This is a genomic window from Streptomyces sp. WAC07094 (genome assembly GCF_036320405.1).
Classification (GTDB): domain Bacteria; phylum Actinomycetota; class Actinomycetes; order Streptomycetales; family Streptomycetaceae; genus Streptomyces; species Streptomyces lannensis.
Genome location: NZ_JAVMJZ010000001.1, coordinates 4,638,169 through 4,695,584, shown reverse-complemented (window position 1 = coordinate 4,695,584; position 57,416 = coordinate 4,638,169). Strand labels below are relative to the sequence as shown.

At 71.6% G+C, this 57,416-nt stretch carries 45 protein-coding genes and 5 pseudogenes (2 of these 50 only partly in view); 22 read left to right on the top strand and 28 right to left on the bottom strand.

The window, feature by feature from the left end; all coding sequences use genetic code 11:
* Positions 1-192, bottom strand: the 5' end (the start) of a protein-coding gene (locus RCR19_RS20765; RefSeq protein ID WP_331266493.1) for an SDR family NAD(P)-dependent oxidoreductase. The gene continues 672 nt to the left of window position 1, outside the view; the window shows 192 of its 864 coding nt (coding positions 1-192); it begins with the start codon at positions 190-192; its stop codon lies beyond the left edge, outside the window.
* An 84-nt stretch (positions 193-276) separates the two neighbouring features.
* Here RCR19_RS20765 and RCR19_RS20760 point away from each other — a divergent pair.
* Positions 277-1,202, top strand: a pseudogene (locus RCR19_RS20760) (cyclase family protein).
* 434 nt (positions 1,203-1,636) lie between these two features.
* On the opposite strand, the gene RCR19_RS20755 reads toward RCR19_RS20760, so the two are convergent.
* The 3 genes and pseudogenes from RCR19_RS20755 to RCR19_RS20745 all read right to left on the bottom strand — a co-directional run bounded on the left by RCR19_RS20755 (position 1,637) and on the right by RCR19_RS20745 (position 4,016).
* Positions 1,637-2,131 (bottom strand): ATP-binding protein, encoded by a 495-nt coding sequence (locus tag RCR19_RS20755; protein WP_331266492.1) that lies wholly within the window; start codon positions 2,129-2,131, stop codon positions 1,637-1,639.
* 479 nt (positions 2,132-2,610) lie between these two features.
* Positions 2,611-2,796: pseudogene (locus RCR19_RS20750) on the bottom strand (acyl-CoA dehydrogenase); the annotation flags it as partial.
* A 26-nt stretch (positions 2,797-2,822) separates the two neighbouring features.
* Positions 2,823-4,016 carry an amidohydrolase family protein gene (locus RCR19_RS20745; protein WP_331266491.1) on the bottom strand — a complete coding sequence of 398 codons (1,194 nt, stop codon included), beginning with the start codon at positions 4,014-4,016 and terminating at the stop codon, positions 2,823-2,825.
* Positions 4,017-4,045: 29 nt separating this feature from the next.
* Between RCR19_RS20745 and RCR19_RS20740 the strand changes: the two are divergent.
* Positions 4,046-4,828 (top strand): annotated as a pseudogene (locus tag RCR19_RS20740) (AMP-binding protein); the annotation flags it as partial.
* Here the strand turns inward: RCR19_RS20740 and RCR19_RS20735 are convergent.
* The gene (locus RCR19_RS20735; RefSeq protein ID WP_331266490.1) at positions 4,807-5,319 is read right to left on the bottom strand and encodes an EF-hand domain-containing protein; all 513 of its coding nucleotides are present in this window, start codon (positions 5,317-5,319) and stop codon (positions 4,807-4,809) included. The pseudogene RCR19_RS20740 and the gene RCR19_RS20735 sit on opposite strands and share 22 nt — an antisense overlap.
* Positions 5,320-5,539: 220 nt before the next feature.
* Entirely contained in the window at positions 5,540-5,920 is a 381-nt protein-coding gene (locus RCR19_RS20730) for an STAS domain-containing protein (RefSeq protein ID WP_331266489.1), read from the bottom strand.
* Between the two features lie 359 nt (positions 5,921-6,279).
* On the opposite strand from RCR19_RS20730, the gene RCR19_RS20725 reads away from it, so the two are divergent.
* Both RCR19_RS20725 and RCR19_RS20720 read left to right on the top strand, forming a co-directional pair.
* Positions 6,280-6,861 carry a sigma-70 family RNA polymerase sigma factor gene (locus tag RCR19_RS20725; RefSeq protein WP_115975640.1) on the top strand — a complete coding sequence of 194 codons (582 nt, stop codon included), beginning with the start codon at positions 6,280-6,282 and terminating at the stop codon, positions 6,859-6,861.
* A gap of 209 nt (positions 6,862-7,070) precedes the next feature.
* On the top strand, positions 7,071-8,447 hold the full coding sequence (locus tag RCR19_RS20720; RefSeq protein WP_331269502.1) for a maleylpyruvate isomerase N-terminal domain-containing protein: 1,377 nt from the start codon (positions 7,071-7,073) through the stop codon (positions 8,445-8,447).
* 9 nt (positions 8,448-8,456) lie between these two features.
* Here the strand turns inward: RCR19_RS20720 and purU are convergent, their stop codons facing one another.
* The gene (gene purU, locus RCR19_RS20715; RefSeq protein ID WP_331266488.1) at positions 8,457-9,338 is read right to left on the bottom strand and encodes a formyltetrahydrofolate deformylase; all 882 of its coding nucleotides are present in this window, start codon (positions 9,336-9,338) and stop codon (positions 8,457-8,459) included.
* Between the two features lie 72 nt (positions 9,339-9,410).
* Positions 9,411-9,911, bottom strand: a complete 501-nt coding sequence (locus tag RCR19_RS20710; protein ID WP_331266487.1) for a hypothetical protein — start codon at positions 9,909-9,911, stop codon at positions 9,411-9,413.
* Between the two features lie 117 nt (positions 9,912-10,028).
* Between RCR19_RS20710 and RCR19_RS20705 the strand changes: the two genes are divergently transcribed.
* Positions 10,029-11,360: an ABC transporter substrate-binding protein gene (locus tag RCR19_RS20705; RefSeq protein WP_331266486.1), complete on the top strand. Its 1,332-nt coding sequence runs from the start codon at positions 10,029-10,031 to the stop codon at positions 11,358-11,360.
* An 81-nt stretch (positions 11,361-11,441) separates the two neighbouring features.
* Here the strand turns inward: RCR19_RS20705 and RCR19_RS20700 are convergent, their stop codons facing one another.
* Both RCR19_RS20700 and RCR19_RS20695 read right to left on the bottom strand, forming a co-directional pair.
* Positions 11,442-13,067 (bottom strand): hypothetical protein, encoded by a 1,626-nt coding sequence (locus tag RCR19_RS20700; protein WP_331266485.1) that lies wholly within the window; start codon positions 13,065-13,067, stop codon positions 11,442-11,444.
* Positions 13,068-13,327: 260 nt separating this feature from the next.
* On the bottom strand, positions 13,328-14,713 hold the full coding sequence (locus RCR19_RS20695; protein WP_331266484.1) for a transcriptional regulator: 1,386 nt from the start codon (positions 14,711-14,713) through the stop codon (positions 13,328-13,330).
* Between the two features lie 378 nt (positions 14,714-15,091).
* On the opposite strand from RCR19_RS20695, the gene RCR19_RS20690 reads away from it, so the two are divergent.
* From RCR19_RS20690 to RCR19_RS20675, 4 genes are all read left to right on the top strand, one after another.
* Positions 15,092-15,754 (top strand): bifunctional DNA primase/polymerase, encoded by a 663-nt coding sequence (locus tag RCR19_RS20690; RefSeq protein WP_220293670.1) that lies wholly within the window; start codon positions 15,092-15,094, stop codon positions 15,752-15,754.
* A 118-nt stretch (positions 15,755-15,872) separates the two neighbouring features.
* Positions 15,873-16,664 (top strand): ABC transporter ATP-binding protein, encoded by a 792-nt coding sequence (locus RCR19_RS20685; protein WP_331266483.1) that lies wholly within the window; start codon positions 15,873-15,875, stop codon positions 16,662-16,664.
* Complete coding sequence (locus RCR19_RS20680; RefSeq protein WP_331266482.1) at positions 16,661-18,253, top strand: transporter; 1,593 nt, start codon at positions 16,661-16,663, stop codon at positions 18,251-18,253. The genes RCR19_RS20685 and RCR19_RS20680 overlap by 4 nt, the downstream gene beginning before the upstream one ends.
* A 171-nt stretch (positions 18,254-18,424) precedes the next feature.
* A complete protein-coding gene (locus tag RCR19_RS20675) occupies positions 18,425-19,816 on the top strand; it encodes a PAS domain-containing protein (RefSeq protein ID WP_331266481.1) in 1,392 nt (463 codons plus the stop codon).
* Between the two features lie 33 nt (positions 19,817-19,849).
* Here the strand turns inward: RCR19_RS20675 and RCR19_RS20670 are convergent, their stop codons facing one another.
* Positions 19,850-20,638 carry an SIS domain-containing protein gene (locus RCR19_RS20670; protein ID WP_331266480.1) on the bottom strand — a complete coding sequence of 263 codons (789 nt, stop codon included), beginning with the start codon at positions 20,636-20,638 and terminating at the stop codon, positions 19,850-19,852.
* A gap of 273 nt (positions 20,639-20,911) precedes the next feature.
* On the opposite strand from RCR19_RS20670, the gene RCR19_RS20665 reads away from it, so the two are divergent.
* From RCR19_RS20665 to RCR19_RS20655, 3 genes are all read left to right on the top strand, one after another.
* On the top strand, positions 20,912-21,604 hold the full coding sequence (locus tag RCR19_RS20665) for a metal-dependent transcriptional regulator (RefSeq protein ID WP_059127077.1): 693 nt from the start codon (positions 20,912-20,914) through the stop codon (positions 21,602-21,604).
* A gap of 69 nt (positions 21,605-21,673) precedes the next feature.
* On the top strand, positions 21,674-23,254 hold the full coding sequence (locus RCR19_RS20660) for an IS1182 family transposase (RefSeq protein WP_331269501.1): 1,581 nt from the start codon (positions 21,674-21,676) through the stop codon (positions 23,252-23,254).
* A gap of 773 nt (positions 23,255-24,027) precedes the next feature.
* Complete coding sequence (locus tag RCR19_RS20655) at positions 24,028-24,888, top strand: alpha/beta hydrolase (RefSeq protein WP_331266479.1); 861 nt, start codon at positions 24,028-24,030, stop codon at positions 24,886-24,888.
* Between the two features lie 368 nt (positions 24,889-25,256).
* On the opposite strand, the gene pdxH is transcribed toward RCR19_RS20655, so the two are convergent.
* Positions 25,257-25,895, bottom strand: coding sequence for a pyridoxamine 5'-phosphate oxidase (gene pdxH / locus RCR19_RS20650; RefSeq protein ID WP_331269500.1), 639 nt, complete (start codon positions 25,893-25,895; stop codon positions 25,257-25,259).
* A gap of 458 nt (positions 25,896-26,353) precedes the next feature.
* Between pdxH and RCR19_RS20645 the strand changes: the two genes are divergently transcribed.
* Positions 26,354-27,454 (top strand): citrate synthase 2, encoded by a 1,101-nt coding sequence (locus RCR19_RS20645; protein WP_331266478.1) that lies wholly within the window; start codon positions 26,354-26,356, stop codon positions 27,452-27,454.
* 83 nt (positions 27,455-27,537) lie between these two features.
* Here the strand turns inward: RCR19_RS20645 and RCR19_RS20640 are convergent, their stop codons facing one another.
* The 9 genes from RCR19_RS20640 to RCR19_RS20600 form a co-directional block, all read right to left on the bottom strand.
* A complete protein-coding gene (locus RCR19_RS20640) occupies positions 27,538-28,554 on the bottom strand; it encodes a 2-oxoglutarate and iron-dependent oxygenase domain-containing protein (RefSeq protein ID WP_331266477.1) in 1,017 nt (338 codons plus the stop codon).
* A 240-nt stretch (positions 28,555-28,794) separates the two neighbouring features.
* Complete coding sequence (locus tag RCR19_RS20635) at positions 28,795-29,394, bottom strand: TetR/AcrR family transcriptional regulator (protein ID WP_331266476.1); 600 nt, start codon at positions 29,392-29,394, stop codon at positions 28,795-28,797.
* Entirely contained in the window at positions 29,382-30,119 is a 738-nt protein-coding gene (locus tag RCR19_RS20630; RefSeq protein WP_331266475.1) for an enoyl-CoA hydratase family protein, read from the bottom strand. The genes RCR19_RS20635 and RCR19_RS20630 overlap by 13 nt, the downstream gene beginning before the upstream one ends.
* Positions 30,116-31,681 carry a 4-coumarate--CoA ligase family protein gene (locus RCR19_RS20625; RefSeq protein ID WP_331266474.1) on the bottom strand — a complete coding sequence of 522 codons (1,566 nt, stop codon included), beginning with the start codon at positions 31,679-31,681 and terminating at the stop codon, positions 30,116-30,118. Before RCR19_RS20625 ends, RCR19_RS20630 begins: the two co-directional genes overlap by 4 nt.
* A 46-nt stretch (positions 31,682-31,727) precedes the next feature.
* Positions 31,728-32,888, bottom strand: coding sequence for an acyl-CoA dehydrogenase family protein (locus tag RCR19_RS20620; RefSeq protein ID WP_331266473.1), 1,161 nt, complete (start codon positions 32,886-32,888; stop codon positions 31,728-31,730).
* Between the two features lie 55 nt (positions 32,889-32,943).
* Positions 32,944-34,785, bottom strand: a complete 1,842-nt coding sequence (locus RCR19_RS20615; RefSeq protein ID WP_331266472.1) for a biotin carboxylase N-terminal domain-containing protein — start codon at positions 34,783-34,785, stop codon at positions 32,944-32,946.
* Positions 34,786-34,790: 5 nt separating this feature from the next.
* Positions 34,791-36,389 carry a carboxyl transferase domain-containing protein gene (locus tag RCR19_RS20610; RefSeq protein WP_331266471.1) on the bottom strand — a complete coding sequence of 533 codons (1,599 nt, stop codon included), beginning with the start codon at positions 36,387-36,389 and terminating at the stop codon, positions 34,791-34,793.
* A 37-nt stretch (positions 36,390-36,426) separates the two neighbouring features.
* A complete protein-coding gene (locus RCR19_RS20605) occupies positions 36,427-38,163 on the bottom strand; it encodes an acyclic terpene utilization AtuA family protein (RefSeq protein ID WP_331266470.1) in 1,737 nt (578 codons plus the stop codon).
* Positions 38,160-38,957 carry a TIGR03084 family metal-binding protein gene (locus tag RCR19_RS20600; protein ID WP_331266469.1) on the bottom strand — a complete coding sequence of 266 codons (798 nt, stop codon included), beginning with the start codon at positions 38,955-38,957 and terminating at the stop codon, positions 38,160-38,162. The genes RCR19_RS20605 and RCR19_RS20600 overlap by 4 nt, the downstream gene beginning before the upstream one ends.
* A gap of 246 nt (positions 38,958-39,203) precedes the next feature.
* On the opposite strand from RCR19_RS20600, the pseudogene RCR19_RS20595 reads away from it, so the two are divergent.
* A pseudogene (locus RCR19_RS20595) lies at positions 39,204-40,912 on the top strand (ABC transporter ATP-binding protein).
* Positions 40,909-41,862 carry an EamA family transporter gene (locus RCR19_RS20590; RefSeq protein WP_331266468.1) on the top strand — a complete coding sequence of 318 codons (954 nt, stop codon included), beginning with the start codon at positions 40,909-40,911 and terminating at the stop codon, positions 41,860-41,862. Before RCR19_RS20595 ends, RCR19_RS20590 begins: the two are co-directional and overlap by 4 nt.
* Before the next feature lie 3 nt (positions 41,863-41,865).
* Here the strand turns inward: RCR19_RS20590 and RCR19_RS20585 are convergent, their stop codons facing one another.
* Both RCR19_RS20585 and RCR19_RS20580 read right to left on the bottom strand, forming a co-directional pair.
* Complete coding sequence (locus RCR19_RS20585) at positions 41,866-42,993, bottom strand: peptidoglycan bridge formation glycyltransferase FemA/FemB family protein (protein WP_331266467.1); 1,128 nt, start codon at positions 42,991-42,993, stop codon at positions 41,866-41,868.
* Positions 42,994-43,179: 186 nt separating this feature from the next.
* Positions 43,180-46,107 (bottom strand): FAD-binding and (Fe-S)-binding domain-containing protein, encoded by a 2,928-nt coding sequence (locus RCR19_RS20580; RefSeq protein ID WP_331266466.1) that lies wholly within the window; start codon positions 46,105-46,107, stop codon positions 43,180-43,182.
* 109 nt (positions 46,108-46,216) lie between these two features.
* Between RCR19_RS20580 and RCR19_RS20575 the strand changes: the two are divergent.
* Both RCR19_RS20575 and serC read left to right on the top strand, forming a co-directional pair.
* Positions 46,217-47,439, top strand: a pseudogene (locus RCR19_RS20575) (cytochrome P450).
* 129 nt (positions 47,440-47,568) lie between these two features.
* Complete coding sequence (gene serC / locus RCR19_RS20570) at positions 47,569-48,687, top strand: phosphoserine transaminase (protein WP_331266465.1); 1,119 nt, start codon at positions 47,569-47,571, stop codon at positions 48,685-48,687.
* Positions 48,688-48,760: 73 nt separating this feature from the next.
* Here the strand turns inward: serC and RCR19_RS20565 are convergent, their stop codons facing one another.
* Positions 48,761-49,747 carry a WD40 repeat domain-containing protein gene (locus RCR19_RS20565; protein ID WP_331266464.1) on the bottom strand — a complete coding sequence of 329 codons (987 nt, stop codon included), beginning with the start codon at positions 49,745-49,747 and terminating at the stop codon, positions 48,761-48,763.
* A gap of 140 nt (positions 49,748-49,887) precedes the next feature.
* On the opposite strand from RCR19_RS20565, the gene RCR19_RS20560 reads away from it, so the two are divergent.
* Positions 49,888-50,571, top strand: coding sequence for a GDSL-type esterase/lipase family protein (locus RCR19_RS20560; RefSeq protein ID WP_331269499.1), 684 nt, complete (start codon positions 49,888-49,890; stop codon positions 50,569-50,571).
* A 146-nt stretch (positions 50,572-50,717) separates the two neighbouring features.
* Positions 50,718-51,710, top strand: a complete 993-nt coding sequence (locus RCR19_RS20555) for an aldo/keto reductase (protein ID WP_331266463.1) — start codon at positions 50,718-50,720, stop codon at positions 51,708-51,710.
* Between the two features lie 237 nt (positions 51,711-51,947).
* On the opposite strand, the gene thpR is transcribed toward RCR19_RS20555, so the two are convergent.
* Positions 51,948-52,520, bottom strand: coding sequence for an RNA 2',3'-cyclic phosphodiesterase (thpR, locus tag RCR19_RS20550; RefSeq protein ID WP_331266462.1), 573 nt, complete (start codon positions 52,518-52,520; stop codon positions 51,948-51,950).
* A 51-nt stretch (positions 52,521-52,571) separates the two neighbouring features.
* Between thpR and RCR19_RS20545 the strand changes: the two genes are divergently transcribed.
* Entirely contained in the window at positions 52,572-53,078 is a 507-nt protein-coding gene (locus RCR19_RS20545) for a GNAT family N-acetyltransferase (protein ID WP_331266461.1), read from the top strand.
* Between the two features lie 36 nt (positions 53,079-53,114).
* Here RCR19_RS20545 and RCR19_RS20540 read toward each other — a convergent pair whose 3' ends face one another.
* Positions 53,115-54,551 (bottom strand): MFS transporter, encoded by a 1,437-nt coding sequence (locus RCR19_RS20540; protein ID WP_331266460.1) that lies wholly within the window; start codon positions 54,549-54,551, stop codon positions 53,115-53,117.
* Between the two features lie 57 nt (positions 54,552-54,608).
* Positions 54,609-55,046: a MarR family transcriptional regulator gene (locus RCR19_RS20535; RefSeq protein ID WP_059127055.1), complete on the bottom strand. Its 438-nt coding sequence runs from the start codon at positions 55,044-55,046 to the stop codon at positions 54,609-54,611.
* A gap of 194 nt (positions 55,047-55,240) precedes the next feature.
* Between RCR19_RS20535 and RCR19_RS20530 the strand changes: the two genes are divergently transcribed.
* A complete protein-coding gene (locus tag RCR19_RS20530) occupies positions 55,241-55,423 on the top strand; it encodes a ribbon-helix-helix protein, CopG family (protein ID WP_220293651.1) in 183 nt (60 codons plus the stop codon).
* A 43-nt stretch (positions 55,424-55,466) separates the two neighbouring features.
* Here RCR19_RS20530 and RCR19_RS20525 read toward each other — a convergent pair whose 3' ends face one another.
* Positions 55,467-56,918, bottom strand: coding sequence for an NCS2 family permease (locus tag RCR19_RS20525; RefSeq protein ID WP_331266459.1), 1,452 nt, complete (start codon positions 56,916-56,918; stop codon positions 55,467-55,469).
* 252 nt (positions 56,919-57,170) lie between these two features.
* Here RCR19_RS20525 and RCR19_RS20520 point away from each other — a divergent pair, with 252 nt between their 5' ends.
* On the top strand, positions 57,171-57,416 hold the 5' portion of the coding sequence (locus RCR19_RS20520; RefSeq protein ID WP_331266458.1) for a DUF2530 domain-containing protein. 6 nt of this gene lie beyond the right edge of the window; only the first 246 of its 252 coding nucleotides appear in the window; the start codon lies at positions 57,171-57,173; the stop codon falls past the right edge of the window.

Genomic DNA, 57,416 nt, shown 5'->3' with positions numbered 1-57,416 from the left:
GCCCGCCGCACCGATCTCCTTCACGACGGCCTCGGCCACCTCGCTCGTGGGGGAGGCGCCCTCCACCGACACCCCGTGGTCGTTGACGACCACCCGTGCGCCCTCCGCCGCCGCGGCCAGCGCCACCGCCCGTCCGATCCCGCGGCCCGCGCCCGTCACGGCGACGACCTTGCCTGCCAAGAAGTTCCCCACGCCCGACCCCTTCCCGCGGTTTCTGACGGACCGTTAGATTTTATGACCCGTCGGGCAGTCCGAGACAAGCCCCGGGGAGGACTCATGTCACTGCCGGCCGAGTTCCACGAGATGGCCAAGCGCGTGAACAACTGGGGACGTTGGGGCGATGACGACGAGATCGGGACCCTGAACCTCATCACCGACGAGGTGGTGAGGGAGGCGGCGGCCTGCGTTCGCAGCGGCCGGCGTGTACCGCTCGCCCTGCCCCTCCGGCAGGACGGGGTGCAGACCGGCCTCATCCCGGACGGGTCAATCCGCTGCACGTGATGGTGCAGATCAACCAGGAGATCTTCGGGTCCGGCGGTGCGGCGTGCAGCGACGACGTGGTGACCATGGGGCTCCAGGCGGCGACCCACTGGGACGCGCTCACCCACGTCTCGCACTCCGGAAAGCTCTACAACGGGCGCCCGGCCGGCACGATCACGCCCCACAGCGGCGCCGCGTTCGGCGGGATCGACAAGCCCCCGCACATCGTCTCGCGCGGGGTGCTGCTCGACGTGCCCCGGGCGCTCGGCCGGAACCGGCTCGACGGCGCGCACGCCGTGACCCCGGAGGACCTCGACGCCGCCGAGGAACTCGCCGGTACACGTGTACGGGCCGGAGACATCGTGCTTGTGCGGACCGGGCAGATCCAGACCTATCTGGCGGGCGACAAGCACGGGTACGGGTATCCGTCGCCGGGGCTGTCGGTGCGGACCCCGCAGTGGTTCCATGCGCGCGACGTGGCGGCGGTCGCGAACGACACCCTCACCTTCGAGATCTTCCCTCCCGAGATCGAGGACCTCTGGCTGCCCGTCCACGCCCTGGACCTGGTGGAGATGGGCATGCCGCAGGGCCAGAACTGGAATCTCGAAGAGTTGTCCACAGCCTGTGGACAAGAAGGCCGCTACACCTTCCTGCTGTCGGCGATGCCGGAACCGTTCACCGGCGCGACAGGAACTCCCGTGGCGCCGGTGGCGATCCTCTAGGAGCAGGGTCCGCGCGGAGAAGGGCCGGGTGGCGGCGCGCCTGCTGACCACGCTCGAGCGGGAGGCGCCCCGCCTCACCCGAGCACGGCACCGCGCACCGCCATCCGGCTCGGCGTACCCGCCCTGCCCCCGGACGGTCCCGCGGACCGCCCTCCCCGTGAGAGGCCGACGCCGAATCACGATCCGCACTCGTCGAGGACCCCCGTCACCGGAGCCCTCGGCGTCCCCTCACGGCGAATCGCTGTCCATAAGCGTGATCAAACGAATACGCGACGTCAACAGCAGCCGGTCAACTCATCACCTATGCCCCATTTATGACGGCGCGTGCGGATGCACGGCCCGGCGCACCCGACGTCGGTCCGCTCCGGCCCTCCGCAGCCCGCACGGCCGCGCACACAAGCGTGCGCACCGTCGTACCTCCCGGGCCCTTTCGGCTACACCACGCCGTAGGCGAACTCCTGAGGCACCCGGCCCACTTCGTACGCCGCCGCCCTGCCCGCGGCTCCGGCCGCACGGCGGTCCACCTCACACCAGATGCGCTTGCCCACGCCCTCCGGATCCCAGCCCCAGCGGTCCGCGAGGCCGTCGACGAGCTCCAGGCCGCGGCCGCCCGTCTCGTCACCCATCGCATGCCGGGGAGCCGGCGGCCGGGCGCTGGCGTCGGCCACCTCGAGGCGGACCGTGCCGGCCGCGGCGCAAGAGGACGACTCGTCCCGCACACCCGTCAGCAGCAGGCGCAGCACGGCGGGACAGCCGGTGTGCACCACGGCGTTGGTGACGAGTTCGGAGACGAGCAGAACCAGCGTCTCGGCCAGTGGCTCGTCCGCCGCTATGCCCGACCCCACGAGCCGGGAGCGGGCCCATCGGCGGGCCCGCCCCACTTCCGCGGGGTCGGGCCGGATCTCCAGCTGCACTTGAAGCACCTGCACCGCTCACACCATCCGAACCGGCGGACACATCGCCTCGCGCCTCGCAAGGGCCACGATCGTGGTCATCGTCTGCATGGCAGGAACCAGGATCACGGACCGTGAATCCCTTGCACGACAGCATGGTTGACGTACAGTCACCCCAACAAGCGCTTCGGGCATATTCCAGCGCGAAGGAGTACGCGTGCGGCATACTGTGCGACGCTCGCCGTGGTGAGTCGAACAGGCAGGTACGACGGGCCGCCCTGCCCTGCGGGCGGTACGCAGCGCCGGATCCGGCGCCGCCACAGAGGCCGCACCGGGCTCGCTCGGACTCGGAACCGCTCGCATCCCACACAAGGTACCCGAGCACCGCGCCGACTCCAGTCCGTGACAAGTCACGCGTAGGACACAACCCGGTATCAACGCTCAGTGACACCGGATTGCCACAATCCGCGACATCTTCCACGGGCCGGCTCGACGGCATGCCTGCACACAGCCGCTCACCCGGCATCGGACAGTAGATCGGCGGCCAGAAGTTCATCACTCTCCGTATGCAACCCTGAGCGCTGGGTCCGCACCCATGCCCGCTTCAGCAGCAGGTGCACATCGGACTCCCAGGTGAACCCCATGCCGCCGTGCACCTGAAGGCAGTCGCGGGCACCACGGACGGCGGCGTCGTCGGCGAGTTCCTCGGGCGAGTCGGCGAGATCCGCTAGCGGTCCAGGTCGAGTGCGAGCATCCGGATCGCATTGCCGCGCATCAGCTTGTGAACGGTCTCGTCGTCGAGCCCCTTCACATGGCCGAGCGCGACCTCCTTGGTGTGCGGGAAGGTCGAGTCGACGTGCGGATAGTCCGTCTCGAAGGTGGCGTTGTCACGGCCGACCACATCGAGGGAGGCGACGCCGTGCTTGTCGCGGAAGAAGCAGCAGAAGATCTGCCGGTAGTAGTACGTCGACGGCGGTTCGGGGATCAGGTCGCGGACACCGCCCCGTGCACGGTGCTCCTGCCAGACGTCGTCGGCGCGCTCCAGGGCGTAGGGGATCCAGCCCATCTGCCCCTCGGAGTAGGCGAGCTTGAGCCGCGGGTACCGCACCAGCACGCCGCTGAACAGGAAGTCCATCATCGACGCCATCGCGTTGTTGAAGGAGAGTGAGGCCTGTACGGCGGGCGGGGCGTCCGGGGACGCCGCGGGCATCTGGGAGGACGACCGGATGTGCATGTTCACGACCGTGCCGGTCTCCTCGCACACCGCGAAGAAGGGGTCCCAGTGGCCCGAGTGGATGGACGGCAGGCCGAGATGGGTGGGGATCTCGGAGAAGGTGACCGCCTTCACCCCGCGTGCGGCGTTGCGCCTGATCTCGGCGACCGCGAGGGCGACGTCCCACAGCGGGATGAGGCACAGCGGGATCAGCCGGCCGCCGCTGTCGCCGCACCACTCCTCGACCATCCAGTCGTTGTACGCGCGCACGCAGGCAAGGGCGACCTCCTTGTCGTGCGCCTCGGCGAAGGTCTGACCGCAGAAGCGGGGGAAGGTCGGGAAGCAGAGGCTGGCCTCGACATGGTTGAGGTCCATGTCCTTCAGCCGCTCCACCGGGTCCCAGCAGCCGCGCCTCATCTCCTGACGGGTGATGCCCTCCAGGGTCATCTCGTCGCGGTCGAAGCCGACGGCGGCGATGTTGCGCTTGTACGGGAACTTCAGGTCCTCGTAGATCCACCAGTCGGTCGGCGGCCCCTGCGGGTCCATCGTGATCCGGTACTTGCCGCCGACGTAGGCGAGTTCCCCGATCCCCGCCGTCAGCGGCTTGGGGCCGCGGTCCCGGTACTTCGTCGGCAGCCAGGTCTCGAAGAAGTGCGCGGGCTCGATCACATGGTCGTCGACACTGATGATGCGAGGCAGTTCGGTCATGGGTCCCCTCCGCCTGACGCGGTTAGGACTACCGCAGGCACGGGGTGACGGTGGCCGGCGGATCGACGGCCTTCTACTCGATGTTCCTCGCCGAGCAGCGCCGGCAGCCGGGGGTGAAGGTGATCCCGTCCTTGCGGCTGCTGGCGGGGGGCGGGGCGCCGAAGCCCCCGGAGGTCTACCACGCCGTCGTACGGGAGATGGAGGTGCAGCTCACCCACGGGTACGGCATGACCGAGGTACCGATGATCACGATGGGATCGCCGCACGACTCCGCGGAGAACCTGGCGACGACGGAGGGACGGCCGCCCGAGGGGATGGAGATACGGATCGTGGACGGGGAGGTGCGGCTGCGGGGGGAGGCCGTCTGCCGGGGGTATCTGGACCCGGCCCAGACGGCTCAGGCGTTCGACGAGGACGGGTTCCTGATCACGGGCGACCTCGGCCGTCTCACCGGCAGCGGTCATCTGGTGCTCACCGGACGCCTCAAGGACGTCATCATCCGCAAGGGCGAGAATATCTCCGCCAAGGAGATCGAGGACCTGCTGCACCGGCATCCCGCGGTCCGGGACGTCGCGGTGATCGGGCTGCCCGACGAAGAGCGCGGTGAACGGGTCTGCGCGGTGGTCGAAACAGCCGCGGACATCGGGGGGCTGACCCTCCCGGCGGTCGTCTCGTACCTGCGCGCGGAAGGGCTGTCCGTGCACAAGCTGCCGGAGCAGCTGGAGCTGGTGGATGCCCTCCCGCGCAACGACACGCTGCGGAAGGTGCTCAAGCACAAACTGCGCGAACGCTACTCGGTAACGGTGAAGTAGCGCGCGAACGCGGCCACGACCTCGGCCTCGCCCACCTTGCCGTCGCCGTCGGCGTCCAGCGCCGCCGCTGCCGTCCGGGCGATGTCCTCGTGGACACCGAGCGCCGTCAGGACGCGCACGGCCTCGTCCACCGTGGCCGCACCGTCACGGTCGTAGTCCGCCACGGCGAGTGCCGCGTGCAGGAACGGACGGGCGATCTCGGCGAACCGGTCGGGATTGTCGCGCAGCCGCTTGACCGCGCCCCCCACGAATTCCTCGCGCGTGATGCGCTGGTCGCCGTCACGGTCCGCTATCCCGGCCATGCCCTGCCAGAAGGCCTCACCCCCTGCGTACAGGGCCTGCCCCTGCTCGGACCGGGCCGCGGTGCCGAACTCGTTGAGGACCGCCTTGGCCGCAGCGTTGAAGTCCGCGCGGTCGATGTAGCCGTTGCCGTCCTGGTCGAAGGTGGCGAACCGGGCGGCGATCCTTCGCTCGTACTCGGTGCTGACCATGTCTTCTCGGGCCGCCTCACGTGACGTATCGGGGGTGTGTCTCGCACGGAGCGTACGTCGTCGCGGGCTTCGGGGGAGACGGAAAACGACGCTTGTACCAAGACCGCAGGAATTCCGCGACAACAGCGTGGCCGTCCCGCGACCTTCCATGGATGACGCCCTGCCGGAACTGTGGGCAGGACCACATGTCACGCCGTCGGTCGGCGGGGTGTCCTCGCGACTACGCGGACAGGGGGCGGGCCTCGTCGTCGACGGCCGCGGTGACGTCCGGGTACACGTCGAAGAGGCGACGCACACCGAGAGCCGCGAGAACCCGGTCGACGTGTGAGCCGTCCTCGCTGCTCCGCCCGGGCAGTATCAGTCTGAGCCGGCCCTGGCACGAGCGGATCAGCCGGCGGGTGGCGATCAGCACGCCGACGCCGCTGGAGTCGCAGAAGACCACGTCGGAGAGGTCCAGCACGACATGGTGACGACCGTCCGCCACCGCGTCGTGCACCCGCTGCCGCAGCACCGGTGACGTCACCAGGTCCAGTTCGCCCGCCACTTGGAGCACGGCCCACTCGCCGTACTGCCCGAAGGCCACCTCGACTGTCACCGCCATGCCTCCCGCCTGCCCGCAGCCCGATCGAAAACGGAAGCAGTGCCTACGCTTCCTTCAGGCGCGGCTGCCCCGATGACTCTCCATAAAACACCGAACTTTCGATCGAAAGCGCGTGGTAGATGAGCCAAATCAATCGGTAACGATCGCATTCGCTCACGCCTGATCGGCCCTCATCGGGGTATACGCCGCTCGAACCACCAATCCCGCCCGGACGCCTTTATCACCTGCGGCTCGTCAAGGGGCGCACATTGCCGCAAAGGGGCGTGCGTCGTCCCAGGTGCCGACTACATTCGTGATGGCGGAAGACAGAGGCTGGATCAGGACAGGGCACCGGGCACGACCAGGGGCGAGGGGGCCGCATGGCGAAGAAGGACGCACCGCCCCGGTGGGACCGCAGGATGCAACAGCGGCTCGCCCGGGGCGAAGCGGCGGCGCTCGGTGAGTGCTACGACCGGTTCGCCTCGCTCGTGCACGGCCTCGCCCACCGCGTGCTCGGGGACGAGGAGGCCGCCGACGGCATCACGCGAGAGGTGTTCGTCCACGTCTGGGAGCACCCCGAGTCGTACGACCCCAAACAGGGTCCGCTCCGGTCCTGGATCGCCATGCTGACCCACCGGCTCGCCGTGCAGCGGCTGCACGCCGCCGGGACCGCCGCGCTGGCGCAGGGCGGGCAGGGCACCCCGGAGGACCTGGAGCGCAGGGTGCGCCAGGCCTCCATCGCGGCGCGCGCGGACTTCATCGTGACATCGATGCCGGTACCGCTGCGCGCGGCGCTCGAGCGGGCCTACTTCCAGCGCCGCGATTACCGCCAGACCGCGGTCGACCTCGACATCGAGGAGGAGGAGGCCCGTCGACGCCTGCGCCTCGGCCTCCAGTTGCTGTCCACGGCCCATGAGGCGGCCCCCTCGGGCGTCCCTCCCGAAGCGGGGGAGGCCTGGTGACCGAGGAGGAGGGCCTCGAGGAACACGGGAAGCACCAAAGGCACGGCGCCCACGAGGGTCCGGGCACACCGGCCGCCGACGGCGGCACGGCTGCCGGGCACGGGCGGGTGGCGGACGGCGACGCCCAGGGGGCGGAGCCCGGCAGTGACGCGCGTGGACCGGGGGAACCGGGCCCACCGGCGGACGGCGGCACGGACCGGAACGGCGGCATGGACGGACACGGCGACTCGGACAACGGCGGGAACGGCGCCACGGGACGCTCCGAAGACCCCGGTGACGGCCGGCCGGCCGACCCGGGCACCGGTGGGGACGGCGCCGCCTACGGCCCTGCCGGCCCGGTCACCGGAGCCGACGGACCGGGTGGCACCGGGCGGGCACCCCGGATCCCCACGCCGCGCAGTTCCGTCGAGGACTCCGGGATGCCGTTGCCCGACCCGTCTCCCGTGACCGCGCCGCCGGTCTCTCCCCCCGCGCTCGTGCTCGAGCACCGGGTACTGAAGTCGCTGCTCGGAGCATGGGCGCTGGCCGCCTGCTCGGCCGAGGAGACGGCCGCCGTCGAGGCGCACCTCGGGGACTGCGGCCCGTGCGCGGACGAGGCGCGACGGCTGCGCCAGGCCGTCGGACTGCTGCAGCGTCCCGAGAGTCTTGATCTCGACCCGGCCCTGCGCACCCGCGTCCTGCAGAGCTGCCTCGACCGGCGCCCGCCGCGCATCCCGGTGCCGGACTGGGTGGCCCCCTTCGACGCCGAGGCCGCCCGCCTCGACGCCCTGCTGCAGGACATCGGCGACTCCGAGTGGCACGCCCCGGTGCGGCTGCGCTGGTTCGACGGGACGGGTCCCACCAGCCGCCGCACCACCGTCGCCGGGGTGATCGCGCACCTGCTCTCCGTCGACGGGCTGGTGGCGGTCGCGCTGGGGCTCGACGACCCGCTCGGGAGCGTGAGCGGCGAGGAGGGCACGCCCGAGGGCCGCACGGAGGCGTACTGGCGCGCCTCGCACTTCCCGCCCACCCGTTCGGTCCGCGGACCGTGGCGGGAGCAGAGCCACAACCTGGTGCGGACGCTGTCCTTCACCGGCGGGGACACCGGGACGCCGACGGTCTCTTACGGCGGATTCGGGCTGTCGCTGCGGGACGCGATGCTGGACCGGGCGTTCGAGTGCTGGGTGCACGCCGAGGACATCGCGAACGCCATCGACTACCCGTACGAACCGCCGGCGCCCCGGCATCTGAACAGCATGATCGACCTGGGCGCGCGCCTGCTCCCCGCGATGCTGGCGGCCCGGCGGCAGGCCGGTCTCGCCGCCCCCGGCCGCACCCGGCACCTCGTACCGGCGGGCGAGCCCGGGCGCACCCTGCGTCTGGAGATCGAGGGATCGGGCGGCGGCCAGTGGCTGATCGCCCTGGACTCGCCCGGCGCGGTCGCCTCCGCCGAGCACGAGGTGGCGCACGTCGCACTCGACGGGGTGGAGTTCTGCCGCCTGGCCGCGGGCCATGTGCCGCCCGAGGAGGCGGCCGCGGGGCAGGTCGGGGACCGCGAGGCGATCAGGGACGTGCTGTTCGCGGCGGCGTCGCTGAGCCGGATGTAGGCCCGGGTCTCAGGCGAAGACCACCGTCCGCCGGCCGTTCAGCAGGATCCGGCGCTCGGCGTGCCACTTGACCGCGCGGGCCAGCGCCTGGCACTCGACGTCCCGGCCGATCGCGACCAGCTGGTCGGGGGTCACGCCATGGCCCACCCGCTCGACCTCCTGCTCGATGATCGGACCCTCGTCGAGGTCGGCCGTGACGTAGTGAGCGGTGGCGCCGATCAGCTTCACACCGCGTGCGTGCGCCTGGTGGTACGGCTTCGCGCCCTTGAAGCTCGGCAGGAACGAGTGGTGGATGTTGATGATCCGCCCGCTGAGCTGCTTGCACAGGTCGTCCGAGAGCACCTGCATGTACCGGGCCAGGACCACCAGCTCGACGTCCAGCTCGTGCACCAGCTCCAGCACCCGTGCCTCGGCCTCCGCCTTGGTGTCCTTGGTCACCGGGATGTGATGGAACGGGATGTCGTACGACCCGACCAGCTCGGCGAAGTCGGTGTGGTTGGACACCACGGCCGCGATCTCGACGGGCAGCGCGCCGGTCCGGGCGCGGAAGAGGAGGTCGTTCAGGCAGTGCCCGAACCTGCTGACCATCAGCACGACGCGCATCTTCTCGTCGGCCCGGTTGATCTGCCAGTCCATCTGGAAGGAGTCACCGATCGCCGCGAAGCTCGCGCGCAGCTTGTCCACGGTCACGGGGGCCTCTGCAGAGAAGTGCACCCGCATGAAGAACAGTCCCGTGTCGTGGTCGCCGAACTGCTGGCTGTCCTCGATGTTGCAGCCGGTCATGAAGAGATAGCTCGACACGGCGTGCACGATCCCCTGCTTGTCCGGGCAGGAGAGGGTGAGGACGTACTGGTGGGCGGGGACCGCGGCTCGGGTGGACTGCTCACTCATGCAGGCCAGGGTCTCATGACGGCGGGCCGGGACGGATCTCCGTCCCGCCACCCGGACGCCGCGTTCCGCCTGTTACGCGCTTCGGGTGACGATCCGCAGCACCTCGAGCGTCCGCGGGGGGACGTCGGGGTCCTCGCCGTCGCCCATCGCGAGCCGCACATGGGCATCGCGTGCCGCCCGCACCGCCTCGGGCCACCCGTGGTGGTTGAGGTACGCCCCCACCTCCGCATCGGGCCCGACCTGGTGCATGATCCGCAGCACCCGCAGCACCGCGGTGTCGACGAGCGCCGCCTCCTGCGAGTCGCGGAAGATCGTGCCGACGTATTTCTCGGCGGACCAGTTGTCCAGCCAGGTGTCCTCGACGAGGCGGTACACGGCGTCGGTGACGTCTCCGTATCCCTCGACTCCGGCGAGCCAGACGTCCCGTTGGAACACCTGGTCCGAAAGCATGTGCAGCGCGGAGCGCACATTGCTGCGCCAGCGCCACCACGGCATGTCGTTCAGTGGCATGACGCCCATGGTGGATGAGCGACGGGCACGACGGGAAGAGCTCTCGGAACCTTGCACGGTCATCGATCGTACGTTCCCTGTGAAATCCGGATCATCGACCCCCGTAATTCACCTCTACGTCACTTCTCGTTGACCACTGATCGCACGAGGGTTAGTGATGTGGGGGAATCGTGCGTGTCCATGACCGGCAGGCGACGTACCAGCTCCTCCCCCACCAGCCCGAGTGCTCCGGGTGCCGTCCGCAGAACAGCGACTCCCCGCGTCAAGACGGCCCTGATCGCCACGGGAGCCCTGGTGGCCTGTGCGTCGCTGGCCGCGGCCTGCGGTGTCGTCCCCGGTATCTCGGGGGGTTCCGGGGACGACACCGTCACCGTCATGACGTGGGCGCCGCAGAACACGTCGGCGACCAACAAGCCGGGCATGCCGGCCATGGCGAGTGCGTACGCCCGCTGGGTCAACGCCCACGGCGGCCTCGGCGGACACAAGCTGAACGTGCTCACCTGCAACGACCACAACGACTACGTGGGCGCCGCCAAGTGCGCCCGGCTCGCCGTCAAGAAGAAGGTCGTCGCGGTCGTCGGCTCCTACAGCCAGTTCGGCTCCTCCTTCCTCTCGCCGCTGGAGTCGGCGGGCATCCCGTACATAGGCGGCTACGGCCTGACCGACGACGAGTTCAAGAGCGTGCTCTCCTACCCCGTCAACGGCGGCCAGCCGGCGCTGCTGGCCGGCCTCGGCGAGGAGCTGGGCAAGAGCTGCGGTCCCGTCGCGATGGTGCGGCCCGACACCGTGGCCGGCGACCAGCTGCCCCTGCTGCTCGACTCCGGGCTGAAGGCGGCGGGCCACGCCCAGGTCGCCGATGTGCGGGCCGCCGAGGACGCCACCGCGTTCGACTCCCAGGCCAAGTCGGCGCTGGAACAGGCGACCGCGGACACGGCGAAGAAGGGGTGCGTGGTGCCCTCGCTCGACGACCGCACCGGCACGTTCATGGACTCCTTCCGCCGGCTGAGCACGGAGTACCCCGCGGTGCGCACCGCCTCCGTGCTCGGCAGCGTCGACCAGTCGGTCATCAACCAGTCCGGCGGCGGCTCGGGTCCCTACGAAGGGGCGTACGTCACCGGCTGGTACCCGGAGTCGACGGACAAGCGCTGGGACCCGATGAAGAAGGTGATCCGCGAGGAGGCCTTCGGCGACAACCGGATCGACCCGGCGGACGCGGGCGTGCAGACCACGTGGATCGCCTACACGGTCCTGAAGGAGGTCGTGGAGTCGCTCGGCGGCGGCCGGGTGAGCGCGAACACGATCCGCTCGGCCCTCGACAACGGCCTCAAGGTCGACACGGGCGGTCTCACCCCGAGCCTGCGCTGGCGGTTCCAGGACCTGACCGCCGTCGTCGACTTCCCCCGGCTGATCAACTCGAGCGTGACCTTCCAGGTCGTGCACCAGGGTCAGCTGGTGGCGGCCCGCAAGGGCTTCGTCGACGTCTCGAAGACGCTGGAGAGCACCACCGAGTAGGCCCGGCGAGCGGGGGCACCGAACGGGCCCGCGCGAGGTGTGCGCCGCACGGTCCCGGACCGGCGACGCACACCCGCGCTGTCACAACTGTGTCGGCTGGCGCTGGGTCAGGCCGTACTTCTGGGCGATGGCGTTCCACAGCCGCGCGGCCTTCGCCTTCTGGGCGCTGGCCGTACCGCTGTCGCGGTTGCCCGCTTCGGTCTGGCCGGTGGAGCGGGCATGGCCCTTCCTGCACGTCTTCTTGCTGCCCGCGACCTGGTCCGCCCAGGCGGCGTAGTGGGTGTCGGCGGACGCGGACGCCTTCCATGCCGCGGTGAGCGAGTTGGTCAGCTCGCCGTGCTGGGGCAGCTTGTCGACCTCGAGCTTGGACAGCTGCGTGACCAGGCCGTTTCGCTGCTGGGCGGCGTTGCGCAGATCGCTGGCCGCCTGGCCGAGGTTCTGGCAGACCTTGACCTCCGCGACCGCCTTGATCACCGCACCCCGGCTGTTGCCGCTGTCGGCGAGGAGCTTGTCGAGCGCGACCGCCTGCTGCTTGGCGGCGTCGTCGGAACCCGAGGGCGAGGAGTCCGCGGCCGGGCCGGTCGCAGAGACGTTCTTGCTGTTGCCGCCCTCGTCGTCGGTGCCCCCGCCACCGCCGAGCAGGGCGCCCGCGCCGATGCCGAGGACGACGATGCCCACGCCGACGGCCGCTATGAGCGGCATCCGCGAGCGGCCGCGGCCGCCGCCGTCGTCGTGTCGTCCGGCCGCCCGGCCCATCGGGGCACCCGGCGCGTCCGCCCCGTCGAACCTCGGCAGATGCTGGGTGGGCTCGGCGCCGCCCGCGGCATGCCGGAACAGATTGTCGAACTCCGCCGGCGTCCGCCGGTCGTCCTGGGGCTCCGGCATTCCGTAGGGCGCGGGACCCGGCTGTCCGGGGACGGGCGGAAGGTACTGCGTGGCCTGGGCGTCGGGGCCGGCCGGCGGCAGCGGCGCGGAGCCCTGGGCCCGGCCGAGGAAGCGCGTCGCGGCGTCGCCGGACACCTCGGGCGGCAGCGCCCCCGCGGTCACCGGCGGGATGTACTGCGTGGCGCCCTCGTCGGCACCGGCCGCGACGGGCGGGATGTACTGGGTCGCGCCCTCGTCGGGGCCGAGCGCCACCGGCGGGATGTACTGCGTGGCGCCCTCGTCCGCGGGCGGCAGGGGCGCGGCGTGCGGCAGGGGCTGTGCGCCCTGCCGATGATCGTAGGCACCCTGCTGCGGCAGGTGCCCGTCCTGGCCGTACGACGACGGCTGCGCGCCCTCGGGCGGCAGCGGCTGTCCGGCACCGCCGTGCGGCTGCTGGGCGGCCGGAGCCCCGCCCCAGCCCTGCTGCGGATCCGGGGTCTCCCAGGAGGACTGTGCGCCGTGCGCACCCCACTCCGGTGCGGGCGCCGCCCCGGCTGCACCCCACTGCTGCCCCGCGTCGCCGCCCCAGCCCTGGGCAGCCGGGGGCGCCTGGGGGGACTGCTCCGGTCCCCACGGGCTGCCCCACGCCTGACCGCCCGCCGGGGAGCCATGGCCCTCCGGGCCGCCCGCAGCCGCCGCATGGCGGCCGGCCGCGGGAACGGCGGAGCCGTTCGCTCCGCCCGCCTGGCCCGGCAGCAGGGGCTCGCCGCCGTCGGAGGGCAGCACGATGCCTTCGCGCGCGGGCCGCGCCGAGGGCTCCTCGCCCTGTCCACTCTGCGTCACCGGGACTCCTACGAATGGGGGACTTTCGGAATCGTCGGCTCACGCTACCGGGTCCCCCGAGCCGCATGCCACGCAGCACAGGGCCCGACCTCGCGCCCGTGTGACAGCGGTAACACAACCGCCACGCCGGGCGCTGTTTAAGTCCTCTTCCACACCTTCGCCCGTCGGCCACCTCTCGTTCGCCGGACTTTCACACCCGCGCGGCTGCCCCGTAAGGCTCCGAAGGAGCGTGCGAACGCCCCGAAGGGAGTTCGACGCGGCTAAGCGGCCGTCGCCAGATCCATCCGCGCCCCGAACTCCCGCACCACCGCCTCGTCCCGGAACGGCTCCAGCCGCTGCTGGAGGTCCTCCAGGTACTCGGCGCCGCGGTTGGACCGCAGGCTGCCGAGGATCTCCACGGCCTTCAGGCCCGTGTGGCACGCCTGCTCCACCTCGCGCTGCTGCACCTGGGCCGTCGCGAGCAGCACATAGCCGATGGCCCGGCGCCGCGCCCGGGACTCGGGGTGCCCGGCCAAGGACTCCTCGGCGCACCGTGCCGCCGCCTCGGCCTGTCCGAGGTCCCGGTGGCAGTGCGCCAGCTCGTCCGCCAGATACGCGTGGTCGAAGTGGGCGATCCACGCCGGGTCGTCCCCGGTCCCCGTGTCCGCCGCCTCCAGTGCCGTGACCGCGCGGCCAGACGCGATCTGGGCGGCCCGCGCATCGCCCATCAGCGCGTGTCCACGTGCCTCGGCGGCGAGGAACATCGCCTCCGCCCGCGGTGTCGCCCGCCCGCGTGCCCCTTCCTGGGCCGCACGGGCCAACTGCGCGATCTCGCGCGGATTGCCGAGTTGCGCCGCGAGGTGGCTCATGGAGGCGGCGAGCACATAACCGCCGTAGCCGCGGTCGCCCGCCGCCTGGGCGAGCCGCAGCGCCTGGATGTAGTACCGCTGGGCGAGTCCCGGCTGCCCGGTGTCGACGGCCATGTACCCGGCGAGTTCCGTCAACCGTGCGACGGCCGCGAAGAGTTCGCGCCCCACGGCGTCCCGGTACGAGCCGGCCAGCAGCCCCGAGACGACGCTGTTGAGGTAGTGCACGACGACCGGGCGCACATGGCCGCTGCCGTACTGGTGGTCCAGGTCGACCAGCGCCTGGGTCATCGCACGCACCGCGGCCACGTCCGAGGACCCCACCCGCGGTCCGGCCGACCGCGCGACCTGCGGGTCCGGCCCGGAGATCAGCCAGTCGCGGCTCGGTTCGACGAGTGCCGAGGCGGCGACCGAGGAGCCGGAGAGGAAGTCGCGCCGCCCGACGTCGCTGCGCCACAGCTCGCAGACCTGCTCGATGGCGCCCAGCACCGTCGGCGAGAACTGCAGGCCCACGCCGGAGGCGAGGTTCTTGCCGTTGGCCATGCCGATCTCGTCGATCGTGACCGCGCGGCCCAGCTTGCGGCCGAGCGCCTCGGCGATGATCGCCGGGGCCCGGCCCCTCGGTTGCTGCCCGCGCAACCAGCGCGCCACCGAGGTCTTGTCGTAGCGAAGATCGAGACCGTGTTCCGCGCCGCACATGTTGACCCGGCGAGCGAGGCCCGCGTTCGAGCAGCCCGCTTCCTGGATGAGCGCCTGCAGCCGTTCGTTCGGCTGCCGCGCGACGAGAGGCCTGGCGGCCATGTGTACCCCCTGCTTCACGGCTCGGATGCCTGCCCGTGCACCGAGTCGACGTCTCTTCAACGGCCGGGTTCGACGGGAACTCCTTTCCCGGGCACCGAAAGGGTCCGGCCTTGAAGATCGATGCCCAGCAGGCATGCCTCTGATGCGAGACATGCGCGGATTGCCGGGGTAAAGGCTGATGCCTCACCCCTCACGTGGTTACCCGGACCTCGGTGCCGTTCCTCTTGCGCGCCCCCGCCCGTGCACCTGTGCGCCCCGCCCTCGAAGACGGTGCTCCTCCCGGCGCATGCGGAATTAATAGGACATTCCCAAAAGGCGCTTCCCGAGCGGCCGACGGCGCCGGACCAGGAGGCGTAACCCCCGGTCACGACCAGAGTTGTGTTCAACGTGGAAGAGACGATCGCAGGCCCTCAAGCTGCCCCCATCCCGCAGCAGCGCGGCGGTTCGCTGCTGGAAGCCGCCGTACGTTACGTCCAGGAGCGCCATTGGGACGTGTTCCCGGGCACCTGGCTGGAAGCCGTCGACGGGATGCCTCGCTGCTCCTGCGGTCGGGCCGCATGCCGCATGCCCGGCGCCCATCCGGTTCGCCAGGACTGGGCGACGCAGGCGACCGGCAGCGCGACCGTCGTGCGCCGTCTGTGGGCCGGACAGCCGAAGGCGTCGATCCTGCTGCCCACCGGGCGCACCTTCGACGCGATCGACGTCCCGGAGACCGCCGGATTCCTGGCACTCGCACGCATGGAGCGGATGGAACTGACACTCGGGCCCGTGACCCTGACGCCGGACCGCCGAATGTGGTTCTTCGTGCTTCCCGGCGCGTCGGCGAAGGTTCCGGACCTGGTACGGAACCGGGGCTGGTCACTCGACTCCCTGGACCTGTCCGCCCTCGGCGAGGGGTCCTACGTCGCCGCGCCGCCCACGCGGTACGCCGCCCGCGGCGCCGTGCAGTGGGTCCGCCGGCCGACGGACGCGAACCGCTGGCTGCCGGACGCGGAGGAGTTGATCTCGCCGCTCGCTTACGCCTGCGGGCGGGACCGATAGGCGAGCGCCGCCGCCGAACTCGCCCGGCCCGCCCGTGCAACCGGGCCCCGTTCACGCCTTCCGCTCCGGTGGCCTCACTCCCCTCTGCCCCCTTGCCCTTGCCCCTTAGGGTGCTCCTATGACCGAGGGAGCAGCGACAGGCATGTCCGCCGTACGGGTGCAGGGGCTCTGGAAGCGGTTCGGGGAGCAGATCGCCGTCGCCGGCATCGATCTTGAGCTGCCCGCCGGGCGGTTCATCGGGCTGGTGGGCCCGAACGGGGCCGGGAAGACCACCACCCTGTCCATGGTCACCGGGCTGCTGCGGCCCGACCAGGGCACCGTGGAGGTGGTCGGACACGACGTCTGGCGCGACCCGGTCGAGGTGAAGGCCCGCATCGGCGTCCTGCCCGAGGGGCTGCGGCTCTTCGAACGACTCTCCGGGCGCGAACTCCTCGCCTACACCGGCCGGTTGCGCGGGCTGCCCGGCGCCGAGGTCGACAAGCGGGCCACCCAGCTCCTCGACGTCCTCGACCTGGCCGGGGCGCAGCACAAGCTCGTCGTCGACTACTCGACAGGCATGCGCAAGAAGATCGGACTGGCCGCAGCCCTGCTCCACAACCCCGAAGTCCTCTTCCTCGACGAGCCGTTCGAGGGCGTCGACCCGGTCTCCGCGCAGACCATCCGCGGAGTCCTGGAGCGCTACACCGGCTCCGGCGCCACCGTCGTCTTCTCCTCCCACGTCATGGAGTTGGTGGAGTCGCTGTGCGACTGGGTGGCGGTCATGGCCGCGGGGCGCATCCGCGCGCACGGCCCCCTCGCCGAGGTACGCGGCAGCGCCCCGACGCTCCAGCAGGCGTTCCTCGAACTGGTCGGCGCACACGGCCGCGCCACCACGACCGACCTGGACTGGCTCGGCGGTGGCACCCGATGAGCGCCGCGGGCCTCACCCCCGTCGTCGTACGGCTCAAACTGTCCCTGCTGCGCAACGGCCTGCGCCAGTCCGCCGGGCGGCGGGCCGCCTACATCACCTCCGTCGTCGTCGTGCTGCTGATCGCCGCGCTGCAACTGCTCGGTCTGATCGCCCTGCGCGGCAACGCGCACGCCGCCACCATCGCGGTCCTGCTCGTCGAGGTGCTCGCGCTCGGCTGGGCGGTGATGCCGCTGTTCTTCCCCAGCGGCGACGAGACGCTGGACCCCACCCGCCTGGTGATGCTGCCGCTGCGCCCGCAGCCCCTCGTACGGGCGCTGCTCGCGGCCTCCCTCGTCGGGATCGGCCCCCTCTTCACGCTCTGTCTGTTCACCGGCGCGGTGATCTCCGTGGCGCACGGGGCGGCCGCGTACGGAGTCGGCGTGCTCGCGGTCGTCCTCGCCCTGCTGGTCTGCGTGGCACTCGCCCGTGCCGTCGCCGCCGCCAACATCCGGCTGCTGACCAGCCGCAAGGGTCGCGACCTGGCCGTCCTGAGCGGACTCGTCATCGCGGTGGGCGCGCAGCTCGTCAACTTCGGCGCCCAGCGGCTGGGTTCGGCCGGGCTGTCCCCACTGGACCCGGTGGAGAACGTACTGCGGTGGGTGCCGCCCGCCTCCTCGATCGGCGCCGTGGACTCCGTGAGCCGCGGTGCCTACGGCCTTGCGGTCGCCCAACTCGCCCTGAGCGCGGCGGCGCTCGCGGGGCTGCTGGCCCTGTGGTCGCGCAGCCTGACGACGCTGATGACCTCACCGGACGAGTCGACGCTCCAGGCCGCCGATCCCGGCGCCCGGGAGCGCACCTCGACGGGCCTGTCCCGACTGCTGCCCGCGGGCCGTACCGGCACGGTGATGGAGCGCAGCCTGCGCTACATCTGGCGTGACCCGAAGACCAAGGCGGCATGGGTGACCTCGCTCGCGATCGGACTGATCGTCCCGGTCTTCAACGCGCTGCAGGGCACCGGGTCGATCTACTTCGCCTGCTTCGCGGCGGGGATGCTGGGCATCCAGATGTACAACCAGTTCGGTCAGGACACGTCCGCGTTCTGGATGGTCGCCATGACGATCTCCTCCCGCCGTGACGCCTACGCCGAGCTGCGGGGCCGGGCGCTGGCACTGCTGCTGATCACGCTCCCGTACGCCACGCTCGTCACCGTGGTGACGACCGCGCTGCTCGGCGCCTGGCCGAAGCTGCCCGAGGTGCTCGGGCTGTCCTTCGCGCTCCTCGGCGCGATGCTCGCCACCGGCGCCTGGTCCTCGGCCCGCTTCCCCTACTCCATCCCGCAGGAGGGCTACAAGAACGTGGTCCCCGGTCAGGCGGGCCTCGCCTGGATCTCCATCTTCGGCGGCATGATCGCCGCCGCCCTGCTGACCGCGCCCGTGATCGCCGTCGCGATCTGGCTGAACGTCTCCTCGGACGGCGACAGGTGGACCTGGCTGCTGCTCCCGGCGGGCGTCCTCTACGGGGCGCTGATCACCCTGCTCGGCCTGCGCCTCGCCGCACCGCGCACGGCGGGGCGGCTGCCGGAGATCCTGACGGCGGTCTCCAAGGGTTGAACACGTTCGCCCGGGGCAGGCGTGCCGGGAGTGACGGAAATCCGGGGAGCAACGATTTAGTCGAATCTTTCCGGAAGCCGATGTGGGCTGCGTCACGTTCGAGTTGAATGATGTCCGGAGAGTGGACGAGCGCGGCGTACGTGCGGACGCAGCAGCCTGCAGGGGGTTCAGGTGAGTGCTTCCCGGCGTAGTGGGACCACTGACGAGCTGGGGCCCGGTGAGCCCGAGCGCGATGGCTCGGATCTTCTGGCCGCGCTTCTGGACGGGATGGACGCGGCCCTGTGCGCCTTCGACGCCGCCGGGGTCGTGACCCACTGGAACCGGGAGGCCGAGCGGATCCTCGGGTGGACCGCGGCGGAAGCGGTCGGACGGCAGGGGTTCGCCGGATGGGCCGTGCGGACCGCCGACGCCGAGGAGGTCGAGGGGCGGCTGCTGTCCGCCATGGACTCGCCCGGCCGGCAGGTGCACGAGTTCGCGCTCCTCACCAAGGAGGGCGGGCGGGTGCTCGTGCGGACCCAGTCCGCGGCGGTGCGCGGGCCCGGCGGAAAGCCCGCCGGGGTCTACTGCGCCTTCAGCGAGGTCCATGCGCAGATCGACCTGGAGCGTTCCATCGCACTGAGCGAGGCCCTGTTCGAGGACGCGAGCTGGGGTGTGGTCCTGGTGGACGCGGATCTGCGGCCCGCCGTGGTCAACGCGTACGCGGCCCGGGCGCTCGGCATCGGCCGGAGCGCCGTGCTCGGACGGCCTCTCGGGGACCTGCTCCCACAGGGCGTGGAGGAGCTAGAGAGCGCGCTGACCCACGTGCTGGCCGAAGGGGCACCGCCCGCTCCCGCCGAGATGTGGGTGAGTGTGCGGACCGGCGAGGGCGAGAAGCGGCGGTGCTGGCGCAGCGGGTTCCTGCGATTGTCCTCACCGCTCGCGGAGGAGCCTGTTCCACTGGGCGTGGGATGGCTGTTCCAGGACATCACCGAGGCCAAGCAGGCCGAGCAGGAGGCGGCCCTGCTGCGCTTCCGCTCCAACCAGCTGCACCGCGCCGCCCGGGCCGCGGCCGAGTGCGAGGATCCCGCCGAGGCGGCCACCCTCCATCTGGACTTCGCGCTCGCCGGATTCGCCGACCACGCGCTGATCGACCGGGTGGCGGACGGATCGGCGGCGGACGGAGAAGGACGCATCCGGCTGGTGCGGGCCGCCGAGACACCCTCCGGGACACCCGGGCCGAGCATGCTCTCCGGGAAGGCCGGGCTTCCCGCGCGGTACGCGGAGGGGCATCCGGCCCTGCAGTGCGTGGCGCGCTCCGGATCCGTACGGGCGGGCGCGGGCGACGTCGGCCCCGAGGAGGCACGCGCGTGGGCGCAGGCCCGGCAGTGGCCGCCGGACGCGGTGCACGCGCTGTGCACGGTGCTGCGCAGCCGGGGGCGGACACTGGGCGTGGTGACGTTCCTGCGGGGCGCGGGGCGCAGCCGGTTCGAACGGCCCGACGCGGTGTACGGGGAGGACGTCGCGGTGCGGATCGCCGCGGCGCTCGACCTGGCGGACGTGTCGGGCGCCGCCGAGGAGGCGTAGCCCGCGACGCCGCCTGATCCGAACGACAGGCCCTCAGCCCTGTCGGTAGAAGATCCGGTCGCCGTACTCCCGCATGACCCGGGCGTTCCAGTCGTGGCCCCCGTCGACGTTCCCGGACCGCAGCAGCGGCGGTTCGACGCCTCGGTCCGAGAGGACGCCGGCGGCCGTCGCCATCACCGCCTGGAGCAGGGCCGTGGTCACGACGGTCGAGGCGGGGGCGAAGGGGGCGGGGATGGCGTCGAGGGTGAGTGTCGCGTCGCCCACTGCGATCTTGGAGTCGAGGACGATGTCGCAGTGGTCCTTGAGGTAAGTGCCCGAGGCGTGCCGCGAGCCGGTCTCCGAGGCGTACGCCACCGAGGTGACCCCGATGACCTTGACCCCCCGTGCACGGGCGCTCGTCGCCATCTCCACCGGGAGGGCGTTGCGGCCGGACAGGGAGATGATCACCAGGAGGTCGCCGGACCGGAGCGGGCTGCAGTCGAGGACCGCGCCGGCCAGACCGTCCACCCGCTCCAGCGCCGAGCCCAGCGTCGCCGGCATGACGTCGACCCCGACGACCCCCGGCACCGCGAGCAGGTTCATCAGGGCGAGGCCGCCCGCCCGGTAGACCATGTCCTGGGCGGCCAGCGAGGAGTGCCCGGCCCCGAACGCGAACAGGCGGCCGCCCGCGGCGACCACGTCCGCGACCAGGGTGCCCGCCGCGGCGATCTCCTCCGCTTCCTCGTCCCGCACCCGTCGAAGCATGCCGATGGCCGCGTCGAAGAACCGCCCGGCCAGTTCGTTCCCGCCCTGCGGCTCCCCGCCACTCGGCTGCTCGCTCATCGGCGACGCCCCTTCGAAGTCTCGGTGTCCCGTTCTCGACCGGCCGTCGACCGCACGGCGCAACGACGCCCCCGGGGGCGGCCCGTGTCGCGGATCACGTTGCGGTCCGGACCAGAGGGATGTCAATACGGACGGGCCCAGGGGGGCCGCTCGGCGGCCCGGGTTTCGCGGGCTCTCCCCGGTTGTCAGCGCGATGCGTCAGAATTGAGTCCAGGGCCAGCGCACACGCCGGTGAGCCTTCGAGCCTCCGGCAGATTCCATCGAGGGGCACGTATGTCCGGACTGATCGACACCACGGAGATGTATCTCCGCACCATCCTCGAGCTGGAGGAGGAAGGCGTGGTCCCCATGCGCGCCCGCATCGCCGAGCGGCTCGACCAGAGCGGCCCGACGGTCAGCCAGACCGTGGCGCGCATGGAACGCGACGGGCTGGTGTCGGTCGCGGCCGACCGCCACCTGGAGCTCACGGACGAGGGCCGCCGCCTGGCCACCCGTGTGATGCGCAAGCACCGTCTCGCCGAGTGCCTGCTGGTCGACGTGATCGGCCTGGAGTGGGAGCAGGTGCACGCCGAGGCGTGCCGCTGGGAGCACGTGATGAGCGAGGCGGTCGAGCGCCGCGTCGTCGAGCTGCTGCGGCACCCCACCGAGTCGCCGTACGGCAACCCGATCCCGGGTCTGGAGGAGCTGGGCGAGAAGGACGGGGCGGACCCGTTCCTGGACGCGAGCATGGTGTCGCTGGCCGAGCTGGACCCGGGCACCGACGGCAAGACCGTCGTCGTCCGGCGTATCGGCGAGCCCATCCAGACCGACGCCCAGCTGATGTACACGCTGCGGCGGGCCGGCGTGCAGCCCGGCTCGGTGGTCAGCGTGACGGAGTCCGCGGGCGGGGTGCTCGTCGGCAGCGGCGGCGAGGCGGCCGAGCTGGAGTCGGAGGTCGCTTCCCACGTGTTCGTGGCCAAGCGCTAGAAGACTCATGAAGATCTTGGGGTTCTGGCCCCACCGTGTGAGCGGTGGGGCCAGACTCGTTGTGTGGTGATGGGGGAATGGGTCGGGGAGACGGTCGGGCCGGATGTGTGGGAGACCTGCCGGGAGTTGATCCCGGTAGGGAGTGTGTTCGCGTTCCTGGCCGAGGACCGCGGTGCGCTGTTCCCGGCGGAGATGTTCGCGGACATGTACCCCTCGGGGAACGGACGGCCCAGCATGCCGCCGCAGATCCTGGCCTCGGCGGTCACGCTGCAGGCCCTGCACGGGCTGTCGGACTTCGAGACGGTCCAGGAACTGCGGTGCGACCTGCGGTGGAAGGCCGCCTGCGGACTCGGCCTGCACGACATGGCGTTCGATCCGTCGCTGCTGGCCTACTTCCGCCGCCGCCTTTCCCGGTCGGCCCGGCCGAATCGGGTCTTCGAGGCGGTGCGGGAGGTGGTGAAGGCGACCGGTGTCCTCAAGGGCAAGCACCGGCGGGCTTTGGACTCCACCGTGCTGGACGACGCGGTCGCCACCCAGGACACCGTCACCCAGATCATCGCCGCCATCCGCGCGGTGATCCGCGAGGTTCCCGGCGCCGACCAGATCGCGGCCGTGCAGTGCACCGCGCACGACTACACCGATCCCGGCAAACCCCGCATCGCCTGGAACGATGAGCAGGCCCGCGCCGACCTCGTCGACTCCCTCGTCGGTGACGCGCTCAGGCTGCTGGGCCACCTGCCTGACCAGCAGCTCGGTGAGAAGGCTGCGAACGCGGTGGGCCTGCTGGCCCTGGTCGCCGGACAGGACGTCGAACCCGCCGAGGACTCCGACGGCCGTGACGGGCGCTGGCGCATCACTCGGGGCACCGCCTACGACCGGATGGTCTCCACCGTCGATGGCGAAGCCCGGCACATCCACAAGACACGCACCCACCAGCAGGACGGATACAAAGCCCACCTGGCCATCGAGCCGGAGACCGCGTTATACACCGCTGTGACCCTCACCCCCGGTGTCGGGCCCGAGCACCACGAGGCCACCATCGGCGTGGACCTGCTCGCCGAGGAAGACGGGCCGGTGGACGCCTTCGGCGACACCGCCTACTCCACCGGCGAGGCCCGCCAGGCCCTCGAAGCAGCAGGCCACCGGCTGTTTTTCAAACCCGCCCCGCTACGGCCTGCCGTCCCCGGCGGTTTCACCCTGGACGACTTCCGTATCGACACCGCCGCCGCCACGGTGAGCTGCCCCGCTGGACACACCGTCCCCCTGTCGGACCCCGGCGGGCAGAACAACCAGCGCAAGGCTGCCTTCGGGAACCTGTGCACCGGATGCCCCCTACGTGAGCGGTGCACCAAAGCCAAGGCCGGCCGCATCCTGACCATCCGTCCCCACCACGACCTGCTCGCGGCCGCCCGCCGCCAGGCCACCGCCGACCCTGACTGGCAAGCCGACTACCGCCGCTGGAGACCACCGGTCGAACGCGCCGTCGCCTGGCTCGTCCACCACGGCAACCGCAGACTCCGCTACCGCGGCACCATCGCCAACGACACCTGGCTCCACACCCGAGCCGCCGCCCTCAACCTCCGCCGACTGATCAACCTCGGACTCACCCGCACAGGCAACACCTGGACGATCAACCCCGCCACCGCATAGACCAAGGGGCCACCCGGCCCAGAAACCAGACAGCCCCACCAAGATCTTCATGAGTCTTCTAGGCGGAGTCCCGCAGACGGCCGGCCGATCTTTCGGCTCGCACGGTCCCGACGCGCACGGCCTTCATCGGAGCCACGCAATGCGGGTGACTCCAGGGGCTGTTGTGATGACTTCGCGATCCTGCCGAATCCAAGATCCAGTGCGCGGAATCGCAGCGTTCGGGCCGTGCGCATGCAAGGCTGTCGCATGAGGCATATGACCGGAGAGCTCGTGGCCACGGGGTGACAGCGATATCACCTGGTCAGGGAGGGGGCGGATGGATGTGCCGCAGACAAGGGAAGAGCCCCGGCGCCTTGTGGCGCCGGGGCCTGTCCTCCCCTGTTCCGACCCGGAGCCCCGAGCTCCCAGGGTCGTCCCCCTCGGACCGTTTTTCCCCGAGCGGTCCGCCTCCCGCTGAAGATCTCCCCGCGGAACCGACGGCCAATCCTCGAGGAAGGTCACTCGAAGGAGGGGTGTTGCCTCCAGAAGCACCATTTTCGAATAGTCATTCGATAGCGTGGCGGCCATGGCCCCACCCGATCGTGCGCCACGACGACCGGCGCATCCCGTGACTCGGCGAGCGACGGCACCACACAGGGCCGGCACCGGCACCCGGCGACGGCGGTGACCGGCACCACCAGCAGAAGCAGCAGGACAACAGCGGCAGTACGACGAGCGCGTGGACCGGCCGGCGGAAGCAGGCGGTCCGGACGGAGCAGGGGGGTGCCACGAGCATGGTGCGGCGCATCGACGTGACCGGAGCGGGCGGCCTACGCCTCGCGGCCTGGGAGTTCGCCGACCCGCCCAAGACAGGGGAGAACGAGCGGGCACCGGGAGTGCTGTTACTCCACGGGCTGATGGGCCGCGCCTCGCACTGGGCGCCCACAGCCCGCTGGCTCTCCGAGCGGCACCGCGCCGTCGCACTCGACCAGCGCGGTCACGGTCAGAGCGACAAACCGCCCGAAGGGGCGTACACCCGCGAGGCCTACATCGACGACGCCGAGGCCGCCCTTGAACAGCTCGGCCTCGCCCCGGCCGTCCTCATCGGCCACGCCATGGGCGCCCTGACCGCCTGGCAGCTCGCCGCCAAACGCCCCGACCTGGTGCGCGGCCTGATCATCTGCGATATGCGCGCCTCCGCGCTCGGCGCCGCCTCGCAGCGCGAGTGGGAGAGCTGGTTCAAGTCCTGGCCGCTGCCCTTCGCCACACTCGCCGACGTACGGAAGTGGTTCGGCGAGGACGACCCCTGGGTGGAGCGCCCGAATCCGGCCCGCGGCGAGTTCTACGCCGAGGTGATGGCCGAGTCCGAGGACGGCTGGCGGCCCGTCTTCGAACCGGAGCAGATGCTGAAGTCCCGCCAGACCTGGGTGTACGACGCGCACTGGGAGGAGCTGGCGCAGGTGCAGTGCCCGGCCCTGGTCGTCCGCGGCCTCGACGGCGAGCTCGGCCGTGCCGAGTCGCAGGAGATGGTGCGCGTCCTGCCGCACGGCCGCTACGCGGAGGTCGCGGAGGCCGGACACCTCGTCCACTACGACCAGCCGGAGGCGTGGCGCACGGCGGTCGAACCGTTCCTGGAGGGCGTACTCACCCCCTGAGCAGCGGAAACGGTGCGCGCGGCAGGACGATCGCCCGACTACGGCAAAAAGCGGTTGATCCTGGCGCGATGGGTTCTTAGGGTGGCTGGTACTTCGGAAAGGAGGTGGTTCGGCAGATGTATGAATACCGGACGGAAGAGGTGACTGCGGGCTAGTGGCCCGCCGTCGTACTCGGTTCGGCGCCGGACCAGCGCGTGCGAGAAGCGCGCAGCCGGCCTAATCCAACGCAGTCACCCGACCCGCGAGCTCGCCGGTACGTCCGGCCGGCTCCCCCGCCGTCAGGCAGGGGGACCTGAGCTCGCGGGTCGTCTGCGTATCGGGGCGGCCGAGCCCGGCACGAGCCGCCCGGCAGGGCCCCGCACACGGCCTCAGGGACTCAGCCGCTCCACCCGCCACGCGCCGTCCGGTTCCGCGATATAACGGAGGCGGTCGTGGAGGCGGTTCTCACGGCCCTGCCAGAACTCGACCGTTCGGGGCGTGACGCGAAAACCACCCCAGTTCGGCGGGACGGGAACCTCGGAGCCCTCGGGATAGCGGGCGCTCAGCTGCTCGTACGCGGTGTCGAGTTCCGCACGCGAGGCGATCACCGAGGACTGCGCGCTGGCCCAGGCACCGAGCCGGGAGCCGTGCGGGCGGGTGCGGAAGTAGGCGGTCGTCTCCTCGCGGCCGGTGCGGTGGGCGGTGCCGGTGACGATCACCTGGCGGGCCATCGGATGCCACGGGAAGAGCAGCGAGATGTGCGGGTTGACCGCCAGGTCCCGGGCCTTGCGGGACTCGTAGTTGGTGTAGAAGACGAAGCCCTGCGCGTCGTAGCCCTTCATCAGGACCGTACGGGAACTGAGCAGGCCGTCCGCGTCCGCCGTGGAGACCACCATCGCGTTCGGCTCGTAGATCATCCCGGCCACCGCGGCCTGCGCCGCCTGTTCGAACCAGCGCGCGAACTGCTCCATCGGCACGGCGGCCAGCGACGACGCGTCGAGCCCTTCGGCACGGTAGTGCGCCCGCATCTCGGCGGGATCGTGCGCCAGGTCCTCGGTGGGCCCCTGGGCCGCCGCACGTTCGACAATGGGTTCGATCTCCGGCTCCGCGGCGTAGGCGGCGGGCGGTTCGGCTGCGGGCTCGTCCGGGTAGCGGTCGGTCACCCGGTCATCTTGCCCCATGCCCTTGGCACTTCGATGGGGTGCGGTTCATCACTGCGTGGCACTGAGTGCCGCCACCTCTCCCCAAAGGTGGCACTCGGGGATATCGTGCAGATGCCGTTCGGGTTGGGTGACCGCCGACCGATCGGGGCATCACCGGATTGACCGTTTCGGACCGCGAGTCCTTCGTCAGCGACCGCGGAACCGGGACGGCGCACCTCCCCCTGACAGCCGACGTCCACCACCTCAGTCCCAGCGGCTCGTGGACGCGGCCGACGGGAACCCCACAGACCACATCCGCCGCACACATCACGAGGAGCCGCCTGATGTCCGACTTCGTACCCGGGCTCGAGGGAGTCGTCGCGTTCGAGACGGAGATCGCCGAACCGGACAAGGAGGGCGGTGCCCTGCGATACCGGGGCGTCGACATCGAGGAACTGGTGGGCCAGGTCTCCTTCGGCAACGTCTGGGGACTGCTGGTCGACGGCGCCTTCAATCCCGGCCTGCCGCCCGCCGAGCCCTTCCCCATCCCCGTGCACTCCGGTGACATCCGTGTCGACGTGCAGTCGGCGCTCGCCATGCTCGCCCCGGTGTGGGGTCTGAAGCCGCTCCTGGACATCGACGTCGAGCAGGCCCGCGAGGACCTGGCCCGCGCCGCCGTCATGGCCCTGTCCTACGTCGCCCAGTCGGCACGCGGACAGGGGCTGCCGATGGTGCCGCAGAGCGAGATCGACAAGGCGCACTCCGTCGTGGAACGGTTCATGATCCGCTGGCGGGGCGAGCCGGACCCGAAGCACGTGGCGGCCGTCGACGCCTACTGGACGTCCGCCGCCGAGCACGGCATGAACGCCTCCACCTTCACGGCCCGGGTGATCGCGTCCACGGGCGCGGACGTCGCCGCCGCGCTGTCCGGCGCGGTGGGCGCCATGTCCGGTCCGCTGCACGGCGGTGCGCCCTCGCGTGTGCTCGGCATGATCGAGGAGATCGAGCGCACCGGTGACGCGGAGGCCTATGTGAAGCGTGCTCTCGACCAGGGCGAGCGGCTGATGGGCTTCGGACACCGGGTGTACCGCGCCGAGGACCCGCGTGCCCGTGTGCTGCGCCGTACGGCCCGAGAGCTCGGTGCGCCGCGCTTCGAGATCGCGGAGGCGCTGGAGAAGGCGGCCCTGGAGGAGCTGCACAACCGCCGACCCGACCGTGTGCTCGCCACGAACGTGGAGTTCTGGGCGGCGATCATGCTGGACTTCGCCGAGGTTCCGGCGCACATGTTCACGTCGATGTTCACCTGCGCCCGTACGGCGGGCTGGTCGGCGCACATCCTGGAGCAGAAGCGCACCGGCCGGCTGGTACGGCCGTCCGCACGCTATGTCGGTCCCGCCCCGCGAGGCCCTCAGGAGATCGAGGGTTACGCGGACATCTCGCGCTGACCGCACCGCGCGAGGGCATCCCGTTCACCGCCGAACGCGACGCGGCCCCGCGTCCGGCGGAAGGGGCGCGGAGCCGTCCGGCGTCACGCGGGGCTCAGCAGTTCCGCGTGATGCCGGGCCGCTGCCGCCGGATGCGCCCGCAGCTTGCCCTTCAGCTCGTTGAAGCCGTACTCCGCGAACAGCGGGTTGGCCGGGTCGTCGGTGACACCGGGCGCGGTGGCGGCGTACGGGAAGGGCAGCGGCTCCACTCGGGCGTCCAGACGGGGGTTGAAGAAGAACGGCACGGAGAACCGCTCGGTGGCGCCGGGCGGGCTGACGACCCGGTGGTTGGTCGCGATCAGATAGCCGTCGGTCGCCACCTCCAGCAGCTCACCGAGGTTGACCACGAACGCTCCCTCCAGTGGCGGAACGTCGTGGAAGAGTCCGTCCGCGCGCTGCACCTGGAGTCCGCCGATCCGGTCCTGGAGCAGCAAGGTCAGGAATCCGTAGTCCTTGTGGGCGCCGACCCCCTGGCCGGCGCCGTCGCCGGCGCTCCCGGGGTAGCGCACGAGCTTGAGGTGCGGGTGCGCACGGCCGCCGAAGACCGGGTCGTAGAAGCCGGCGGGCGCACCGATCGCGGTGAGGAGCTCGTGCAGCAGCCGCCGGGCGACCGCGCCGAGCCGGTCGATCCAGGCGAGCGCGGCGGACCGCAGTTCGGGGACGGCGCCCGGCCACTGGTTGGGGCCCTGCAGCCACCAGTAGGCGGGCTCGCCCGGGCCGGGTGCGCGGGCGGGTCGTTCGGCGCCTATGTCCAGTTGGTCGCGCCAGTCACGGGTGCCGCCGGTGCGTTCGTCCCCGATGCGGGTGTAGCCGCGGAAGTGCGGCGAGTTCACGTTGTCGAGGGCGAGGCGGTCGGCCGCCGGGAGCGCGAAGAAGGCGTGCATGGCGTCGAGCAGGGCATCGGTCTCGGCCCGGGTGACACCGTGCCCGACGAGCTGGAAGAAGCCCACGTCATGGGCGGCGCTGTGCAGCTGGGCGTGCAGCAGCGCCCGTGCCTGGGGGCCGCGGTCGGCGGCCGAGAGGTCGATGATCGGGAGCTGGTCGTACGACGGGTTCGTCATGGGGTGCGTCCGCGGGGTCTACGGGGGCAGGAGCGTCCGCGGAGGATGGTGCGGACCCCTGGGTGCCACCGGGGGAGGAAGAGGGGCTGGGTCAGGCGGAAGGCCGACAGCCCATGCTCGTGACGCGCACGTAGTCCACGTGGCGGCGTCGGACGAGCATCGGAGGCATGAGGGCAAGGGTACTGCGGGGTGCGCGGAACGGACGGGCCGCGCACGACGGCCGCGGAGGGTGGGCCGCTCTCAGCCCAGCGCCTCCTCCAGCAACACGCCCCACTGGGCCACCACCCGGTCCCGGCGGGCCCCGTCGTCGGTGAGCAGGTTGGCGAGACCGAGGCCACGGGCCATGTCGAGCAGCCCCTGGACGGTTTCACGGGCGCCGGGACGTGATTCGTCGGCGCCGAGCAGGTCCACGGCGATGCGGTGGGTCTCGCGGCCGACCCGGGCCTCCAGCTCCGTCACGCGCGGCCGCAGCTGGTCCTCGTCGCAGGCGGCGACCCACAGATGCAGAGCCGCACGGAACAGCGGCCCGGTGTACAGGTCGACGAGGGCGGCGACCACCGCACGGCGGTCGGCCGCCCCTTGCGGGAACAGGGCCCGTAGCGCCGTGGAGCGCTCCTCGGCGACGTACTCGACGGCGGCCGTGAACAGGTCCTCACGGGTGGGGAAGTGGTGCTGCGCCGCGCCCCGGGAGACGCCGGCGCGTTCGGCTACGACGGAGACCGTGGAGCCCGCCCAGCCGTGTTCGGCGAGACAGGCCACGGCGGCCTCGAGGAGCCGCTGCCGGGTGGCCCGGCTGCGGTCCTGTTTGGGAACGCGTTCGACCGCGTTCACACCACCCATGCGGGGTCCCGTCGCTCGAGGAAGGCCGTCATCCCCTCGCGGGCCTGCGGCGAGGAGAACAGCCGGGCCGAGAGCGCGGTCAGTTCGGCCGCGTCCCGGTCGAAGGTCTCCCGCACACTAGCCGTGAGCAGTAGTTTTGTCTCGGCCAGCCCCTGGGGCGAGGCCCTGCGCAGCCCGTCGAGCACGGGCGCGAGCACCGCGTCGACGTCGTCGCCCGCCGCGGTGAGCAGCCCGGTGCGCACGGCCTCGGCGGCGTCGAAGCGTTCGCCGGTGAGGTAGTAGCGGGCGAGGGCGCGGGGGTCCGTGCGCGGCAGCAGGGGCAGGGAGATGACGGCCGGGGCGACTCCGATGCGCACCTCGGTGAAGGCGAAGGTGGCCTCCGCCGAGGCGGCCGCGATGTCGCAGGCGCCCAGCAGCCCGAGGCCGCCCGCCCGTACGTGCCCCCTCACCCGGGCGACCACGGGTTTGCGCAGTTCGACGATCTGCCGCAACAGCCCGACCAGGGCGTCCGGGTGCGGCGGGTCACGCAGATCGGCGCCGGCGCAGAAGGTGTTCCCGGTGTGGGTGAGGAGGACGGCCCGTACGTCGTCGTCCTTGCCGCAGCGGGTGAGCGCCGCGGTCAGGGCGCCGACGAGCGCGCCCGACAGTGCGTTGCGGTTGCCGGGCGAGTCGAGGGTGACGGTGGTGACGCCGCGGTCGTCCGCGGTGTGGACGAGTTCGCTCACGAGCGCTCCCTGAGCTGCCGGCGGAGTATCTTCCCGGACGCGGCCCTCGGCACTCCCTCGACGAAGGTGACCCGCCGGACCCGCTTGTAGGGGGCGACACGTTCGGCGACGTACATCATGACCTCGCCCGCGGAGAGCTCCTCCGCGCCCGGCTGGCGTACCACGAAGGCGTGCGGGACCTCGTTGTTGTCGTCGTCGTAGACACCGATGACGGCGGCGTCCCCGATCTTCGGGTGGGTCAGCAGAAGCGCCTCCAGTTCGGCGGGCGCCACCTGGAATCCCTTGTACTTGATGAGTTCCTTGACCCGGTCCACGACGAAGAGCCAGCCGTCACCGTCCACATGGCCGATGTCCCCGGTGTGCAGCCAGCCGTCCGGGTCGATCATCGCGTCGGTCGCTCCGGGCTGCCCCAGATAGCCCTTCATCACCTGGGGACCGCGGATGGCGATCTCGCCGGTCTCGCCGACGCCGAGGTCCTTGTCCGGATCGTCGAGGGAGAGGATGCGCATCTCGGTGCCCGCGACGAGCTTGCCGACCGTGCCGGGGGGCGCGTCGCGGGCGTCCAGGGGCACGACATGGGTGCACGGGGACAGTTCCGTCATGCCGTAGCCCTGGCCGATGGGCGGCAGGCCGAGCCGCTCGGCGCAGGCCACCGCCAGGCTCGCGTCCAGGGGCGCCGCGGCGCTGATGATGTACTTCAGGGACGACAGGTCGTACCGCGCGACGGTCGGGTGCTTGGCGAGCGCCAGCACGATCGGCGGCGCCACGTACAGGCCGGTGATGCGGTGGTCCTGGATGGACGCCAGGAAGGAGTCCAGGTCGAAGCGCGGCAGCACCACGACGGTGGCCCCCTGCCGCAGGGGTGCGTTCATCAGGGCCGTCATGCCGTAGATGTGGAAGAAGGGCAGCACGGCGAGGATGCGCTCGCCCGGCCCCGTCCCGATCAGCGGGCGGATCTGGGCGAGGTTGGTGGCTATCTGACGGTGCGTGAGCATCACGCCCTTGGGCATGCCCGTGGTCCCGGACGAGTACGGGAGGACGGCGACGTCCTGCACCGGGTCCATGTCGACCTCGGGTTCGGGCGCGGCCGTCGCCAGCATGTCGATCAGGGAGCGGTGTCCGGGCGCGCTGTCGCAGACGAAGATCTCCTGTACGCCGCCGGCCTTGTCGGCGGCCGTGCGTGCCGTGTCCAGGAGGGGCGACACGGTGACGATCCAGCGGGCGCCCGAGTCGCGCAGCTGCTTGGCGAGTTCCTCGACCGTGGCGAGCGGGTGCACGGTCGTGACCGAGGCCCCCGCGCGCGTGGCGGCGTAGAAGGCGGTCGGGAAGGCGATGGTGTTGGGGCTGTGCAGGGCGAGGACATCACCCTTGCGCACCCCCGCCTCGACGAGGGCGGCGGCCAACCGCCGGTGGAACCGGTCGAGTTGCTCGTAGGTGAGCGTGGTGCCGTCCACCCCGTCGATCAGGGCGGGCAGCTCACCGAACTCGGCGGCCCGGCCGAGCACCGCGTCGTGGATGGGCATCTCGACGGCCGGGACGTCCGCATACTGGCTTCGGAACACGGTTCCTCCTCGTACGACTCTGTACGACTGCGGTACGGCTGCGGGGCTAGTAGGACTTCGGCAGCCCCAGGGTCTGGTGGGAGACGTAGTTGAGAATCATCTCCCGGCTCACCGGTGCGATACGAGACACGCGCGCCGCCGTGATGAGCGAGGCCAGTCCGAACTCCCGCGTGAGCCCGTTGCCGCCGAGGGTGTGCACGGCCTGGTCGACGGCCTTCACACAGGCCTCCCCCGCGGCGTACTTGGCCATGTTCGCGGCCTCGCCCGCGCCGGCGTCGTCCCCGGAGTCGTACAGGAAAGCCGCCTTCTGCATCATCAGGCGGGCCAGTTCCAGATCGATGTGCGCCTGTGCGAGGGGGTGGGCGATCGCCTGGTGGGCGCCGATGGGCTGCTTCCAGACGGTGCGGTCGCGGGCGTACTCGACGGCACGGGAGAGCGCGTAGCGGCCCATGCCGATCGCGAAGGCGGCGGTCATCACGCGTTCGGGGTTGAGCCCGGCGAACAGCTGGAGCAGTCCCGCGTCCTCGTCGCCGACGAGCGCGTCGGCGGGCAGCCGCACGTCGTCCAGGGTCAGCTCGAACTGCTTCTCCGCGCCGGAGAGTTCCATGTCGATCCGCCGCCGCCCGAAGCCCGGCGTATCCCGCGGGACGACGAACAGGCAGGGCTTGAGCCGTCCGGTCCGGGCGTCCTGGGTGCGGCCGACGATCAGGGTCTCGTCGGCGATGTCGACGCCGGAGATGAACACCTTGCGGCCGGTGAGGAGCCAGTCGGCGCCGTCACGGCGTGCGGTGGTGGTGATGCGGTGCGAGTTGGAGCCGGCGTCGGGTTCGGTGATGCCGAAGGCCATGGTGCGGGTGCCGTCCGCCAGGCCCGGCAGCCAGCGACGCTTCTGCGCCTCCGTGCCGAACCGGGAGATGACCGTGCCGCAGATCGCCGGCGAGACGACGAGCATGAGCAGGGGACAGCCCGCGGCGCCCAGTTCCTCGAGCACGATGGCGAGTTCGGCTATGCCCTCGCCGCCGCCTCCGTAGGCCTCCGGCAGGTTGACGCCGAGATAGCCCAGTTCGGCCGCCTCGGACCAGAGTTCGGTGGGGTGACGGTTCTCGGCGATGACGGTGGAGAGGTAGTCGCGCCCGTAGCGTTTGCCGAGGGCGGCCACGGCCGAGCGGAGGGCTCGCTGTTCTTCGGTCTCGATGGCGGGGCTCATATCGGTCTCCCGGGTACGGAGTTGACGTGGTTGCTCGCGCGGTTCCCCGGTCCTCTCACGGGGCGGACTCCACCACGGCCAGCAATGTCCCGACCTCGACCTGCCGGCCCGGACTGGCGTGGAGAGCGCTCAACGTGCCGCCGGCCGGCGCCGTGATCCTGTGCTCCATCTTCATCGCCTCCAGCCAGAGCAGCGGCTGACCGGCCTCGACGGCGGCTCCGACGGTCACGCCCTCGGCCACCCGCACGACCGTGCCCGGCATCGGCGCGAGCAGGGACCCGGGGACGTGGTCGGTGGTGGGTGCGCGGAAGCGGGGCAGGGCGGTGAGGGCGGTCGGGCCGACGTACACCTGATCGCCGTACCGGGACACCCGGAACCTCCGGTGCACCCCGTCCACTTCGAGGACGACGAGACCGGAGTCGGCGTGCACCACGCGCACCCCGTCCGCCGCCAGACCCTGCCGTGTGTGCCGGTAGTGGACCTCGTGCTCCTCGCCCGCCACCAGGAACCGCCTGGACTGAGGCTGCGACGGCAGATTGCGCCAGCCGCCGAACCGCGAACGGCCCTGTGCGTCCGCCAGCGCGGCGGCCAGGGCGGCGTACGGGTCGGGCGCGGGCTCGGTCAGTTCGGCCAGGTGCCGTTCGTAGAAGCCCGTGTCCATCCGGGCCGCGGTGAACTCCCCGTGCCGCAGGGAGCGGACGAGCAGGTCCCTGTTGGTCACCGGGCCGTGGACCTCCGCACGCTCCAGGGCGCTCGCCAGCTTGCGGATCGCCTCGGCCCGCGTGGGGGCGTGCGCGACGGCCTTGGCGAGCATCGGGTCGTAGTGGACGCCGATGGTGTCCCCGTCCGCGTACCCGGTGTCCAGCCGCACGTCCGGGACCGCGAGGCGGTGCAGCGTGCCGGTCTGCGGGGCCCACCGATGTGCCGGGTCCTCCGCGTAGAGCCGGGCCTCGATCGCGTGTCCCTGTGCCTGCGGCGGTTCGGCGTCCAGGGCCGCTCCCTCGGCCACCCGGATCTGCAGCGCCACGAGGTCGATCCCGAACACCGCCTCGGTGACCGGGTGTTCCACCTGGAGCCGGGTGTTCATCTCGAGGAAGTGCGCCCGGTCGCCCGCGACCAGGAACTCCACCGTCCCGGCCCCCACGTAGTCCACCGCGCGGGCGGCCCGTACGGCCATCGCGCCCAGGCGGTCGGCGAGTTCCTGCGCCAGATCCGGCGCGGGGGCCTCCTCGATCACCTTCTGGTGACGTCGCTGGAGGGAGCAGTCGCGGGTCCCGAGCGCCCATACCGTGCCGTGCGTGTCGGCGAGGATCTGCACCTCGACATGGCGTCCCCCCTCGACATACGGCTCGACGAAAACCTCGTCGTCCCCGAAGGCGCCGAGCGCCTCGGCGCGCGCCGCCGTCAGCGCGGCGTCCAGGTCGTCGAGGTCCCGCACGATCCGCATACCGCGCCCGCCGCCGCCGGCCGCCGCCTTGACCAGGACGGGCAGGTCGTCGGCGGTGACCGTGGCCGGCGGCTCAAGGCCCATCAGCTTCTTCGCCCGGGTCTTCGAGGCCATCGCCTCGATCGCCTCCGGCGGGGGACCGATCCACACCAGGCCCGCGTCGAGCACCGCGCGCGCGAAGTCGGCGTTCTCGGAGAGGAATCCGTACCCGGGGTGGACGGCGTCGGCGCCCGCCGCGAGGGCGGCCTTCACGATCAGGTCGCCACGCAGATACGTCTCGGCGGGTGCCGCACCGGGAAGCCGGACCGTCGCGTCGGCCACCCGGGTGTGGAGCGCGTCCGCATCGGCGTCCGAGTGCACGGCCACGGTGCGGATACCCAGCTCACGAGAGGTTCGGGCGATACGGCAGGCGATCTCACCGCGGTTCGCCACCAGAACGGAAGTAATCACGGGCCTCACATCCGGAAGACGCCGAATCCGCCACGCGCGCCCTCGTAGGGCGCCGTGTGGATCGCGGACAGGCACAGGCCGAGGACGGTGCGGGTGTCGCGGGGATCGATGACCCCGTCGTCGTACAGCCGCCCGGACAGGAACATCGGCAGGGACTCGGACTCGATCTGCTGCTCCACCATGGCGCGCAGGGCGGCGTCGGCGTCCTCGTCGTAGGGCCGTCCCTTGGCCGCCGCGGACTGCCGGGCGACGATCGAGAGCACACCGGCGAGCTGCTGCGGCCCCATGACGGCGGACTTGGCGCTCGGCCAGGCGAACAGGAAGCGCGGGTCGTACGCCCTTCCGCACATGCCGTAGTGCCCCGCCCCGTAGGAGGCGCCCATGAGCACGGACAGATGCGGCACCCTGCTGTTGGACACCGCGTTGATCATCATCGCGCCGTGCTTGATGATCCCGCCCTGCTCGTACTCCTTGCCGACCATGTAGCCGGTGGTGTTGTGCAGGAACAGCAGCGGGATGTCCCGCTGGTTGGCGAGCTGGATGAACTGGGCCGCCTTCTGGGACTCCTCGCTGAAGAGCACCCCCTGGGCGTTCGCCAGCACCCCGATCGGATAGCCGTGCAGGCTCGCCCACCCGGTGCACAGGCTCCTGCCGTACAGCGGCTTGAACTCGTCGAAGTCCGAGGCGTCGACGATCCGGGCGATCACCTCGCGCGGATCGAAGGGCGCCTTCAGGTCGCCGGGCACGATGCCGAGGAGTTCCTCCGCGTCGTACTCGGGCGGGAGCGCCGGACCCGGATCGGGGTGCGCCTTGCGGTGGTTGAGGCGGGCGACGACCCGGCGGGCCTGGCGCAGGGCGTCCTGCTCGTCGACGGCGAAGTAGTCGGCGAGACCCGAGACCCGTGCGTGCATCTCGGCGCCGCCGAGGGACTCGTCGTCGCTCTCCTCGCCGGTGGCCATCTTCACCAGCGGGGGACCGCCCAGGAAGACCTTGGCACGCTCCTTGACCATGATCACGTGGTCGGACATGCCCGGGATGTAGGCGCCGCCGGCCGTCGAGTTCCCGAAGACGACCGCGACCGTGGGGATGCCGGCCGCGGACAGCCGCGTGAGGTCGCGGAAGATGGCCCCGCCGGGGATGAAGATCTCCTTCTGGGACGGCAGGTCGGCGCCGCCCGACTCGACCAGGCTGATGCACGGCAGCCGGTTGGCGAGCGCGATGTCGTTGGCGCGCAGCGCCTTCTTCAGGCTCCACGGGTTGCTGGCGCCGCCGCGCACGGTCGGGTCGTTGGCGGTGATCAGGCACTCGACGCCTTCGACGACACCGATGCCGGTGACCAGCGAGGCTCCGACCGTGTAGTCGCTTCCCCAGGCGGCGAGCGGGGACAGCTCCAGGAACGGCGTGTCCGGGTCGAGGAGCAGCTCGATGCGCTCGCGGGCGAGCAGTTTGCCGCGCCCGCGATGCCGCTCGACGTACTTCTCGCCGCCGCCCGCCAGCGCCTTGGCGTGTTCGGTGTCGAGTTCGGCGAGTTTGGCGAGCATGACGTCGCGATGGGCCCGGTGGTCGGGGTCGTCGACGTCCACGGCCGTGGAAAGGACCGTCACGGGCGGGCCTCCGGGATCTCGGACGGATGGGCGGGGGTCACAGGAGGGCCTCCGGCAGATCGAGGTGGCGGGCGCGCAGCCATTCGCCGAGGCCCTTGGCCTGCGGGTCGAATCGGGCCTGCGCGGCGACGCCCTCGCCGAGGATCCCCTCGACGACGAAGTTGAGGGCGCGCAGGTTGGGCAGGACATGACGGACGACGTTCAGACCGGCCGTCTCGGGCAGGAGTTCACGGAAACGGTCGACGGTCAGGGTGTGGGCGAGCCACCGCCAGGCCTCCTCGGTGCGCACCCACACCCCGACGTTGGCGTCACCGCCCTTGTCACCGCTGCGGGCCCCGGCGACGAGGCCGAGAGGGGCGCGCCGGGTCGGTCCAGGGACCGGCGGCTGCGGCAGGCGCGGCTCGGGCACCTCCTCCAGGACGCGGGTGCCGCCGGCCGGGTCCACGGCGATCCGCCGCCCGTCGTGGAGCACCGCCGCATGGTCCACGCCGTCCCGGGGCACATAGGCCGACTCGAAGACCCCGTAGGGGGATCCCTTCCCCGGTGGGGCGACCACATGGAAGCCGGGATAACTCGCGAGGGCCAGCTCGATCGCCGCGCCGCTGAGCGCCCGGCCCACCGTCTCCTCGGCCGGGTCGCGCACGACGAGCCGGAGCAGGGCGCTCGCCGTCTCCTCGGTCGGCGCGTCGGGGCGATCGGTGCGGGCGAGCTCCCAGCGCACGTGTGCCGGGCGGCACCCGGCCGCGTCCAGGGCCGCCTCCATCTGCGCTCTCACCAGCGCGGCCTTGGCCTCGACGTCGAGCCCGGTCAGCACGAAGGCGACCTCGTTGCGGAAGCCGCCCAGACGGTTCAGGCCGACCTTCAGGGCGGGGGGCGGCGCCTCTCCCCGCACGCCCTCGATCCGCACCCGGTCGGGCCCTTCCTGGGAGAGGCGGACCGAGTCGAGGCGCGCGGTGACATCGGGACCCGCGTACCGGGCGCCCGCCGTCTCGTACAGCAACTGCGCCGTGACCGTGCCGACGTCCACGACACCGCCGGTTCCCTCGTGCTTGGTGATCACGCTGCTGCCGTCCTCGTGGAGTTCGGCCAGCGGGAAGCCGGGCCGGCGCAGCAGCTCGGGCGAATGTGCGGTGAAGAAGGCGTAGTTGCCACCGGTGGCCTGCGCCCCGCACTCCAGGACGTGTCCGGCGACCACCGCGCCCGCCAGCCGGTCGTACTCCGCCGGCCCCCAGCCGAAGTGGGCGAGGGCCGGTCCGGCGACGAGCGCGGCGTCCGTGACGCGACCGGTGACCACGATGTCGGCGCCCTCGCGCAGGCACGCGGCGATGCCGTGGCCGCCGAGGTAGGCATGGGCGGCGAGCAGGCCCGCGGGGGGCGCCGCCGGCCGACCCGTGCCGGGGTCCCGGGAGAAGGAGCCGGTGAGGTCGTCGCCCTCGACGTGGGCCACCCGCACCGGGATCCCCAGGCGGTCGGCCGACTCCCGCACCGCATCGGCCAGCCCCGCCGGGTTGAGGCCGCCGGCGTTGGTCACGATCCGCACGTTCCGCTCATGGGCGAGGCCCAGGCACTCCTCCAACTGGCCGAGGAACGTGCGTGCATAGCCTCCGGCGGGGTTCTTGAGGCGGTCGCGGCCCAGGATCAGCATCGTCAGCTCGGCGAGGTAGTCGCCGGTGACCACGTCGAGGGGGCCGCCGGTGAGCATCTCGCGCAGCGCGTCGAAGCGGTCGCCGTAGAAGCCGGAGGCGTTGCCTATGCGCAGCGGCCCGGCGGTCACCGGCCCGCCCTCTTCGGTTCCCGTCCTGCACCCGGCGGGCCCGCGAAGGCCTGCGCGATGTCCAGCCACCGGTCCGCGTCCGGACCCTCGGCCCGGACCGCGAGGTCGGCCCGGTGGGCGCGCTGGGTCACCAGCAGGCAGAAGTCGAGTGCGGGGCCGGTCACCCGCTGGGCGGCGTCGTGCGGCCCGTACGTCCACACGTCGTTCCCGGAAGGCGCGACCAGCTCCACCCGGAACTCCTGTGCGGGCGCGCTCAACCCCCGTACGCCGAAGGCGAAGTCCCGCGCCCGCACCCCGATGCGGACCACATGGCGCAGCCGGTCGGTGGGAGTACGCACCACCCCGAGCGTGTCGGCGACGTCCTGCCCGTGCGCCCAGGTCTCCATCAGCCGTCCGGTGGCCATGGACGCCGCCGACATGGGCGGCCCGTACCAGGGGAAGCGGGTGCCGGAAGGCGCCGTGCGCAGTGCCCGGTCGAGAGCGGCCCGGCCCTCGCGCCACTCGGAGAGCAGCCGGGCGGGCGGCAGCGCGGCGCCCTCACCCGCGGCCTCGTCGACCCAGGTGTCGGGGGATGCCAGCGCCTTCTCCACCTCCGCGCCGAAGCCCTCGGTGTCGGTGACGGCCAGCAGGGCGGCGCGGTCCGTCCAGGCGAGGTGCGCGATCTGGTGGGCGAGGGTCCAGCCCGCGGCGGGCGTGGGAAGCGCCCAGCGGGACTCCTCCAACCCGGCCACGAGCCGGTCGAGTTCCTCACTCTCCCGGCCCAGATCGTCGATCACGGACGATGCGTCGGACACGATGCGCTCCCCTCGGGGCACGACGATGTGCGTGGGGAGCATGGCAGCGGCCGAAGAAACAAGCAAGCATGCTTGCATGGATCTCCGGTCACAGGGATCCCACAGCCCGGCACCCCCGGCCACAGGGCCCACCCAGCCGATCCCCCGGAATGCCGGCGATCTCCCAGGTACTCACAGCCCTCACACTCCTTTTCCCGCCATTTCCCCGAACACGCGGACGACGACCAGCACGACGGCACCCCCACCATCCCCGCCCGTACCGCCTTCCGGCGCTTCTGGCCGCTGACCGAGGGGCTGCGGTCCGGTCTGGTGGCCGTGTGGTTGTGCACGGTCCTGGCCGCGCTCGCCGAGACCGGGGCCGTGCTGCTGTTCGGTGAACTCACCGACCGGGCCCTGCAGAAGGGGTCGTTGAGTGCCTTCTGGGACCCGGCCCTGGAGTGGCTGGGCGTCGCCGCCGCGGGCGCGGTCGTGACCTACGCGGGCAACTCGCTCGCCGCGTGGGTGACCGAGCGGTTCGTGATGCGGCTGCACGCTCATGTCTTCGACCACGTACAGAAGTTGCCGCCGCACTTCTTCCAACGGCACCGGCAGGGGGACCTGCTGTCCCGGCTGACGGGTGACGTCGAGGCGATCGAGACCATGCTCGTCTCCGGTCTTGTCGGCGCCGCCTCCGCGGCCTTCAGCGCGCCCTTCTACGCGGTCGCGGCGTTCTGGCTGCGCTGGGACCTGGCCACGGCCGCCTTTGTCCTCGCCCCGCTGTTCTGGCTGGCGGCCCGCCGCTTCTCGGGCTCCGTCGGGGGACGCCTCGCGCGCCGGCCGGGTCGCCGACGGCGCGATCACCTCCGTGGTCGAGGAGTCGCTCGGCAACATCGTGCTCACCCAGGCGTACGACCGCCGGGACGCCGAGCGCAGGCGGCTGGCCGTGGAGGCGGGCGCCTGGTTCCGCGCCTCCGTCCGCTCGGCCCGCCTCAACGAGGCGTACGGATGCTGCTGCGCTTCTACGACCCGACTCCGGCTCGCTCCTGCTCGACTCCACCCCGATCCGCGACCTCCCGCCGGCCCGGCTGCGCGAATACGTCACGCTCCTGCCGCAGGAGACGCTCGTCCTGCACGACACCGTCCGCGCGGACATCGCCTGCGGCAGGCCGGGCGCGAGCGACCGGGCGATCGTCGAGGCGGCGCGGGCGGCCGACGCGCACTCATCGTGCGGCTCCCCGAGGGATACGGCACCGAGGTCGATCCGCACGCGCCGCGTCTGTCCGGGGGCCAGCTCCAGCGCCTCGGCATCGCCCGGGCCGTCCTGCGCGACGCGCCCGTCCTGGTCCTGGACGAGCCGACGACCGGCCCCGACGCGACGGCCGCGCGACGGGTCCTCGCACCGCTGCGGCGGCTGACGGCCGGACGCACGACGATCATGATCACGCATGATCTGAACCTGGCGCCGGACGCCGACCGCATCCTCGTCGTCGACCGGGGCCGCGTCGTCGAGACCGGCCGCCATGACGAGTTGCTGGCCCGGGGCGGGGCGTACAGCCGTCTGCACCGGTCGAACAACGCGCCGATGGACACGGGGGAACCGCGGCCGGCTCTCTTCCCCCGGCCGGCTCCAGCCGCGGACGCGGCGCCCCCGGGCTTCCCGGCCTGACCACGCGGACGCCGCCCTCGGCGGTGTGCCCCGCGGGTACACGCGGGCGATCGATCCCTGTGGCACTGCTCACCCTCCCTCGTCCGGCCCGTTCGAGCCGGGCGGCCCCACCTCCGCTCCGCGCGGCCAACTCCGCGGCGAGGGGCTCCGGTTCCACGACGGGACGCCCTGGCACGGCGTCCGCCCCGCACCCGGCCGTCCGGTACAGGCGCGTCACGGGTTCACACACCTGACGCAGTCCACTACCCTGGACCAGCAGGTACACGATGCTGAACGAACCTCAAGTCAACTGCACTGGAAGGCCCCGTGAACACGCCCAGCGCCGCCCCCTCCACCCCGGCCCCGGTCGCCACCGGACCGGTATCCGCGCACCCGGTGTCCGGCGGGCCGCGCCGCCGGGGATCCCTCGGGCCCGTGGGTCTGGTCCTCGCCGGAGGTGTCTCCGTGCAGTTCGGCGGGGCGCTCGCGGTGAGCCTGATGCCACGGGCCGGCGCGCTCGGCGTAGTGACCCTGCGACTCGTGGTCGCTGCCGTCGTCCTGCTTCTGGTCTGCCGGCCCCGGCTGCGCGGCCACGCACGCGCCGACTGGGGCACGGTCGTCGTCTTCGGCGTCACCATGGCCGCGATGAACGGTCTCTTCTACCAGGCAGTGGATCGCATCCCCCTGGGCCCCGCGGTCACCCTCGAGGTCCTCGGCCCGCTGGCCCTCTCCGTCCTCGCCTCCCGGCGTGCGGTGAACCTGGTCTGGGCGGGCCTGGCGCTCGCCGGCGTCTTCCTCCTCGGCGGCGGGGGCTTCGGCGACCTCGACATGGCGGGGGTCGGCTTCGCACTCTCGGCGGGAGCGATGTGGGCGGCGTACATCGTCTTCAGCGCCCGCACGGGGCGGCGCTTCCCGCAGGCCGACGGGCTGGCACTCGCGATGGCGGTCGCGGCCGTGGTGTTCGTGCCGCTGGGGGTCGCCGAGTCGGGCGCGAAACTGCTCGTGCCGACCACGATCGGCCTGGGCGCGGCCGTGGCGGTCCTCTCCTCGGTACTGCCCTACACCCTGGAACTGCTCGCCCTGCGCCGCCTGCCGGCCTCCACGTTCGCGATCCTGATGAGCCTGGAGCCGGCGGTCGCGGCGACCGCCGGCTTCCTGGTGCTCGACCAGTCCCCGAACGCGAGTCAGGCGGCGGCGATCGCACTGGTCATCGCCGCGAGCATGGGCGCGGTACGGACGCAGATCGGGCGGGGCGGGCCGGTCGCCGAGCCGGAGGCATGAGCGTCACCGGCGAGAGACGTACAGGTTCAGCGCCTTGTGCAGCAGGCGGTTGAGCGGCAGGTCCCACTCGCCGAGATACTCCACCGCCTGCCCGCCCGTGCCGACCTTGAAGCGGAGCAGGCCGAGGAGGTGGTTGGAATCCTCCAGGGTGTCGGTGATGCCGCGCAGGTCGTAGACGGCGGCGCCCCCCTCGTGGGCGTCGCTGAGCATGCGCCACTGGATCGCGTTGTTCGGCTGGACCTCGCGCCTGCGGCCGGTGGAGGCGCCGTACGAGTACCAGACGTGCGTACCGACCGTCAGCATCGTCGCGGCGGCGAGGACCTCGCCGTCGTGGTGGGCGAGATACAGCCGCATTCGGTCCGGGTCCTCGGCCGTCAGCGCGGTCCACATCCGCTGGAAGTACGGCAGCGGGCGCGGGAGGAAGCGGTCGCGCTCGGCGGTCTCGGTGTACAGGGCGTAGAAGGCCGGCAGGTCGTCGTAGTCTCCGCGGACCACCTTCACGCCGGCCTTCTCGGCCTTCTTCACATTGCGGCGCCACTGCTGGTTGAGACCGCGCTGGACGTCCTCCAGCGTCCGCCCCTCGAGCGGCACCTGGAAGACGTAACGGGGCTGCCCCGCCGCGAAGCCCTCCGAGCCGCCCGGCTCCGTCTGCCGCCAGCCCAGTCGGCGCAGCCGCTCCGCGACCTCGGCAGCGCGCGGCTCGTGCCCGGTCGCCGGAACGTCGCGCAGCCGATGTGCTCCCGGGTCCGCGATCGCCGCCTTGACGGCGTCCGCGCTCCAGCGGCGCGCGACCACGGGCGGGCCCATCTTGACCGAGAAGGCGCCGCGGCTCTTCAGATGGTCGACCAGCGGCCGGAGCCACCGGTCGAGGTCCGGCGCGTACCAGTCGATGACCGGGCCCTCGGGCAGATAGGCCAGATACCGCTTGAGCTTCGGCAGCGGGCGCAGCAGGACCAGGCCCACACCGACCGGCCGCCCGTCGCCGTCCTCCTCGAACCAGCCGAGGCTCTCCGCCTGCCAGTCCGACTTCACATCGCCCCAGGAGGGCAGCTGCAGGTGGCTGGCGGAGGGACGCGAGGCGATGAAGGCCAGGTGTTCCTCCCGCGAGACGGGGCGGATACGGAGGGTCATGCGGGTGCTCCTGGGTGCTGATGGGTGACGGCCGACGCCGACACGGACGCCGGACCGGGACCGGCTCCGGGCGCCGGGGTGTCGCGGCTCGCCGGCCGGGTCGGGGGCCGCTCGACCCCGCACCTCCATCCTTCCGAGGACCTTCCGTGCCGCCACGTCATCGGCGGGAGTTCACCGCGTTGGCCGTCACTCCTTCGTGCCCTCGCCACGGGCTCGTTCCAGCGCCTCCGCGAGCACCTCGGCCAGATGCCGCGCCGAGCGGCCCGCGAGCTGTTCCAGCTGCGTGCGGCAGGAGAAGCCGTCCGCCAGGACCACGGCGCCGTCGGGTGCCGCCGCCACCGCCGGGAGCAGCTGGTCCTCCGCACACGCCTTGGACACCTCGAAGTGGCCCTCGGTGAATCCGAAGTCGCCCGCCAGCCCGCAGCAACCGCCGCTCAGCTCCCCGGTCAGACCCACGGCCTCGCGCAGCCTGCGATCGGCCGCGTCGCCCAGGACGGCGTGCTGATGGCAGTGGGTCTGGCCGACCACCGGGCGGTTCACCCCGGGGGGAGTCCAGTCCGGGGCCAGACGCTCCAGCGCCTGCGCGAAGGTGACCACCGCGGAGGCGAGGCGGGCCGCCCGCGGATCGTCGTGCAGCAGCTCCGGCAGGTCGGTGCGGAGCGCCGCCGCGCAGCTGGGCTCGAGGACGACCACGGGGAGACCGGCCGCGAGTACGGGCTCCATCAGGTCGAGAGTCCGGCGCAGGACGATGCGGGCGCGGTCCAGCTGTCCAGTGGAGACATAGGTCAGACCGCAGCAGACCCGGCCGCGGCCTGCCCTCGGTCCCGCGCCGGCGGGCCACCCCTGCCCCGTACGCACCGCGGGCGGCAGAACCACGTCCAGACCCGCCGCCTCCAGCACCCGTACGGCCGCCTTGCCCACGGACGGCGACAGATGCTCCGTGAAGGTGTCCGGCCACAGGACGACACGCGAAGCGCCGTCCGTCCCGGTCCTCCCCCGCTCCGGCCCGCCGGACTCCCGCCGCCACCATCGGGTGAACGTCTCGCGCGCGAGCCGGGGGATCCCGCGCTCGGGGGCGATCCCGCCCAGCCGCCTGCCCAGCGCCGCCGGCAGCCGGGCGGACACAAGGGCGTTGAACAACGGCGCGGTCCTCGTGCGGGCGACCGCGCCGAGCCACACCGGCAGCCATCCCATCGCGTAGTGCGCGGCCGGTCTGCGCCGCCCCGCGTAGTGGTGGTGCAGGAACTCGGCCTTGTACGTGGCCATGTCCACACCGACCGGGCAGTCCGTGCGACAGCCCTTGCAGGACAGGCACAGGTCCAGGGCGTCCCGCACCTCCGTCGAACGCCAGCCGTCGGTGACCACCTCGCCCGCCAGCATCTCGTGCAGCAGCCGGGCCCGCCCGCGGGTGGAGTGCTCCTCGGCGCCGGTCGCCCGGAAGGAGGGGCACATCACGCCCGCACCGGACACCGCCGTCGTACGGCACTTGGCGACACCCACGCACCGGCGGACCGCCGCCGAGAAGTCGCCGCCGTCCGCCGGGTAGCCGAAGACGACGTCCACCGGCTCACGGGGGAGCACCGCGAATCGCAGGTTCTCGTCGAGGCGGGCCGGACGCACCAGCATCCCCGGGTTGAGCAGGTCGTCCGGGTCCCAGACGTCCTTGGCCCGCTCGAACAGCGCGACCAGGTCCGGTCCGTACATCTTCGGCAGCAGCTCCGCCCGCGCCTGGCCGTCACCGTGCTCACCGGAGAGCGAGCCGCCGTGGGAGACGACCAGTTCGGCGATCTCCTCGGAGAAGCGGCGGAAGCGGGCGATGCCTTGTGCCGACATGAGGTCGAAGTCGATGCGGACGTGGATGCAGCCGTCCCCGAAGTGGCCGTAGGGCGTGCCGCGCAGACCGTGGTCGGCCAGCAGGCGCCGGAAGTCCCGGAGGTAGTCGCCCAGTCGGGCCGGCGGCACCGCGCAGTCCTCCCAGCCCGGCCAGGCCTCTCCGGCCCCGTCCGGTGTCCGCGTCGCCGTGCCGCTCGCGTCCTCGCGCAGCCGCCACAGCGCACGCTGCCCGGCCGGATCCGCGACCACCACCGCGTCCATGACGTCCGCGGCCCGGACGATCTCCTCCGCAGCCGCGCGTGCCTGCGCCCCGCTCTCGCCGCCCACCTCCACGAACAGCCAGGCACCACCCCGCGGCAGCCCGGCCGACGGCGGTACGAGATCGGCGGCCATGCCCTCCACCGTCAGCGGGTGGTACGGCAGAAGTCCGGCCGCCGCCTCGGCGGCCGCGCTCTCGTCCGGGTACGCGAGCACGGCGAGCACGCGGGCGGGCGGTGTCCGCACGAGGCCGACCACCGCCTCGGTCAGCACGCCCAGGGTGCCCTCGGAGCCGCAGAAGGAGCGGGCCACGTCCGCGCCCCTCTCCGGGAGCAGCGCGTCCAGCGCGTACCCGGAGATGCGGCGCGGCAGGACCGGGTACCCCGTACGCAGCAGCGCCAGCTCGCCCTCCACCAGCCGGCGCAGCCCGTCGGGTGCGCCCCGCCAGCCGGGGCCCAGGGTCAGCCGCCCGCCCCGGGCGGTCAGCACCGACAGCTCGCGCACACTGTCGGCCGTGGTGCCCCAGGCCACCGAGTGGGAGCCGCACGCGTTGTTGCCGATCATCCCGCCCAGCGTGCAGCGTGAGTGCGTGGAGGGATCCGGTCCGAAGCGCAGGCCGTGCGGGGCGGCGGCCTCCTGGAGGCGGTCCAGGACCAGTCCCGGCTGCACCACCGCCGTGCGCGTACCGGGGTCGAGGGACACGATCCCGTTCATGTGCCGGGTGAAGTCGAGCACCACCCCGGTACCCGTCGCCTGCCCGGCGATCGACGTGCCGCCGCCGCGGGAGACGACCGGCACACCGCGCTCCCGGCACACGCTCAGCACCGCGGCCACGTCGTCCGCGTCGCGGGGTGCCACCACGCCGACCGGCTCCCGCCGGTAGTTGGACGCGTCCATGGTGTGCAGGGCCCTCGCGGTCCTGCCGAACTCGACCGCACCCCGTACGGCCGCGCGCAGCTCGGCGTACAACCCACCGGTGTCGCCGTGGCCCGCCTCCGGCCGCGGCTCCTCGAGATCCGTCATGCTCCCAGGATGCATCCGGACGGCCCGCCGACCGGTCCCGTGGCGGCGTGGGCCGGACGGCACCGCCGAGGAGGTTTGCCCCCACCCCTCAGCCTGGAAGCCCCTCCGCATGACCACTACCGAAAGACCCCCCATAGCCTTGGACCCCTTCGTCCGCGATCTGGACGCCGAGAGCGCCCGGTTGCGGGAGGCGGGCCCGCTCGCCGCCGTGGTGCTGCCCGGCGGCGTTCCCGTGTGGGCGGTCACGCACCACGCCGAGGCCAGACAACTGCTGACGGACCCGCGACTGGTCAAGGACATCACCGTGTGGGGCGCCTGGCAGCGCGGTGAGATCGCGCCCGACTGGCCGCTGATCGGCCTCGCCGACCCGGGCCGGTCCATGCTCACCGTCGACGGAGCCGACCACCGCCGGCTGCGCGCACTGGTCGCCCAGGCGCTGACGCCACGACGGGTGGAGGAGATGCGGGAGCGCATCACGAAACTGACGGAGGGTCTGCTCGACCGGCTGCCCACGGACGGCGGCACGGTCGACCTCAAGGCGGAGTTCGCCCATCCGCTGCCGATGTACGTCGTCGCCGATCTGATGGGCATCGAGGAGTCCCGACTGCCGCGCTCAAGGAGCTGTTCGAGAAGTTCTTCTCGACACAGACGCCGCCCGAGGAGGTCCTCGCGACCCTCACCGAACTCGCCGGGATCATGGCCGACACCGTCGCGGCCAAGCGTGCCGTGCCCGGCGGCGACCTGACCTCCGCCCTCATCGAGGCCTCCGCGAACGGCGACCGCCTCACCGACCAGGAGATCGTCTCCACCCTCCAGTTGATGGTGGCCGCGGGCCACGAGACGACGATCTCGCTGATCGTCAACGCGGTGGTCAACCTGTCGGCCCACCCCGGGCAGCGCGCCCAGGTGCTGAGCGGTGGGGCCGAGTGGTCCGCGGTGGTCGAGGAGACCCTGCGCCACTCCGCCCCGACCTCGCATGTCCTGATCCGGTTCGCCACCGAGGACGTCCCGGTCGGCGACCGGATCCTCCCGGCGGGCGACGCACTGATCGTGTCCTACGGCGCGATCGGCCGGGACGAGAAGGCGCACGGACCGTCCGCGGGCGTCTTCGACATCACCCGGGAAACAAAGATCCGGCACATCTCCTTCGGCCACGGTCCGCATGTGTGCCCCGGGGCGGCCCTGTCGCGGCTGGAGGCGGCGGTGGCGCTGCCGGCCCTCTACGGACGTTTCCCCGACCTGGACCTGGCGGTCCCGGTGAGCGAACTGCGCCACAAGCCGGTGGTGACCCAGAACGACCTCTTCGAGCTGCCGGTGCGGCTGACCCCGTAGGGCAGGGGGACGTCGAGGATCCCCGGACAGGGATCCTCGTATTTCCCTACAGGTCATGGGCCGGAGGGCGTCGTCTCATCGAACGGACACGTTTCCGCCCGGTTTCGCCGAGGGGATACCCTCCGGCTCGTGGCTGACATCCAGATTCCTGCTGACCTCAAGCCCGCTGACGGCCGATTCGGCGCGGGTCCCTCCAAGGTGCGGGTGGAGGCGCTGGACGCCCTCGCCGCCACGGGCAGCTCCCTGCTCGGCACGTCCCACCGCCAGGCCCCGGTCAAGAACCTGGTCGGCAGCGTGCGCGAGGGCATCGCCGAGCTGTTCCAACTCCCCGACGGCTACGAGGTCGTCCTCGGCAACGGCGGTTCCACCGCGTTCTGGGACATCGCGACGCACGGCCTGATCGAGAACAAGTCGCAGCACCTCAGCTTCGGCGAGTTCTCCTCCAAGTTCGCGAAGGCCGCGAAGCTCGCCCCCTGGCTCGCCGAGCCCACGATCATCTCCTCCGAGCCGGGCACGCACCCGCAGCCGGAGGCCGAGGCGGGTGTCGACGTCTACGCCTTCACCCACAACGAGACGTCCACGGGCGTCGCGATGCCGATCGCGCGCGTGGACGGGGCGGACTCCGGCTCCCTGGTGCTCGTCGACGCCACCTCCGGTGCCGGCGGTCTCCCGATCGACATCTCCGAGACGGACGTCTACTACTTCGCGCCGCAGAAGTCCTTCGCCTCCGACGGCGGCCTGTGGATCGGTGTGTTCTCGCCCGCCGCGCTGGAGCGCGCCGAGCGCGTCCATGCCTCCGGCCGCCATGTCCCGGAGTTCTTCAGTCTCCCGACGGCGATCGACAACTCCCGCAAGAACCAGACGTACAACACCCCGGCCCTCGCCACCCTGTTCCTGCTCAACGAGCAGCTGAACTGGCTGGGCGGCCAGGGCGGCCTGGACTTCTCCGTCCGCCGCACGGCCACCTCGGCCCGGACGCTGTACGGCTGGGCCGAGGACGTGAAGTTCGCGACGCCGTTCGTCGCCGACCCGGCCAAGCGCTCCCAGGTCATCGGCACGATCGACTTCTCGGACGAGGTCGACGCGGCGGCCGTCGCCAAGGTCCTGCGCGCCAACGGCGTCGTCGACACCGAGCCGTACCGCAAGCTCGGCCGCAACCAGCTGCGCGTCGCGATGTTCCCGGCGATCGACCCGGCGGACGTCGAGGCCCTGACGAAGTGCGTCGACTACGTGATCGAGAAGCTCTGACCTTCCCCAACGTCCACGTCGCCGAGGGGCGCCCGGTCCACACCGGGCGCCCCTCGCCCGTGTCCGCGTCCCGTCACCGGCGCGGATCGCGGCGCAGCAGTCTCTTGATGCCGAAGACGAGGGCGAGGCCCACGACGAGGGCCAGTGCGCCGATCTTGTAGTCGGCCTTCGGGGTCGACCCGCCGTCGGCCCCGGCGGGCTGACTCCCCTTCCCGGACGGCGACTTGGAGTCGCCACTCGGGCCGTAGGGCACGCTCTCGGCCTTCACCTGGCTGTCGGTCCCCTCACTGCCGTAGAGGAGCTTCGACCCGTCGGCCGTGTACGTGACGGACTCGCCCTGCTGTTGCAGGGGCACGTCGAGCCGGCCCTGCCGCTTGATCCGGCCGCCGTTCCACTCGTACGCGATGCCGCCGAAGTAGCCGCGTACGGCGAGCTGGCCGCCGTCGGGGGAGAAGGCGGCGTCGGTGGCCCACAGGTCGACGGGGGCGACGGGCCGGAAGACGTTCGTCCCGGTGGGGGACAGCTGCGCCGGGCCCTCGTAGAGATGCCCGCCGTCCTCCTTCTTGTCGATGATGTACACCCGCCCGGTCTTGGGGTGCACCACCAGCGACTCCGCGTCCCGTGCCCCGTTCGAGTACTTCACCACGTACTGGGTGGCACGGATCGTCCGGTCCTGGAGCACCTTGGGTTCGGGCAGCTTGTAGATCCAGACGTACGGCCAGGAACCGCCGAGGTTGTCTCCGATGTCACCGACGTAGATCTGGTTCCCCGGCCCGATGGAGACGGCCTCGACGTCACGGGGGGTGCCGACGCCGCGCAGGGTGATCGTGGCGACGGTCTTCCCGGTGCGGCCGTCCACGGCGTAGAGATACGGCCCGTCGTCACTGTCGTTGTGGGTCCAGTAGATCCCCGGGTGCAGACGGGAGGCGGCGAGCCCGCTGGACTCGGTGATCCGGGGGTCCTTGATGGTGAAGCCGCCGTCGTCGTCGGCGGCGGACGCGGGCGCGGCGAGCGCACCGATGAGTAGGGCCCCGGAGAGGAACACGAGCGATCGACGCATGCCCCAAGCCTGCCATCCGAGCCTGTGGTCCACCGGCCCGGCGATCCGGACGGCGCCCCGCGGACGGGCGTGTCGATCCTCACACCGTGCCGCCCCATACGTCCGCCCTGCGTCCCGCGGCGATCGTCCATGATGAGCGGATGCTCAGGTTCATGCCCGTTGGCGACTCCATGACGATCGGCAGCGCGGGCGAACACACATGGCGTCACCGGCTGTGGCGCCATCTGTGCGCGACGTACGACGGCCCGTTCACGCTGGTGGGACCGCGCGAGACGCTGTACGACAAGGCCGCGGACGCACCGACGTCGTACGAGTACGCCGAGCCCGCCTTCCCCCGCGCCCATCTGGCGGGCTGGGGCGAGGGCTGGATCCATATGGCGCCCCTCATCGCCGACGCCGTGCGCGAGTCGCGGGCGGACGTCCTGCTGGTCTCGCTCGGCCTGATCGACCTGGGTTTCTACACGAACGCGGAGCAAACCGCGAAGAACGTGGAGGAGTTCGTCAACCGGGCACGGACCGCCGACCCGCGCATCCACATGGTTCTGCTCCCCGTGATCCCCAACATCCGGGCGCAGGAGGACGCCGAGTTCGGGACCGAGGTGGCCCTCTTCAACGAGCTCCTGGCGAAGGCGGTGGCGGACCTGGACGAGCCCCGCTCGCCGCTCCTGCTGACCTCGGTGCCGCCGTCGTACGACATCCACCACGACACCTACGACGGCACGCACCCGAACGCGAGCGGCGAGCACAAGATCGCGGCCGCGTTCGCGGACGCGATGTACCAGGGGTGGGGACTGTGCGAGGAGTACGACGCGGAATCGGCCTGACCGCATCCCGGCGTGCGCCGGTCACCGCGCGGCAACCGGACCCCCCTCGGACTCACCCCGGGAACGGACGTGTTCCCCCGCGGCCGGCCCGGGCGGCGATCATCCCCCTTGCCTAGAGCGCACTCCACGCCGTTGGCTGGGCAGTCATGGAGTACACGCAGCTCGGACGCACAGGACTCAAGGTCAGCCGACTCGTCCTCGGGACCATGAACTTCGGCCCGCAGACCGACGAAGCGGACAGTCACGCGATCATGGACGCGGCGCTGGACGCGGGTGTCAACTTCTTCGACACCGCCAACGTCTACGGCGGGCCCGAGAACAAGGGCCGTACCGAGAGGATCGTCGGCAACTGGTTCGCCAAGGGCGGCGACCGGCGCGACAAGGTCGTCCTCGCCACCAAGGTGTACGGCAACATGGCCGCGGCCGGCGACGCCTGGCCCAACCACGACAAGCTCTCCGCCCTCAACATCCGGCGGGCGGTCGACGCCAGCCTCAAGCGGCTGCAGACCGACTACATCGACCTGTACCAGTTCCACCACATCGACCGCCGGACCCCCTTCGAGGAGATCTGGCAGGCCATCGACGTCCTGGTGCAGCAGGGAAAGATCCTCTACGTCGGGTCCAGCAACTTCCCCGGTTACAAGATCGCCCAGGCCAACGAGATCGCGGCCCGGCGCAACGGCACCATCGGCCTGGTCAGCGAGCAGTGCCTCTACAACCTCGCCGAGCGTCGGGCCGAGATGGAGGTCATCCCGGCAGCCCAGGACTACGGCCTCGGTGTCATCCCGTGGTCGCCGCTCCAGGGCGGGCTGCTGGGCGGCGTCGTCAAGAAGGAGGTCGCGGGCGGCCGCCGTGCCACCGGCCGCGCCGCCGAGACCCTTGCCGACCCCGGCGCCCGGGCGAAGATCCAGGCCTACGAGGACCTGCTCGACAAGCACGGGATCGACCCCGGTGAGGCCGCCCTGGCCTGGCTGCTGACCCGTCCCGGGGTCACCGGCCCCATCGTCGGCCCGCGCACCGCCGAGCAGCTGGAGTCGGCACTGCGGGCCGTCGAGCTGGAGCTCTCGCAGGAGGTCCTGGACGGTCTCGACGAGATCTTCCCCGGTCCCGGCCCCTCGCCGGAGGCCTTCGCCTGGTAGGCAGGCGCTGCCCCGGCCGGTCCTGGTCCCGAGGTCGTCCCGGTCTGCCGGAAGGGTCTTCCGGCAGACCGGGACGTCTTGCGTCACAAGGGAGGGGTCGTCGCGGCAGGGCGCCGGCGGCAGGCTACTTTCCGATCGCCGCGGCCATCGCCACCACCGCGAACATCAGCACGAGCACACCGGCCATGATCCGGTTACGGGTCTTCGGGTCCACGTATCGAGACTAACCGGGCCCCGTCACCCGTCCGCCCCGAGCCCCCACCGGCCCACCGTCTCGTAGCGCGGCTGCTCCCCCGGCACCCCGGACCTCGGCAGCCTGCTGCGGACGAGGCTCAGCTCCCCGACCGTCCACTCCCGTCCCGCGAACACCTCGAGCGCCGCGACGTACGGCCGGAAGTCCGCGGCCCCCCGGCTGCTGCGTGCCAGCGTCAGATGCGGGCGGTGGGGGCGGTGCTCCCCCGTCTCCACGCCCGCCTTCCGGCCCGCGGACTCGGCACGGTCGGCGAGCAGCCCCATCGCGGCGACGTCCCCCGACGCCCCCACCCACAACGCCCGGCCGCCGAAACGTCCGCCTCCGTGCAGGGACAGCCGGAACGGCTCGGTGCGCCGGGCCGCCCGCGCCAGCCGCTCGGACAGGTCCGGTACGGCCTCCTCGTCCACCTCACCGTAGAACGCGAGCGTGAAGTGCCAACCGGGCCGTGCCGTCCAGCGCATCCCGTCCGCCCCCGGCAGACGCTCCAACGCATGGACGGTGGAGGCGAGTTCACGGATCGCTTCGTCAGGCGGCAGCACCGCGGCGAAGAGTCTCATGACCTCACACTTCCAGGGAACGGATCACTCGGCCACCGTCATCATGGGGGGATGCTGATACGCAGAGGCACCACCGACGACATCCCCGTGATCCTCGGTCTGCTCGACGGCGCGGTCGCGTGGCTCGTCTCACAGGGACGCACCCGGCAGTGGGGCACCCGGCCCTGGTCGGAGCTGCCCAGAGGCGAGGAGACCGTGCGCAGGTACGTGACGGGCGGCGAACCCTGGATCGCGGAGATCGACGGCGTCCCCGCGGGCACGCTCACCCTCACCGACGGGCCCGGCGCCTACCTGGCACCCGCGGACGAACCCGAACGCTATGTCCATCTGCTGGCGGCCGACCATCGCTTCTCGGGCCGCGGTGTCGGCGGCGCGCTTCTCGCCCATGCGGTCCAGGAGGCCCGGCGCGCGGGCGTCGGTCTGCTGCGGGTCGACTGCTACGCGGGGGACGACGGCAAGCTGGTCGGCTACTACGAGCGCAACGGCTTCACCCGGACGGAGGCCTTCACCGTCGGCGAGGACCAGTGGCCGGGCCAGGTGCTGGCACAGCGCGTGTGACACCTCGAGGGGCGCCCTGGGACGCCCCTCGAGATGTCACACCGACGCCGTCGCCGGCTGCTCCCGCTGGGCACGCGGTACGAAGCGCACCCGCGGATACCCGCGGTCCCAGCCCACGGCCAGCCGCAGGCCGCCGACCCGTGCCAGGATCAGGCCGATGGTCACGGCCGCCGCGGCCGATATCAGACCACCCACCGCGAACCCGATCCGGGCGCCGTAGGCGTCCGTGATCCAGCCGACCACGGGGGCACCCAGCGGCGTACCGCCCATGAAGACCATCATGAACAGGGCCATGACGCGGCCGCGCATCGCCGGGTCCGTGCCCATCTGGACGGTCGTGTTCGCCGTGACGTTCACCGTCAGACCGCAGATCCCTATCGGCACCATGAGCAGCGCGAACAGCCACAGGGACGGGGCCACGGCGGCCACGACCTCCAGCACACCGAAGGCGGCCGCGGCCGCGATCAGCAGGCGCAGCGGGGCCGTACCGCGCCGGGCGGCGAGCAGCGCGCCGGTGAGCGAACCGAGCGCCATCAGCGTGTTGAAGAGGCTGTAGGCACCGGCGCCTGCATGGAAGACATGGTCCGCGTAGGCCGAGAGCCAGACCGGGAAGTTGAAGCCGAAGGTGCCGATGAACCCGACGAGGACGATCGGCCAGATCAACTCGGGGCGCCCGGCGACATAACGCAGTCCTTCACGGAGCTGGCCCTTGCCGCGCGGGGCGCGCTCCACCATGTGCAGCTCCCGGGCGCGCATCAGCAGCAGGCCGCTGATGGGCGCGAGGAAGGACACGCCGTTGAGCAGGAAGGCCCAGCCCGTGCCGACACCGGTGATCAGGACACCCGCGACGGCGGGGCCGACCAGCCGGGCGGACTGGAAGTTCGCCGAGTTCAGGCTGACCGCGTTCTGCAGCTGCCCGGGGGCGACCATCTCGGAGACGAACGACTGCCGGGCCGGGTTGTCGACGACCGTGGCGAGTCCCACGGCGAAGGCCGCGAGGTAGACGTGCCAGACCTGGACGTGACCGGTGAGGGTCAGGAAGGCGAGGACAAGTCCCGTGGCACCCATGGCCGACTGCGTGACCAGCAGGGTCCGGCGCTTGGGCAGGCGGTCGACGAGGACACCGCCGTACAGACCGAAGAGCAGCATCGGCAGGAACTGCAGCGCCGTGGTGACACCGACGGCGGTGGAGGAACCGGTGAGGCTCAGCACCAGCCAGTCCTGGGCGATGCGCTGCATCCACGTGCCGGTGTTGGACACCACCTGGCCGAGGAAGAACAGCCGGTAGTTCCGCACGCGCAACGAGCTGAACATCGAGGACCTGGCGGGCTCGGCCCGCCCGGGGGCGTTCGTGGTGGACGTGGGGGGCTTCGAGGGTCCGGGGCTGCGGGGAGCACCGGTGGGGTCGTGGGCGGACGGGGAGTCGTGGGCGGCTGGTGCGGGGGCGGAAGCTGCTCCGGTTCCCGAACTCAAAAGATTTCGCCTCCTTGCGATGGGGTTGTCCCTACGGCCGCGGGTGGGGGCCGCGTGTCACAGATGCGCGAGCTTCTCCAGGACGGGGGCGGCGGCGCGGAGTTTCGCCCACTCGTCCTCGTCCAGACCCTCGACCAGTCCCGCAAGGAACGCGTTTCGCTTCCGGCGGCTCTCCTCGAGCATCGCCTCGGCCCGTTCGGTCTGCGTGACCACCTTCTGGCGCCGGTCCTCGGGGTGCGGCTCCAGCTGGACCAGACCCTTGCTCTCCAGCAGCGCCACGATGCGGGTCATCGAGGGCGGCTGGACATGCTCCTTGCGAGCGAGCTCGCCGGGCGTGGCGGAGCCGCAGCGGGCGAGGGTGCCGAGCACCGACATCTCGGTCGGGCTCAGCGACTCGTCGACCCGCTGGTGCTTGAGTCGGCGCGACAGCCGCATCACGGCGGAGCGGAGAGCGTTCACGGCGGCAGCGTCGTCGCCATGGGTCAGGTCAGCCATGCTCTTTAGCGTAACTCATTACCTTCTCTAAAGACCACTCGAGCGCGCGGTCCGTACGGGCGACGCCGGCCATCACCCTCTCCGCATCTTCGAGCCGGCCGATAAAACCCCTGAGCGGCACTCATCACCCATATGAGTGATACAGCAGCGGAACGTGACACACCGCGCGCCCCGGTCCGGCAACCCTCATAGCCATGGGGACCGACGTGCTCAGCGTGCGGGTGGACCGGGAGCTGCTCGACCGGCTCCGGCACCATGCCGCGAAAAGAGGAATGAGCGTCCAGGACTATGTCGTCCGGACGCTCATTCGGGATGACTTCGACGAGCGCTTCCACGCCGCCGTCGAGGAGACGGAACGCTTCTACGGGGTCACCTGACCCGGCGGAGGCCCTCCGAGCCGCCGGGCCTCGCCCCCGCGGCTCAGGTCAGACCCAGCGCCGGCATCAGGTAGTAGAAGCCGAAGACCGCCGCCACCACGTACATCGGGACCGGGACCTCACGACCGCGGCCCGCGGCCAGGCGCAGCACCACGAAGGTGATGAAGCCCATGCCGATGCCGTTGGTGATCGAGTAGGTGAACGGCATCATCAGCATCGTCACGAAGGCCGGGACGGCGATCGTGTAGTCGGCCCAGTCGATCTCCTTGACGGAGTTGGACAGGATCAGGAAGCCGACCGCGACCAGCGCCGGGGTGGCCGCCTGGGACGGGACCATCGTGGCGACCGGCGTGAGGAAGAGGGCCACGGCGAACAGCGCGCCCGTGACCACGTTCGCCAAGCCCGTGCGCGCGCCCTCGCCGACGCCCGCCGTGGACTCCACGAAGCAGGTGGTGGCCGAGGAGGAGCTGGCACCGCCCGCCGCGACCGCGATGCCGTCGACGAAGAGGACCTTGTTGATGCCGGGCATGTTGCCCTCGGCGTCGGTCAGCTTGGCCTCGTCGCCGATGCCCATGATCGTGCCCATCGCGTCGAAGAAGCACGACAGCAGGACCGTGAAGACAAACAGGATTCCGGTCAGCACGCCGACCTTGCCGAAGCCGCCGAACAGGCTGACCTTGCCGATCAGGCCGAAGTCGGGAGTGGCGACGGGGTTGCCGGGCCACTCCGGGACCGTCAGGCCCCAGGTCGAGATCGTCGTGACCGCGTTGAGGACGAGCGCGAGGACCGTCATCGCCACGATCGAGATCAGGATCGCGCCCGGCACCTTGCGCACGATCAGCGCGAAGGTGAGCAGCGTGCCGACGATGAAGACCAGGACGGGCCAGCCGTTCAGATGGCCGTCGCCGCCGAGCTGGAGGGGGACCGTCGTCTGGGCGACGTCCGGGATGCGGGTGACGAAGCCGGAGTCGACGAGACCGATCAGCATGATGAACAGGCCGATACCGATCGCGATGCCCTTGCGCAGGCCGAGCGGCACCGCGTTCATCACACGCTCGCGCAGACCGGTGGCCACCAGCAGCATCACCACGAACCCGGCGAGGACGACCATGCCCATCGCGTCCGGCCACGACATGCGCGGAGCGAGCTGGAGCGCGACGACCGTGTTCACGCCGAGGCCGGCGGCGAGCGCGATCGGCACATTGCCGATGACACCCATGAGCAGCGTGGTGAAGGCGGCCGTGACGGCGGTCGCGGTGACCAGCTGACCGTGGTCGAGGTGGTGCCCGTACACGTCCTTGGCGCTGCCGAGGATGATCGGGTTCAGCACGATGATGTAGGCCATCGCGAAGAACGTGGCGAAACCGCCGCGAATCTCGCGCGGGAGCGTGCTGCCCCGCTCGGAGACCTTGAAGTAGCGGTCGATGGCGCCGGACGGGGGCGTGGTGCCCGGCTGCTGCGGGGCGGGGACCTTGGCGGGAGCCGAGGTGGGCATGCGGGACCTCAATGCTGCGGGCGACCGGTGACAAAAGCGATCGAGTCGGGCTGTCGCCTGATCACCAAGGGACTTCCTCAACGCTTCCTTTGGTGGTTCATACGAACAGAAGCAGCCAGACTCGAACCGTTTCAGTATGAACATATAAGGCGTAGATCGCTATCTCCGCGCGTAGACCCTTGGTACGCAAGGGGTCCCCGCAGTTCCCGGGGTGTCCGCCGCCCCCGGCCGGACTCCTCGTAAGCTGTGGGCATGGCGAAGTGGACCCCCAGACACGAGGCGCCGGAGCCCCTGGAGGGCCCCGTGGTCGCCACCATCACCGGCGGCACGATCCTCTGGTTCGTCCTCTTCCTGGCCCAGCTCCCGTTCTACGGCTGGTTCGCCGACCACGGGCACACCTGGTGGCTGTGGACCTGTCTGGCCGGCGCGGGCCTCGGCTGCATCGGGATCTGGTACGTCCGCAGGCGCGACGCGGCCATCAAACGGGCCGCGGCCCGT

What these genes read in the sequence shown, in the direction of transcription:
- RCR19_RS20745 (WP_331266491.1), bottom strand. Translation starts at nt 4,016, where the DNA reads ATGACCGAACTGCCTCGCATCATCAGTGTCGACGACCATGTGATCGAG.
- RCR19_RS20735 (WP_331266490.1), bottom strand. Translation starts at nt 5,319, where the DNA reads ATGGTCAGCACCGAGTACGAGCGAAGGATCGCCGCCCGGTTCGCCACC.
- RCR19_RS20730 (WP_331266489.1), bottom strand. Translation starts at nt 5,920, where the DNA reads ATGGCGGTGACAGTCGAGGTGGCCTTCGGGCAGTACGGCGAGTGGGCC.
- RCR19_RS20725 (WP_115975640.1), top strand. Translation starts at nt 6,280, where the DNA reads ATGGCGAAGAAGGACGCACCGCCCCGGTGGGACCGCAGGATGCAACAG.
- RCR19_RS20720 (WP_331269502.1), top strand. Translation starts at nt 7,071, where the DNA reads ATGGACGGACACGGCGACTCGGACAACGGCGGGAACGGCGCCACGGGA.
- purU (WP_331266488.1), bottom strand. Translation starts at nt 9,338, where the DNA reads ATGAGTGAGCAGTCCACCCGAGCCGCGGTCCCCGCCCACCAGTACGTC.
- RCR19_RS20710 (WP_331266487.1), bottom strand. Translation starts at nt 9,911, where the DNA reads ATGACCGTGCAAGGTTCCGAGAGCTCTTCCCGTCGTGCCCGTCGCTCA.
- RCR19_RS20705 (WP_331266486.1), top strand. Translation starts at nt 10,029, where the DNA reads ATGACCGGCAGGCGACGTACCAGCTCCTCCCCCACCAGCCCGAGTGCT.
- RCR19_RS20695 (WP_331266484.1), bottom strand. Translation starts at nt 14,713, where the DNA reads ATGGCCGCCAGGCCTCTCGTCGCGCGGCAGCCGAACGAACGGCTGCAG.
- RCR19_RS20685 (WP_331266483.1), top strand. Translation starts at nt 15,873, where the DNA reads ATGACCGAGGGAGCAGCGACAGGCATGTCCGCCGTACGGGTGCAGGGG.
- RCR19_RS20680 (WP_331266482.1), top strand. Translation starts at nt 16,661, where the DNA reads ATGAGCGCCGCGGGCCTCACCCCCGTCGTCGTACGGCTCAAACTGTCC.
- RCR19_RS20670 (WP_331266480.1), bottom strand. Translation starts at nt 20,638, where the DNA reads ATGAGCGAGCAGCCGAGTGGCGGGGAGCCGCAGGGCGGGAACGAACTG.
- RCR19_RS20665 (WP_059127077.1), top strand. Translation starts at nt 20,912, where the DNA reads ATGTCCGGACTGATCGACACCACGGAGATGTATCTCCGCACCATCCTC.
- RCR19_RS20660 (WP_331269501.1), top strand. Translation starts at nt 21,674, where the DNA reads ATGGGGGAATGGGTCGGGGAGACGGTCGGGCCGGATGTGTGGGAGACC.
- RCR19_RS20655 (WP_331266479.1), top strand. Translation starts at nt 24,028, where the DNA reads ATGGTGCGGCGCATCGACGTGACCGGAGCGGGCGGCCTACGCCTCGCG.
- pdxH (WP_331269500.1), bottom strand. Translation starts at nt 25,895, where the DNA reads ATGCGGGCGCACTACCGTGCCGAAGGGCTCGACGCGTCGTCGCTGGCC.
- RCR19_RS20645 (WP_331266478.1), top strand. Translation starts at nt 26,354, where the DNA reads ATGTCCGACTTCGTACCCGGGCTCGAGGGAGTCGTCGCGTTCGAGACG.
- RCR19_RS20640 (WP_331266477.1), bottom strand. Translation starts at nt 28,554, where the DNA reads ATGACGAACCCGTCGTACGACCAGCTCCCGATCATCGACCTCTCGGCC.
- RCR19_RS20635 (WP_331266476.1), bottom strand. Translation starts at nt 29,394, where the DNA reads ATGGGTGGTGTGAACGCGGTCGAACGCGTTCCCAAACAGGACCGCAGC.
- RCR19_RS20620 (WP_331266473.1), bottom strand. Translation starts at nt 32,888, where the DNA reads ATGAGCCCCGCCATCGAGACCGAAGAACAGCGAGCCCTCCGCTCGGCC.
- RCR19_RS20585 (WP_331266467.1), bottom strand. Translation starts at nt 42,993, where the DNA reads ATGACCCTCCGTATCCGCCCCGTCTCGCGGGAGGAACACCTGGCCTTC.
- RCR19_RS20580 (WP_331266466.1), bottom strand. Translation starts at nt 46,107, where the DNA reads ATGACGGATCTCGAGGAGCCGCGGCCGGAGGCGGGCCACGGCGACACC.
- RCR19_RS20565 (WP_331266464.1), bottom strand. Translation starts at nt 49,747, where the DNA reads ATGCGTCGATCGCTCGTGTTCCTCTCCGGGGCCCTACTCATCGGTGCG.
- RCR19_RS20560 (WP_331269499.1), top strand. Translation starts at nt 49,888, where the DNA reads ATGCTCAGGTTCATGCCCGTTGGCGACTCCATGACGATCGGCAGCGCG.
- RCR19_RS20555 (WP_331266463.1), top strand. Translation starts at nt 50,718, where the DNA reads ATGGAGTACACGCAGCTCGGACGCACAGGACTCAAGGTCAGCCGACTC.
- thpR (WP_331266462.1), bottom strand. Translation starts at nt 52,520, where the DNA reads ATGAGACTCTTCGCCGCGGTGCTGCCGCCTGACGAAGCGATCCGTGAA.
- RCR19_RS20545 (WP_331266461.1), top strand. Translation starts at nt 52,572, where the DNA reads ATGCTGATACGCAGAGGCACCACCGACGACATCCCCGTGATCCTCGGT.
- RCR19_RS20535 (WP_059127055.1), bottom strand. Translation starts at nt 55,046, where the DNA reads ATGGCTGACCTGACCCATGGCGACGACGCTGCCGCCGTGAACGCTCTC.
- RCR19_RS20530 (WP_220293651.1), top strand. Translation starts at nt 55,241, where the DNA reads ATGGGGACCGACGTGCTCAGCGTGCGGGTGGACCGGGAGCTGCTCGAC.
- RCR19_RS20525 (WP_331266459.1), bottom strand. Translation starts at nt 56,918, where the DNA reads ATGCCCACCTCGGCTCCCGCCAAGGTCCCCGCCCCGCAGCAGCCGGGC.